General features: G+C 64.7%; 50 protein-coding genes and 1 tRNA gene (2 of these 51 only partly in view). 28 read left to right on the top strand and 23 right to left on the bottom strand.

Going from position 1 to position 57,671, the window contains the following annotated elements:
• On the top strand, positions 1–353 hold the final stretch of the coding sequence (locus tag K3152_RS10110) for a hypothetical protein (RefSeq protein ID WP_221573993.1). It extends 367 nt beyond the left edge of the window; the window shows 353 of its 720 coding nt (coding positions 368–720); its start codon lies off the left edge, out of view; its stop codon occupies positions 351–353.
• A 65-nt stretch (positions 354–418) separates the two neighbouring features.
• Positions 419–1,153 carry a helix-turn-helix domain-containing protein gene (locus K3152_RS10105; protein ID WP_221573992.1) on the top strand — a complete coding sequence of 245 codons (735 nt, stop codon included), beginning with the start codon at positions 419–421 and terminating at the stop codon, positions 1,151–1,153.
• Between the two features lie 48 nt (positions 1,154–1,201).
• On the opposite strand, the gene phbB is transcribed toward K3152_RS10105, so the two are convergent.
• Both phbB and K3152_RS10095 read right to left on the bottom strand, forming a co-directional pair.
• A complete protein-coding gene (gene phbB / locus K3152_RS10100; protein WP_221573991.1) occupies positions 1,202–1,927 on the bottom strand; it encodes an acetoacetyl-CoA reductase in 726 nt (241 codons plus the stop codon).
• 136 nt (positions 1,928–2,063) lie between these two features.
• The gene (locus K3152_RS10095) at positions 2,064–2,828 is read right to left on the bottom strand and encodes a hypothetical protein (RefSeq protein WP_221573990.1); all 765 of its coding nucleotides are present in this window, start codon (positions 2,826–2,828) and stop codon (positions 2,064–2,066) included.
• 331 nt (positions 2,829–3,159) lie between these two features.
• On the opposite strand from K3152_RS10095, the gene K3152_RS10090 reads away from it, so the two are divergent.
• The 4 genes from K3152_RS10090 to holA are packed head-to-tail and all read left to right on the top strand — an operon-like array spanning position 3,160 to position 7,693.
• Positions 3,160–3,609, top strand: coding sequence for a DUF3576 domain-containing protein (locus tag K3152_RS10090; protein WP_221573989.1), 450 nt, complete (start codon positions 3,160–3,162; stop codon positions 3,607–3,609).
• A gap of 45 nt (positions 3,610–3,654) precedes the next feature.
• Complete coding sequence (gene leuS / locus K3152_RS10085) at positions 3,655–6,168, top strand: leucine--tRNA ligase (RefSeq protein WP_221573988.1); 2,514 nt, start codon at positions 3,655–3,657, stop codon at positions 6,166–6,168.
• Positions 6,168–6,653 (top strand): LPS assembly lipoprotein LptE, encoded by a 486-nt coding sequence (gene lptE, locus K3152_RS10080; RefSeq protein ID WP_221573987.1) that lies wholly within the window; start codon positions 6,168–6,170, stop codon positions 6,651–6,653. The genes leuS and lptE overlap by 1 nt, the downstream gene beginning before the upstream one ends.
• Positions 6,650–7,693, top strand: coding sequence for a DNA polymerase III subunit delta (holA, locus tag K3152_RS10075; protein WP_221573986.1), 1,044 nt, complete (start codon positions 6,650–6,652; stop codon positions 7,691–7,693). Before lptE ends, holA begins: the two co-directional genes overlap by 4 nt.
• Here the strand turns inward: holA and K3152_RS10070 are convergent.
• The 4 genes from K3152_RS10070 to K3152_RS10055 are packed head-to-tail and all read right to left on the bottom strand — an operon-like array spanning position 7,690 to position 10,704.
• On the bottom strand, positions 7,690–8,844 hold the full coding sequence (locus tag K3152_RS10070; RefSeq protein ID WP_221573985.1) for a nucleotidyltransferase domain-containing protein: 1,155 nt from the start codon (positions 8,842–8,844) through the stop codon (positions 7,690–7,692). The genes holA and K3152_RS10070 overlap by 4 nt on opposite strands.
• Positions 8,844–9,395, bottom strand: coding sequence for an LptA/OstA family protein (locus tag K3152_RS10065; RefSeq protein ID WP_221574380.1), 552 nt, complete (start codon positions 9,393–9,395; stop codon positions 8,844–8,846). Before K3152_RS10065 ends, K3152_RS10070 begins: the two co-directional genes overlap by 1 nt.
• Complete coding sequence (gene lptC / locus K3152_RS10060; protein ID WP_221573984.1) at positions 9,395–10,066, bottom strand: LPS export ABC transporter periplasmic protein LptC; 672 nt, start codon at positions 10,064–10,066, stop codon at positions 9,395–9,397. Before lptC ends, K3152_RS10065 begins: the two co-directional genes overlap by 1 nt.
• Positions 10,067–10,083: 17 nt before the next feature.
• Positions 10,084–10,704 carry a ribonuclease D gene (locus K3152_RS10055; protein WP_221573983.1) on the bottom strand — a complete coding sequence of 207 codons (621 nt, stop codon included), beginning with the start codon at positions 10,702–10,704 and terminating at the stop codon, positions 10,084–10,086.
• An 80-nt stretch (positions 10,705–10,784) separates the two neighbouring features.
• Between K3152_RS10055 and K3152_RS10050 the strand changes: the two genes are divergently transcribed.
• Complete coding sequence (locus K3152_RS10050) at positions 10,785–11,465, top strand: uracil-DNA glycosylase (protein ID WP_221573982.1); 681 nt, start codon at positions 10,785–10,787, stop codon at positions 11,463–11,465.
• On the top strand, positions 11,462–11,785 hold the full coding sequence (locus K3152_RS10045) for a TraR/DksA family transcriptional regulator (protein ID WP_221573981.1): 324 nt from the start codon (positions 11,462–11,464) through the stop codon (positions 11,783–11,785). Before K3152_RS10050 ends, K3152_RS10045 begins: the two co-directional genes overlap by 4 nt.
• 9 nt (positions 11,786–11,794) lie before the next feature.
• Here K3152_RS10045 and K3152_RS10040 read toward each other — a convergent pair whose 3' ends face one another.
• The 4 genes from K3152_RS10040 to K3152_RS10025 form a co-directional block, all read right to left on the bottom strand.
• Positions 11,795–12,979 carry a S8 family serine peptidase gene (locus K3152_RS10040; protein WP_221573980.1) on the bottom strand — a complete coding sequence of 395 codons (1,185 nt, stop codon included), beginning with the start codon at positions 12,977–12,979 and terminating at the stop codon, positions 11,795–11,797.
• Positions 12,980–13,085: 106 nt separating this feature from the next.
• Positions 13,086–14,522, bottom strand: coding sequence for a glutamate synthase subunit beta (locus K3152_RS10035; protein ID WP_221573979.1), 1,437 nt, complete (start codon positions 14,520–14,522; stop codon positions 13,086–13,088).
• Between the two features lie 11 nt (positions 14,523–14,533).
• A complete protein-coding gene (gltB, locus tag K3152_RS10030; protein WP_221573978.1) occupies positions 14,534–19,207 on the bottom strand; it encodes a glutamate synthase large subunit in 4,674 nt (1,557 codons plus the stop codon).
• A 239-nt stretch (positions 19,208–19,446) separates the two neighbouring features.
• Positions 19,447–20,709 carry a hypothetical protein gene (locus K3152_RS10025; RefSeq protein ID WP_221573977.1) on the bottom strand — a complete coding sequence of 421 codons (1,263 nt, stop codon included), beginning with the start codon at positions 20,707–20,709 and terminating at the stop codon, positions 19,447–19,449.
• A gap of 233 nt (positions 20,710–20,942) precedes the next feature.
• Here K3152_RS10025 and K3152_RS10020 point away from each other — a divergent pair, with 233 nt between their 5' ends.
• The 5 genes from K3152_RS10020 (at position 20,943) to K3152_RS10000 (ending at position 25,350) form a co-directional block, all read left to right on the top strand.
• On the top strand, positions 20,943–21,392 hold the full coding sequence (locus K3152_RS10020; RefSeq protein ID WP_040964613.1) for a MaoC family dehydratase: 450 nt from the start codon (positions 20,943–20,945) through the stop codon (positions 21,390–21,392).
• Between the two features lie 55 nt (positions 21,393–21,447).
• Complete coding sequence (locus tag K3152_RS10015) at positions 21,448–22,626, top strand: acetyl-CoA C-acyltransferase (RefSeq protein ID WP_221573976.1); 1,179 nt, start codon at positions 21,448–21,450, stop codon at positions 22,624–22,626.
• Positions 22,627–22,737: 111 nt separating this feature from the next.
• Positions 22,738–23,700 carry an alpha/beta hydrolase gene (locus tag K3152_RS14350; protein ID WP_221573975.1) on the top strand — a complete coding sequence of 321 codons (963 nt, stop codon included), beginning with the start codon at positions 22,738–22,740 and terminating at the stop codon, positions 23,698–23,700.
• 56 nt (positions 23,701–23,756) lie between these two features.
• On the top strand, positions 23,757–24,710 hold the full coding sequence (locus K3152_RS10005) for a DUF5996 family protein (protein ID WP_221573974.1): 954 nt from the start codon (positions 23,757–23,759) through the stop codon (positions 24,708–24,710).
• Between the two features lie 37 nt (positions 24,711–24,747).
• A complete protein-coding gene (locus K3152_RS10000; RefSeq protein ID WP_221573973.1) occupies positions 24,748–25,350 on the top strand; it encodes a DUF4126 domain-containing protein in 603 nt (200 codons plus the stop codon).
• A gap of 3 nt (positions 25,351–25,353) precedes the next feature.
• Here K3152_RS10000 and metW read toward each other — a convergent pair whose 3' ends face one another.
• Positions 25,354–25,941: a methionine biosynthesis protein MetW gene (gene metW / locus K3152_RS09995; RefSeq protein ID WP_221573972.1), complete on the bottom strand. Its 588-nt coding sequence runs from the start codon at positions 25,939–25,941 to the stop codon at positions 25,354–25,356.
• A complete protein-coding gene (metX, locus tag K3152_RS09990) occupies positions 25,938–27,026 on the bottom strand; it encodes a homoserine O-acetyltransferase MetX (protein ID WP_221573971.1) in 1,089 nt (362 codons plus the stop codon). The genes metW and metX overlap by 4 nt, the downstream gene beginning before the upstream one ends.
• A gap of 68 nt (positions 27,027–27,094) precedes the next feature.
• Here metX and hisC point away from each other — a divergent pair, with 68 nt between their 5' ends.
• Both hisC and K3152_RS09980 read left to right on the top strand, forming a co-directional pair.
• Positions 27,095–28,198: a histidinol-phosphate transaminase gene (hisC, locus tag K3152_RS09985; RefSeq protein ID WP_221573970.1), complete on the top strand. Its 1,104-nt coding sequence runs from the start codon at positions 27,095–27,097 to the stop codon at positions 28,196–28,198.
• Positions 28,195–29,100 carry a prephenate/arogenate dehydrogenase family protein gene (locus K3152_RS09980; RefSeq protein WP_221573969.1) on the top strand — a complete coding sequence of 302 codons (906 nt, stop codon included), beginning with the start codon at positions 28,195–28,197 and terminating at the stop codon, positions 29,098–29,100. Before hisC ends, K3152_RS09980 begins: the two co-directional genes overlap by 4 nt.
• 3 nt (positions 29,101–29,103) lie before the next feature.
• On the opposite strand, the gene K3152_RS09975 is transcribed toward K3152_RS09980, so the two are convergent.
• The 4 genes from K3152_RS09975 to ftsE are packed head-to-tail and all read right to left on the bottom strand — an operon-like array spanning position 29,104 to position 32,036.
• Positions 29,104–29,784, bottom strand: a complete 681-nt coding sequence (locus K3152_RS09975) for a lysophospholipid acyltransferase family protein (RefSeq protein WP_221574379.1) — start codon at positions 29,782–29,784, stop codon at positions 29,104–29,106.
• A complete protein-coding gene (locus K3152_RS09970; RefSeq protein WP_345719795.1) occupies positions 29,768–30,376 on the bottom strand; it encodes a YdcF family protein in 609 nt (202 codons plus the stop codon). Before K3152_RS09970 ends, K3152_RS09975 begins: the two co-directional genes overlap by 17 nt.
• Entirely contained in the window at positions 30,373–31,305 is a 933-nt protein-coding gene (locus K3152_RS09965; RefSeq protein WP_221573968.1) for a cell division protein FtsX, read from the bottom strand. The genes K3152_RS09970 and K3152_RS09965 overlap by 4 nt, the downstream gene beginning before the upstream one ends.
• Positions 31,302–32,036: a cell division ATP-binding protein FtsE gene (gene ftsE / locus K3152_RS09960; RefSeq protein WP_221573967.1), complete on the bottom strand. Its 735-nt coding sequence runs from the start codon at positions 32,034–32,036 to the stop codon at positions 31,302–31,304. Before ftsE ends, K3152_RS09965 begins: the two co-directional genes overlap by 4 nt.
• A gap of 159 nt (positions 32,037–32,195) precedes the next feature.
• On the opposite strand from ftsE, the gene K3152_RS09955 reads away from it, so the two are divergent.
• From K3152_RS09955 to K3152_RS14345, 3 genes are all read left to right on the top strand, one after another.
• Entirely contained in the window at positions 32,196–33,131 is a 936-nt protein-coding gene (locus tag K3152_RS09955) for an MJ0042-type zinc finger domain-containing protein (RefSeq protein WP_221573966.1), read from the top strand.
• 116 nt (positions 33,132–33,247) lie between these two features.
• Positions 33,248–33,334 (top strand) — tRNA-Leu (locus K3152_RS09950).
• Positions 33,335–33,433: 99 nt separating this feature from the next.
• The gene (locus K3152_RS14345; RefSeq protein WP_221573965.1) at positions 33,434–34,783 is read left to right on the top strand and encodes an NfrA family protein; all 1,350 of its coding nucleotides are present in this window, start codon (positions 33,434–33,436) and stop codon (positions 34,781–34,783) included.
• 6 nt (positions 34,784–34,789) lie between these two features.
• Here K3152_RS14345 and K3152_RS09940 read toward each other — a convergent pair whose 3' ends face one another.
• On the bottom strand, positions 34,790–37,576 hold the full coding sequence (locus K3152_RS09940; RefSeq protein ID WP_221573964.1) for a phosphoenolpyruvate carboxylase: 2,787 nt from the start codon (positions 37,574–37,576) through the stop codon (positions 34,790–34,792).
• A 225-nt stretch (positions 37,577–37,801) separates the two neighbouring features.
• Between K3152_RS09940 and mtnP the strand changes: the two genes are divergently transcribed.
• From mtnP to putA, 3 genes are all read left to right on the top strand, one after another.
• Complete coding sequence (mtnP, locus tag K3152_RS09935; protein ID WP_221573963.1) at positions 37,802–38,671, top strand: S-methyl-5'-thioadenosine phosphorylase; 870 nt, start codon at positions 37,802–37,804, stop codon at positions 38,669–38,671.
• A complete protein-coding gene (gene glpD, locus K3152_RS09930) occupies positions 38,671–40,158 on the top strand; it encodes a glycerol-3-phosphate dehydrogenase (protein ID WP_221573962.1) in 1,488 nt (495 codons plus the stop codon). The genes mtnP and glpD overlap by 1 nt, the downstream gene beginning before the upstream one ends.
• A 98-nt stretch (positions 40,159–40,256) precedes the next feature.
• Positions 40,257–43,394: a bifunctional proline dehydrogenase/L-glutamate gamma-semialdehyde dehydrogenase PutA gene (gene putA / locus K3152_RS09925; protein WP_221573961.1), complete on the top strand. Its 3,138-nt coding sequence runs from the start codon at positions 40,257–40,259 to the stop codon at positions 43,392–43,394.
• Between the two features lie 54 nt (positions 43,395–43,448).
• Here putA and K3152_RS09920 read toward each other — a convergent pair whose 3' ends face one another.
• Positions 43,449–44,516, bottom strand: a complete 1,068-nt coding sequence (locus K3152_RS09920; protein WP_221573960.1) for an AI-2E family transporter — start codon at positions 44,514–44,516, stop codon at positions 43,449–43,451.
• 16 nt (positions 44,517–44,532) lie between these two features.
• The gene (gyrB, locus tag K3152_RS09915; RefSeq protein ID WP_221573959.1) at positions 44,533–47,064 is read right to left on the bottom strand and encodes a DNA topoisomerase (ATP-hydrolyzing) subunit B; all 2,532 of its coding nucleotides are present in this window, start codon (positions 47,062–47,064) and stop codon (positions 44,533–44,535) included.
• A gap of 128 nt (positions 47,065–47,192) precedes the next feature.
• Here gyrB and K3152_RS09910 point away from each other — a divergent pair, with 128 nt between their 5' ends.
• From K3152_RS09910 to K3152_RS09880, 7 genes are all read left to right on the top strand, one after another.
• Complete coding sequence (locus tag K3152_RS09910; protein WP_221573958.1) at positions 47,193–48,578, top strand: L-serine ammonia-lyase; 1,386 nt, start codon at positions 47,193–47,195, stop codon at positions 48,576–48,578.
• A 35-nt stretch (positions 48,579–48,613) separates the two neighbouring features.
• Entirely contained in the window at positions 48,614–50,167 is a 1,554-nt protein-coding gene (locus K3152_RS09905; protein WP_221573957.1) for a class I adenylate-forming enzyme family protein, read from the top strand.
• A 563-nt stretch (positions 50,168–50,730) separates the two neighbouring features.
• Complete coding sequence (gene guaA, locus K3152_RS09900) at positions 50,731–52,305, top strand: glutamine-hydrolyzing GMP synthase (protein WP_221573956.1); 1,575 nt, start codon at positions 50,731–50,733, stop codon at positions 52,303–52,305.
• Positions 52,306–52,367: 62 nt separating this feature from the next.
• Positions 52,368–53,222, top strand: coding sequence for a hypothetical protein (locus tag K3152_RS09895; protein WP_221573955.1), 855 nt, complete (start codon positions 52,368–52,370; stop codon positions 53,220–53,222).
• Between the two features lie 57 nt (positions 53,223–53,279).
• Positions 53,280–53,726 (top strand): CHRD domain-containing protein, encoded by a 447-nt coding sequence (locus K3152_RS09890; protein ID WP_221573954.1) that lies wholly within the window; start codon positions 53,280–53,282, stop codon positions 53,724–53,726.
• Positions 53,727–53,741: 15 nt separating this feature from the next.
• Complete coding sequence (locus K3152_RS09885) at positions 53,742–54,461, top strand: endonuclease III domain-containing protein (protein WP_345719794.1); 720 nt, start codon at positions 53,742–53,744, stop codon at positions 54,459–54,461.
• A 6-nt stretch (positions 54,462–54,467) separates the two neighbouring features.
• Complete coding sequence (locus tag K3152_RS09880) at positions 54,468–55,115, top strand: endonuclease III domain-containing protein (protein WP_221573953.1); 648 nt, start codon at positions 54,468–54,470, stop codon at positions 55,113–55,115.
• Here the strand turns inward: K3152_RS09880 and K3152_RS09875 are convergent.
• The 4 genes from K3152_RS09875 to K3152_RS09860 all read right to left on the bottom strand — a co-directional run.
• The gene (locus tag K3152_RS09875; protein ID WP_221573952.1) at positions 55,105–55,662 is read right to left on the bottom strand and encodes a DUF924 family protein; all 558 of its coding nucleotides are present in this window, start codon (positions 55,660–55,662) and stop codon (positions 55,105–55,107) included. The genes K3152_RS09880 and K3152_RS09875 overlap by 11 nt on opposite strands.
• Positions 55,663–55,665: 3 nt before the next feature.
• Complete coding sequence (locus tag K3152_RS09870; protein WP_247713340.1) at positions 55,666–56,082, bottom strand: hypothetical protein; 417 nt, start codon at positions 56,080–56,082, stop codon at positions 55,666–55,668.
• 74 nt (positions 56,083–56,156) lie between these two features.
• Positions 56,157–57,593 carry a metalloprotease TldD gene (tldD, locus tag K3152_RS09865; protein ID WP_425594676.1) on the bottom strand — a complete coding sequence of 479 codons (1,437 nt, stop codon included), beginning with the start codon at positions 57,591–57,593 and terminating at the stop codon, positions 56,157–56,159.
• 55 nt (positions 57,594–57,648) lie between these two features.
• On the bottom strand, positions 57,649–57,671 hold the end of the coding sequence (locus K3152_RS09860; RefSeq protein ID WP_221573950.1) for a zinc-finger domain-containing protein. The gene runs 238 nt beyond the window's last position; 23 of the gene's 261 nt are visible here — the last part of the coding sequence; its start codon lies off the right edge, out of view — the gene reads right to left on this strand; the stop codon is at positions 57,649–57,651.

Raw genomic sequence — 57,671 nt, 5'->3', positions numbered from 1 at the left:
CGATGCCGCGGCCCCTGCCGGAAACTTCCGTCGCCGAGACCGAGGAAGCTGAGCCCGACACCTCGGTCTCTTCCCCTCAGCCTGCCGCACCGACCTTCGCAGGCCCTCCCGCAGGTTCGGTCGACCGCGAGACTGCACGCGCGCTGCGCAGCGGCAAGGCGCAGCTCTGGCGCGAACAGGGCCAGCGCGGGTACGTCCTTGTCAGCGGCGCCGTGACCTATGGCACGCGCGAATGCCGCCAAGTCAGCTACACGCGTTTCGAGCAGGGCCGCCAGGCCACCTCGCCCTCGGCCCAATGGTGCCGCACCACGGGCAGCACCAAGTGGCGCCCCGACCCGCGCGGGCCGGAGTAGGGCTTCTCCGGACTACGAATTTTTAGGGGTGGCGAAGATTCGGGCCGCTTCCTAGACCGTTGGTTATGGGTGAAGGCTGCGATGCACTGACGGAAAAGGAGAAGGAAACGCTCCGGCTGATGGTGCGCGGCCATGACGCGAAGAGCATGGCGAACGCGCTGTCGCTCTCGGTGCACACCATCAACGAGCGGCTGCGTGCTGCACGGCGCAAGCTGGACGTGACCAGCAGCCGCGAGGCAGCCCGCCTGCTTTTCGAAAGCGAGGCGGGATCCCACGAAAAATCTGTAGACGAAAACTTGGGGGATGCTCACGACGGTCAGGCCTCTCACAACCCTCCTATCGTAAAACGGGCCCCAAAAATGGCCCTTCTGATAGGAGCGATTATCATGTCCTTGATTGCCGCAGCACTGCTGCTTTCCACCCCCCTCGCGATTGATCAGGCAGGTTCAGCCGATACCGCAATCACCGCCCGGGATGCCGAAGTCGAAGCGGCCGCACGAGGCTGGCTCGAATTGGGTGATGCGGGGGAATGGCAGGCCGGCTTCGATGCCGCCGGTCAGGCCTTTCGCGAGGCGAATACGGTGGAGGGCTGGACCGAGGCCTCCCGGCAGGTTCGTGTGCCCCTGGGCGCAGTCGTAAGCCGTAACCTTGCCACGATCCGCTTCATGAATGCTCCGCCGAAGGGATTCCAGGAGGTCACCTTCCACACGAGGTTCGCAAACCGTGCCGATGCGGTCGAGACGGTGACGCTGGTCGAAGAAAACGGGACATGGAAAGTGGTCGGCGTCCTGATCGACTGATGGAAAGGGCGGGCAGGACGGCTAAACCTCCTGCCCGCCTCTTACCCATCAATACATGTGCTGGCCGCCGTTGATGCTCATGGTCGAGCCGGTCACGAATTCTGCGTTCTCCGAGCACAGGAAGCTCACCCCGCGCGCGATTTCGCTGGCCTTGCCGAGGCGGCCGACGGGGATCTTGGCGACGATCTTCTCGAGCACGGGCTCGGGCACGGCGGCGACCATGTCGGTGTCGATATAGCCCGGAGCGATGGCGTTCACGGTGATGCCGAAGCGCGCGCCTTCCTGCGCCAGCGCCTTGGTGAAGCCGTGTATGCCGCTCTTCGCGGCGGCATAGTTCACCTGGCCATATTGGCCCGCCTGTCCGTTGATGGAGCCGATATTGACGATGCGGCCCCAGCCGCGCTCCTTCATGCCGGCGAACACCGCCTTTGCCATGTTGAAGCAGCCGCCAAGGTTGGTGCGCATGACCGCATCCCAATCCTCGTAGCTCATCTTCAGCAGCGTGCCGTCGCGCGTGATGCCGGCATTGTTGACCACGATGTCGATGGGGCCGTGATCTTCCTCGACCTGTTTGCAGGCCGCCTGCACCGCATCGTAATCGCCGACGTCGAATTTCACGGTCGGAATGCCGGTTTCTTCGGTGAACTTCTTGGCAGCTTCGTCATTGCCGGCATAATTGGCGATGACGGTGCAGCCGCGTTCGTCGCGAAGGCGTTCGCAGATTGCGCGTCCGATACCGCGGGTTCCCCCGGTTACGATGGCAACACGTCCCATAAATCGATTCTCCCCGGCTATTCCGTAGCGTTAGGAATGTCTTAGGCGTGTCTTTGCGACAGCGTAAAGACAATCCGGCCCGGTATGCGGGCGGACAATCGTATTCTTGTCATGAAAGCTGCGCCGAAGCGCGAGGTCAGAAGCGGATCTGCGTCCCGACGTAAACGGCCTGGTCGTCCTCGATACCGTCGGTCAGCGGACCGAGGCGGTCCCGGTCCTGCTTGATGCGGACGCCTGCGGTCACATCGAGATTGCGGCTGAGGCGATAGGAACCGCCGAGGTCGACGCGCTGCGTGCCGGCGCCTTCGAGCGTGCGCGGTGCGCTGCCGGCAAGGCCATCCTGCTCGAGCGCGATGCGCGACTGGAAGCGGCTGGGCTTGCCATCGTCCTGCTTCGTGTCGAACTTCGCAAGGTCGGGCATGGTGATGTCGCTCAGGCCCTCGGCCACGGCAGCAGCCGAAACGCTGCGGGCGGGCTGGGCGAAGCTCTGGTAACCGCGAGCGATGCCGAGGTTGTAGCGAGTCGGCGCCACGGCAAGCACGCCTTCAACACCCGATTTCGATGCCAGCGATTCGAGCGGCTTGCGGCCCGACAGCGAACGCGCGGTCGCATCATCGACGCGCACGGCAAAGTTCACTGTGCGGTCACGCTTGGTGTTCGCCTTGCTGGCAGGGGTGAAGCGCAGTGCGTCTTCACCCATGATGGCGGCAACCTTTTCCGCCAGTTCGGGATCGGCCCCGGCAGGCGTGAAAGGCAGGTATTCGATCGTGGAAGTGTCAGTCAGCGCGTCGGGGGATGCAACGGCAAGGCCGGCACCGGGCACGGCGAGTGCAAGACCGGCGACAGCCAGCATGGCCGGCGAAAGCCGTCCCTTGCCCTTGCTGTCGAACTTCTTGCCCATCGAACGCCTCTCGTCTCCCTGCAACTTGCGGTGTCCGTGCCATTCTAAAGCACTGTCCGCTGAACAGTTCCCGAATGGAATCGCAGGGGGCGACTCCATCTCCACAACGAAACCTAGGCCCAGGTGGGATGTTTGGCCAGCTTTTCCACAGGGCGGGTCTCATTGCGGGAACAGGTGTTGCTTCGTGCACACAGGGCGGGAGCCGATTAAGCAGGTGTTCACGCGCAGGAAGCGTCTATGCACCTCGGCTTGGCACAGGCAGGCAACGCTTGCCCCTGCGCCCGCAGCCATTATAGAGCCGCAACATATTTATCCGAGCCAAGGACCGTTCATGACCGCTATCCGTAATTTCCGCCGTCCCGCCGCCATCGCCGTGCTTGGCGTGGCCAGCATCGGCCTTGCGGCATGTTCCAGCTCGGACAGCGCGCGTGCGGATCTCGCCGCAGCGCAGGTTTCGACCATCGGCGTGAACTCCTACCTCTGGCGCGCCAGCCTCGAAGCGGTGAGCTTTGCCCCGCTGCTGCAGGCCGACAGCAATGGCGGCGTGATCGTCACCGACTGGTATGCCAACCCGTCGAACCCCGGTGAGCGCGTGAAGATGACCGTCTCGATCCTCGACACCGACCTGCGCGCCGACGCACTGCGTGTCGCGGCCAGCCGCCAGGTCAACCAGAGCGGCGCATGGGTCGATGCCCCGGTGCAGGCGGCCACGGTGCAGAAGCTCGAAGACATCATCCTGACCAAGGCCCGCGAACTGCGCCGCCAGGCCCTCTCGAACTAAGTAAAACGGGTTCCATTCGCGCCTGAAATCCTTACAGGCAGGCGCATGAGTGATACCCGTTTCGATCCGGCGAGTGCCGACTCGCGCTGGCAGGCTGCGTGGGACGACGCGCAGACCTTCCGCGCCGACAGCAATTCAGCGAAGCCCAAGAGCTACGTGCTCGAGATGTTCCCCTATCCCAGCGGGCGCATCCATATCGGCCACGTGCGCAACTACACGATGGGCGATGTGCTGGCGCGCTACAAGAAGGCGACGGGGCACGAGGTCCTGCACCCGATGGGCTGGGACGCTTTCGGCATGCCGGCGGAAAACGCCGCGATGGAAAAGGGCGTGCACCCGGGAGGGTGGACCCGCGACAACATCGAACACATGAAGGCGCAGCTGAAGCGCCTCGGCTTTGCGCTCGACTGGAGCCGCGAACTGGCGACCTGCGAGCCCGATTACTACGGCCACGAACAGGCGCTTTTCATCGACCTCTATGAAGCCGGCCTCGTCTATCGCAAGGAAAGCGAGGTCAACTGGGACCCGGTCGACATGACCGTGCTCGCCAACGAGCAGGTGATCGACGGCAAGGGCTGGCGCTCGGGCGCAGAAGTCGAGAAGCGCAAGCTCAACCAGTGGTTCCTCAAGATTACCGATTTCGCCGAGGAACTGCTCGAAGGGCTGGGCAGCCTCGAGAACTGGCCCGACAAGGTCCGGCTGATGCAGGAAAACTGGATCGGCAAGTCGAAGGGTCTCGAATTCAGCTTCGACCTCTCGACCGGCGAGAAGCTGCCCGTCTACACAACGCGTCCCGACACGATTTTCGGCGCGAGCTTTGTCGCCGTCGCCGCCGACCATCCGGTTGCGCAAGCGCTCGATAGCGAGGAGGCGCGCGCCTTCATCGCCGAGTGCAAGAAGGGCGGCACCACCGCTGCCGAACTCGAAACCGCCGAGAAGCTCGGCTTCGACACCGGCATTACCGCCAAGCATCCGTTCACCGACGCTGACCTGCCGGTCTACATCGCGAACTTCGTGCTGATGGATTACGGCACCGGCGCCATCATGGCGGTGCCGGGCCACGACCAGCGCGACTTCGAATTCGCGACGAAATACGGCCTGCCCATCCCGCGCGTCGTCGCTCCCAGCGTCGAGGACGCAGGCAAACCTTTCGATGGCGAGGCCGAGGCGGGCGACGGTGTGATCGTCAACTCCGACTTCCTCGACGGGATGGAAGTCGAGGACGCCAAGCGCGAAATCATCCGCCGTATCGAGGAGCAGGGACGCGGGACCGGCAAGACCGTCTGGCGCCTGCGCGACTGGGGCGTTTCGCGCCAGCGTTACTGGGGCACGCCCATCCCCTTCATCCACTGCGATGCTTGCGGCGTGGTGCCTGCGCCCAAGGACAGCCTGCCCATCACGCTTCCCGAGGACGTCGACTTCCAGACCCCGGGCAACCCGCTGCTGCGCCACGCGACGTGGAAGCATGTCGATTGCCCTAAATGTGGCGGCAAGGCGGAGCGCGAGACCGACACGCTCGACACCTTCGTGGACTCGAGCTGGTATTTCCTGCGCTTTGCAAGCCAGCCTGCCGACCGCCCCTTCGACCCGGAAGAAGTCGCCAAGTGGCTCCCGGTCGAGCAGTATATCGGCGGCATCGAGCACGCGATCCTGCACCTGCTCTACGCCCGCTTCTGGACCCGCGCGCTGGCGCACATGGGCCAGATCGAGGTGAAGGAGCCCTTCGCCTCGCTGTTCACGCAGGGCATGGTCACACACGAGACCTACAGCCGCGCCGGTGACGGTAAGCCGGTCTATTTCTCGCCCGACGAGGTGGAGCGCACCGCCGATGGCGCGACGCTGACCGCCGACGGCAAGCCGGTCGAAATCGGCCGCGTCATCAAGATGTCGAAGTCGAAGAAGAACGTCGTCGACCCCGACACCATCATCGACACCTACGGCGCCGACGCAGTGCGCTGGTTCATGCTCTCCGACAGCCCGCCCGAGCGCGACCTTCCGTGGTCGGAAGCAGGCATCGAAGGCTGCAGCCGCTTCGTCCACCGCCTGTGGCGCCTGTTCTCCGCTTACGACGCCGGCGCAGAGGGTGAGGACAAGGCGCTGGACCGCAAGACGCACCAGACCGTCGCGGCCGTCGCCGAGGACATCGAGGCGCTGGGCTTCAACAAGGCCGTCGCGCGCATTTACGAACTCACCGGTGCGGTCGAGAAGGCCGCGCCTTCCGCCAGCCGCTCGGCCGCCATCCGCACGCTGGTCCAGCTTGCCGCGCCGATGATGCCGCACCTTGCCGAGGAGGCTTGGGCGGGCATGGGCATGGACGGGCTCGTCGCCGATGCTGCCTGGCCCGAGGTCGACCCGGCGTTGCTGGTCGAGGACGAGGTTACCATCGCCGTCCAGCACAAGGGCAAGCTGCGCGACACGCTCACCGCGCCCAAAGGGGCTCCGAAGGAGGACCTCGAGGCCATGGCGCTGGCATCCGAGAAGGTGCAGCGTTCGATTGACGGTGCAGAAATTCGCAAGGTCATTGTCGTGCCCGACAGATTGGTGAATATCGTCACCTGATGCGGATACTTCTCGCCCTTGCTTCCTCGCTGGCCCTTTCGGCCTGCTCGCTCTCGCCCATGTATGCGGGCGGCGGCAGCGGCGAAGTGGCGCAGGGGCTGGCGGCGGTCGATGTACCGCCCATCGAGGGCAAGGCCGGCTGGCTGGTGCGCAATGCGCTGAACGACCGGCTGGGCGCAGCGGGCGTGACCGACTTCCGCTATCGCCTCGACGTGCGCCTCGACGATAGCCTCGAAGGCCTCGCCGTGCTGGCCGACGATACGGTCAGCCGCGAACGCCGCACCTTGCGCGCGCGTTACCAGCTGGTCGATGCGAGCACGGGTGAAATCCTGCTCGACGCGACCGAGGGTACGGACGCCGGCATCGACGTCGTGTCGAGCGAATATGCCACCATCGCGGCAGAGAACACCGCGCTCGAAAACCTCAGCCGCGAAATTGCGGACCGGATCGTCACCCGCGTCGCCCTGACGCTGCGCAACCGGTGAAGCTGACCGGGCGCGACTTTGCCGCCAAGGCGCGCGATGCCGCGCAAAATTGCGGCGTGTTCTTCTTCTGCGGACAGGACGAGGCGGGCGCGAGCGCAGCGGCAAACGACATCGTCGCCATGCTGCCCGATCCGGGTGAGCGGGTCGAAATCCCGGGCGCGGAACTGCGCGCCGACCCTGCCAAGCTGGGCGACGAGGCGCGCTCCACCTCACTCTTCGGAGACAAGCGCCACATCTGGTGCCGCGTGGCGGGCGACGAAGCGCATGAGGCACTGAAGACGCTGCTCGAAACCGGCGACATGGGCGCGGGCGAGGCCTGCCCCGTGGTGGTCGTCGCAACCGGGGCCACCGACAAGTCGCGCACCGCGAAGCTGCTCGAGAAGCGTAAAGATGCGGTGGTGGCGATGTTCTATCCGCCGGATTTGCGCTCGGTAACGCAGAGCGTGCGCGCGATGGGCGATGCAGCGGGGCTGAAGCTCGATGGCGCAGTGGCCGAGAGGATTGCGCGCAACGCCAATCTCGACGTGCGTCTGGCCTCGAGCGAAGTGACCAAGCTCGCGACTTATCTCGATGCGACGCCGCAATCGCCTCGGCCTGCGAATATGGAGCATCTCGACGCCATCGGTGCGGCGAGCGAGGAGGACGGTTTCGCCAGCCTCGTCAACGCGGTGCTCGCCGGGCAGGGCGCCAAGGTCGCGACCGAGATTGCGCGGATGAAGCAAATCGGCCTCAACCCGGTCGGCACGCTGCTCGCGGTGGAGCGCCGCGCGGCGCAGCTGGCGCGGATTTCGGCGGCGCTGGGTAATCGCCGTTATCAGGATCTCGACAAGGGCGAGAAGGCGCGGCTGGGCATCTTCTGGAAGGAAGAGCGCGATATTGCCGAGCAGGTGGGGCGCTGGCGCGGGCCGAAGCTCGACCGTCTGACGATGCGGCTAACCGAACTGCACCGAGAATTGCTGCAGAACAGCCAGTCGTCGGAATTGCTGCTCGCGCAGGGGCTGACCGGAATCGCGCGCGTTGCCGGCGCGGGTCGCCGCTAGCCCTCCATCCATTTCTGCAGGCGAGCGGTGGCAAGGCCATCGCGGCGAGTCTCGCGCGAGAGCAGGCTGCGGCCCAGCGAGGCCGTGCGCCTCGCAAGCTGTCCGATGCGCTGACTGAAACTGGTCCGACCTTCGGCGCGGTCGAGGGGGTGTTGCTCGAAGCGTCCGCCCAATTTTCCCGCCGAGAGCGAGGCGATGGCGCTGACATCCTTGCGTGCGTCGAGGTCCTGCACGAGCAGCAGTTCGCTCTCGTCAAGAACATCGTCGTCGACATCCAGCGGGCTTTTTGTGCCCGCGAGGAAACCCGGCCTCCGCCACCTGTCGACCAGCGCGAAGACCAGCGCCGAGGGCCGGTCGAAGCCGTCGCCCTTCGCCCTCTCCCAATAGGCAGGCCAGTCGATGACCTTCTTCGCGCACCACAGGTCGATATCGACCAGCGCCATCGGTCCGACATTGAGCAGGTGCGAGCATGCAGCGTGGACCACGAGATGCGCCAGCATGTCCTCGGCTGCCGGAATCGCCATGCCGAGCTTCTCCGAATGCCGCGCATGACCGAGCAAATGCGCATCGTCGCTCGCGGGCATGGGTGAGCCGGGCAGCGGCGGGCGGCCCCAGACATGCGCATGCAATTCGCACATCACCCCCTCGGGCGAATGAAGCGGGGGGAGATGGGTTTCGGCCTTGGCGAACTCGGCCAGTTGCGCATCGGAGAGTTCAGGAGCCTCCCATCCCGCGCCTCGCAGCGCCTTGTATCCGCCAGACGCATTGTGGGCAGCGACGATGAGATCGATATCGCGCATCACCCGTTCGGCAGGTGCAGGCCAGACGGTCCACGCAAGCGCCGAGCCTTTGAGCGCGACCGCACCGATGCCCTCTCCGGCCAGCACTTCCATCGCTTGCAACAGGGCGCGGCGCTGGGAGAGCATGGTGATGGCGTTGGCGCGGTGCGCCTCTTGCCAGAGGGCGGCGACGTCCGCAGGCGGGGCAGTGATTTCGCCGCGAGTTAGCCTGCCATGGAGCAAAGGCCGCAGCCTGTGCTGGTCGGCGAGCGCATCAAGCTCCTGCCACTCCTGCGCCGACAGCCCTTCCGCCTCGCCCGAGCGATGTCCGCACAGCGCCAGCAGCGCTCGCCCGATACGGGCGCGGGTCATCAGTCGGGGACGGAGAAGGTGCCGGTGACGCGGCCGTCCGAATTCGTGCTGCCGCTGCCGGTCACGCCCGAAGAGCCGCTCGCGCGCCCGTCGATGCTGGAAACGCCGCTGGCAAGGTCGATGACCAGCCGTCCGCCGTTCAGCGTATCGCCGCCGCGGTTGAGCCGGACATTGCCCGCCATGGTGATGATGCGGCGGTTGAAATCATAGACTGCGGTATCGCCCCTAGCGCGCTCGTTGCCGCGCGCCACGTTCACGCCGCCAGTCGCCATGATGCGCTGGATCTTGAGGCTGCCCGCATCGGTGTAGTTCACGATGGTGCGCGCCGCATTGAGGTTGAGCCCGCCTTGCGTGATCTGCACATTGCCCGAGAGCACCACGCGGTTCTGCCGGTCCTGCAACTCGATCCGGTCGGCAGCATAGGAAACGGGCGCGTTCGAATTGTGCCCCGCAATCGCCTGCGCGGAAAGCTGGATACCGGCAAACCCGGCGCAGGTCAGCACGAAGCCGAGCGCGGCGCTTTTCGCCATGGTGGGCAGGTGGCGTTTCATCATGGCATCCTCAGCTTTCCGGGTTCCATGCGCAGACGCGCATTGCCCGAGAGTGTAATCCTGCGTTCGTCCAAGTCGGCATCGAGGCGGTTGGCGCGGAAAGTGCCCGCCGGAATGGCGCCCTCGACCCCGCCTGCGCCTTCGAGCGTCTTGTCTTTCAGGTCGAGCGACACGCCGCTCGCGCGCATCGAATAGCCGTCGGCGGCTTCCATGCGCATGGTGCCGTTCACGTCGACCACTTCTTCGTTGATGTCATACTGCCCGCCGGGCGCTTCGACGCGGGCGGGGCCTTCCTTCATCAGCAGCCGCGCGACGAGGTCGTCCATGCGCACGATGCCCTCGACGCTCGACTTTTGCACCGCCTCGCCCGCGGTGAGCGAGAAGGGCCGTCCCTGCTCGTCCTGTCCGCGATAGAGCGCGTTGTCGACACGCAGCCGCTCGGTGATGACGGCGACTTCGTTGCGGTCGAGCAGGAAGCTGATTTCGCCGCGTGGGCTGAGCGGAGTAATCACCATCAGCGCAGCGACCACGCCGACGGCCATCGGCAGCGCACGGGCGAGGAAGCGCACGAGCTTGTCATGGCTCCCGCCGGGCATGGCGAAATGCTGGCGGCGCGAGCGTAGCTGCTTCGCCTCCTGCGTTTCGATCCTGCGCCTGCTCCGGAATACCATGTCTGCCTAACGCTCCATCAGCCCATATGGCTGAAAATATCGTGGTCCTGCCAGCCGAGAATGTCGAGATGCGCGCGGGCGGGAAGGAAATCGAAGCAGGCCTGCGCCAGTTCGGTGCGGCCCTCGCGTTCGAGCCGGCGGTCGAGCTCTTCCTTCATCCGGTGGAGGAAACGCACGTCGCTTGCGGCATAGTCCTGCTGCGCCTGGTTGAGCTCCGGCCCGCCCCAGTCGCTCGACTGCTGCGCCTTGGAAATGCTTTCGCCAAGCAGTTCCTCGACGAGGTTCTTGAGCCCGTGGCGGTCGGTGTAGGTGCGTACCAGCTTGCTGGCGATCTTTGTGCAATAGCACGGCGCTGCAGTCACCCCGAGGTAATATTCGATGGCCGCAAGGTCGAAGCGCGCGAAGTGGAACAGCTTGAGGCGCTCTGGATCGGCCAGCACGGCCTTGAGGTTCGGCGCGTCGTAATCGCTGTCGGGGCCGAAGCGCACGAGATGCTCGTCGCCCTTGCCGTCGCTGATCTGCACGACGCACAGCCGGTCGCGGATGGTGACGAGACCCATGGTTTCGGTATCGACGGCCACCGGGCCATCGGCGAGGACGCCTTCGGGAAGGTCTTCTTCGTGGAAATGCACTGCCATGGGGTGGGCCTTAGGCGGATTGGGGATTGTAGGGAAGGGGCCTCTGGTCGCGGGCGCGCCGCGGGTCCAGAAAGGCGGCGATGACCGAGAGTGTCCCTGCCGGCTGGAAACCCGTCCTCGACCCCGTCCTGGCGAGCGAGGAGGCGCGGGCGCTGGGCGGCTGGCTGCGGACGGAAGAAGATGCGGGAAAGACCGTCTATCCGCCGCGCGGCAGCCGGTTGAAAGCGCTGGAGCTGACCCCGCTGGACTCGGTGAAGGTCGTGATTCTCGGGCAGGATCCCTACCACGGACCGGGGCAGGCGATGGGGCTGAGCTTCTCCGTGCCCGAGGGGGTGAAGCTGCCGCCGTCTTTGCGCAACATCTACAAGGAGCTGGAAGCCGACCTTGGCATCGAGATGCCTGCCCATGGCGACCTCACCAAGTGGGCGCGCGAGGGCGTGCTGCTGCTCAACAACACGCTGACGGTCGAGGCGGGGCAGGCGGGAAGCCATGCGGGGCGCGGCTGGGACGCGGTGACCGATGCCTGCGTCGCGGCGGTCGCGGCGCGCGAGGCGCCCAGCGTCTTCATCCTCTGGGGCAGCCATGCGCAGGCCAAGGCCAAGCGGATCGAAGGATTGCGCGGGGGACGGCACCTCGTGATCGAGAGCCCCCACCCCAGCCCGCTCTCGGCGCACCGCGGGTTTTTCGGGTCGAAGCCCTTCAGCCGTTCCAACAGCTTCCTGGAGGACCGTGGGCGCGGGGCGGTGGACTGGTCGCTATGACCGAATACGAGGTCCGTTCCCATTTGATCGCGCGGCGCGAGGCGCTCGAGGCGGAAGACGCGGCCAATGCGGATTCGCGCGATACGGTCGAGCTGCGACAGGACAGCGTCGGTCGCCTCAGCCGGATGGATGCGCTGCAGCAGCAGGCGATGGCGCAAGCAACTGCCCGGCGGCGCGTGGCCGAACGTGCGCGGATAGAAGCGGCGCTGGCGAGACTTGATGAGGGTGAGTGGGGCTGGTGCACCGCCTGCGGCAACGAGATTGCCGAGAAGCGGCTGGCGCATGATCCGAGCGTGGCGCGCTGTGTCGAGTGCGCATGAAGCTGCCGGTCAGGGCAGAACCCCTACCGGTTCTGCAATTCCGTCCTTGTCTCGCTTGACCTGACCGTCTGCCCCAACGCTGCCCCCGGTCACCAGGAGAATGCCGCTGAGGTGGGGAGCGGCCATGGAGGTGCCGTCTTTGTTGGTGGTGCCGCCGCCCGGAGCCAGGGAGAGTATCCGCACTCCCGGCTCTGCGTAATCCACCGAAGCGCCGTAATTCGAGAAAGACGCAAGGTTGCTGCGCTTGTCGATGGCGGACACGGTGAAGAGATTCGAACCATTGTTGTAAGCAGGCGATACGGAGGATGTGTCGACGTTAACGCCGCTGTTTCCGGCGGCCATCACCACGTATACGCCTCCTTCGGCCAAGGCCTGCACCCCGGTATCGAGGATGGTCGATCCCTGGTCCGCCGTGAGGCTCAGATTGACCACATCGCCCGGTAAAGCGTTGGCTGCCACGAAATCCAGGCCTGCTGCAACATCGCTATCCGGCGCGACACCGACCGAATCTAGCACACGCACCGAATGGACTGGCGCTCCCGGTGCCACGCCAACAACGCCAACCGTATTGTCGATCGCGGCGATCGTGCCGGCGACGTGGGTGCCATGTCCGTTTAGGTCGTCGACGGAATTCGCATTGCCGCCGAAGGTCTCTGCCGTGAGGAATTCGGCGCTGCCGACGAGGTTGAGGTCGGGGTTGTCAACGTCCACTCCCGTGTCGACGACCCACGCGGCATTGCCGTTGGGCGTGCCGCTGCCGACTCGGGCCACACCCCATGGAACGGTCTGGTCGCTGCCGCCGCCACCTCCCGGCTTCCCGCCTCCGCCATTGTCGGGTTTCCCACCGCCGTTATCCGGCTTGGGGGCGCCACGGGCGGCTGCTCCGGCATCGGGCAATCCGACATAGACTGCCTGGGAACACCCCATGATCATCGGGTTCCGTTCGACGAGCCTGTCAATCGCTTTGTCGGAAACACGAAGGGCGAAACCGTTGAAAATGCGGGAATAGGTGTGAAGCAGGCGCCCGCCCGCCTCGTTTGCCGCGCGATTGGCTTCGTAAGTCACGCTCACCGGTCCGTCGACGAAAGTGCAGACAAAGGTGTCGATCACCGGGTCGCCGACCGATTGCGCGAGGGCCGCTGGTGCCGTCATCATTGAGACGCCCATAAGGGCTGCACACATGCGTATGCTCATCTTAGATCCCCTTCTCCAAGCGACCCGCGATGCGTGCGTTATTCTGTTCTAGCGAGCGGCTATCCTACTCTAATTCGTTTTGCGGGTCGAATCGGCGGGAGACGGCCTACCTCGGCAGTTCGCTGACCCCCATCAGCGCCTCGTCCACCGCGCGGGCGCATTGCCGCCCCTCGCGGATCGCCCACACCACCAGGCTCTGCCCGCGCCGCATGTCGCCGCAGGCGTAGACGTGCGGTTCGCTGGTGGCGTAGCGGCTGGTGTCGGCCTTCACATTGCCGCGCCCGTCCAGCTCCACGCCTGCCCGGTCGAGCAACCCGCGGCGCTTGGGGCCGGTGAAGCCCATGGCGAGCAGGATGAGGTCGGCTTTCAGCGTGAATTCGCTGCCCGGCACCTCTTCCAGCTTGCCGCCCTTCCATTCCACGCGGACGCATTCGAGGCCGGCGACATCGCCGCCTTCCTCGACCACGCGCTTGGTCAGCACGGCCCAGTCGCGTTCGACGCCTTCCTCGTGGCTGGAGGAGGTGCGCAGCTTGACCGGCCAGTCGGGCCAGGTCAGCGCCTTGTCCTCGTGTTCGGGCGGCTTGGGCATGATTTCGAGCTGGGTGACGCTAGCCGCGCCCTGGCGGTTGCTCGTGCCGACGCAGTCGCTGCCGGTGTCGCCGCCGCCGATGACGATGACATGCTTGTCGGTCGCGGTCAGGCTGCCGCGCGGGGCGGCGCGCACTTCGTCGTCGCCCGCATTGCGCTTGTTCTGCTGGGTAAGGAATTCCATAGCCAAGCGCACGCCCGACAGTTCGGAGCCGGGAATGTCGAGCTTGCGCGCTTCCTCCGCGCCGCCTGCCAGCACGACCGCGTCGAAATTCTCCTTCAACGCTTCGAAGCTGACTTCCACGCCGACTTCGCTGGAGGTGCGGAACTGCACGCCCTCTGCCTCCATCTGCACCGCGCGGCGGTTGATGAGGTGCTTTTCCATCTTGAAGTCGGGGATGCCGTAGCGAAGCAGCCCGCCGATGCGGTCGCTCTTTTCGAACACGGTGACGGCATGGCCTGCGCGCGCCAATTGCTGCGCGGCGGCGAGGCCTGCCGGGCCAGAGCCGATGACCGCGACCGACTTGCCGGTCTGCTTTTCTGCGGGCTGCGGCTTGACCCAGCCTTCCTTGAACCCGCGGTCGATGATCGCGCATTCGATCGATTTGATCGTCACCGGAGCGTCGACGATGTTGAGCGTGCAGGCGGCCTCGCACGGGGCGGGGCAGACGCGGCCAGTGAACTCGGGGAAGTTGTTGGTCGAGTGCAGGACCTCGAGCGCGTTCTTCCAGTCGTCTTCGTAAACGAGGTGGTTCCAGTCCGGGATGATGTTGTTCACCGGACAGCCGTTGTGACAATAGGGAATGCCGCAATTCATGCAGCGCGCGGCCTGGCGTTGCAGCGCGCCTTTGTCGTGCGGAACGGTGAATTCCTTGTAGTTCTTCAGGCGCTCCGCGGGGTCGAGATAGGTGCGATCCTCGCGCTCGTATTCGAGAAAGCCGGTTTCCTTGCCCATATCCTTGACCCTTATTCCGCCGCTTCCATGGCGGCTTCCTCGCGTTCGGTTTCGAGTGCCTTCAGGGCGCGTGCGTAATCGCGCGGCATCACCTTGCGGAAGTTCTTCAGTTCGTCCGACCAATTGTCGAGCAGCGCCTTTGCCCGCGCCGAGCCGGTGTGGAGGTGATGGCGTTCGACCAGCACCTTCAGGCGTTCGGCATCGTGATAAAGCGGGTCGCCCATGCCGGGGTTCTCGACACTGACGGCGCGCTGCTGCGGCTTGCCCCAGCTCTTCTCCGCGCCTTCGCCATCGCCGGGTTTCACATCGAGGATGTCGACCTGCGCGTGGTTGACGAGGCGGGTGAACTCACCGTCGGGGTCGTAAACATAGGCGATGCCGCCGCTCATGCCCGCCGCCACGTTGCGACCGGTCTTGCCGAGCACGCATACGGTGCCGCCGGTCATGTATTCGAGTGCATGGTCTCCCGTGCCTTCGACCACAGCGACCGCGCCCGAATTGCGGACAGCGAAACGCTCGCCAGCAACGCCAGCGAAATAGGCCTCGCCTGCGATAGCGCCGTAAAGAACGGTGTTGCCGACGATGATGTTCTCGGTCGGCTCGCGGGAAATATCCTGCGGCGGTTTGACCACGATGCGACCGCCCGACAGGCCCTTGCCGACATAGTCGTTGGCATCGCCGGTGAGGCTCAGGGTCACGCCATGCGCGAGCCATGCGCCGAAGCTCTGTCCGGCTACACCGGTCAGGTCGATGCGGATGGTGTCCTGCGGCAGGCCGGTGTGGCCGTACGCCTCGGCGATGCGGCCTGAAAGCATGGTGCCGACGGTGCGGTTCACATTGCGGATGGTGCGGGTCAGCTGGACGGCCTGGCCGCTTTCGATGGCAGGCTTGCAGGCCTCGATCAGCTCGACGTCCATCGCCGCGGCAAGGCCGTGGTCCTGCGTCTCGGTGTGATGGAGCGGCTGGCCTTCCTTGAGCGGAACCTCGTGGAGGATGCGCTTCAAATCGACGCCATGCGCCTTCCAGTGGCGGCGCACGCGGCGCATGTCGACACGGTCCACGCGGCCGACCATTTCCTCGACTGTGCGAAAGCCCATCTCGGCCATGATGGCGCGCAGTTCCTCGGCGACGAAGAAGAAGTAGTTGATGACATGCTCGGGCGTGCCGGTGAAGCGCTTGCGCAGCACCGGGTCCTGCGTCGCAACGCCGACCGGGCACGTGTTGAGGTGGCACTTCCTCATCATGATGCAGCCCGCCGCAATCAGCGGGGCGGTGGCGAAACCAAACTCGTCCGCGCCCAGCAGCGCGCCGATGGCAACATCGCGGCCCGTGCGCAGGCCGCCGTCGACCTGCACCGCGATACGGCTGCGAAGGTCGTTGAGGAGCAGCGTCTGCTGCGTTTCGGCAAGGCCGATTTCCCACGGGGAACCCGCATGCGTCAGCGACGTCAGCGGGCTCGCGCCGGTGCCGCCTTCATAACCCGAGATGGTCAGGTGGTCGGCCTTCGACTTGGAGACGCCAGCAGCGACCGTGCCGACACCCACCTCGGACACCAGCTTCACCGAAATACGGCTGTCGGGCTGGACGTTCTTGAGGTCATGGATCAGCTGCGCGAGATCCTCGATCGAGTAGATATCGTGGTGCGGCGGCGGGGAGATCAGGCCCACGCCCGGCGTCGAGTGGCGCACCTTGCCGATGCGCTTGTCGACCTTGTGGCCGGGTAGCTGGCCGCCCTCGCCGGGCTTCGCGCCTTGCGCCATCTTGATCTGGATATCGTCCGAATTGACGAGATATTCCGCCGTCACGCCGAAGCGGCCGCTGGCGACCTGCTTGATTCGGCTGCGCATCGAATCGCCATTGTCGAGCGGCTGGAAGCGTTCCGGCTCCTCGCCGCCTTCGCCCGTGTTCGAGCGGCCGCCCATGCGGTTCATTGCGATGGCGAGCGTCGAATGCGCCTCGTGGCTGATCGAGCCGAAGCTCATCGCACCGGTGCTGAAGCGCTTCACGATTTCGCTGGCCGGTTCGACCTCGTCCAGCTCGAGTGGGCGCTCGGCCTTTTTCAGTTCCATGAGGCCGCGAATAGTCAGCAGCCGCTCGGACTGCTCGTTCACGCTCTTGGCAAATTCCTCGTAATTCTTCGGGTCCGACCCGCGCACCGCGTGCTGGAGGTTGGCAATATTCTGTGGGGTCCAGGCGTGGTCCTCGCCGCGGATACGGTACTGGTAGATACCGCCCACATCGAGCATGCCCTTGTAGAGCGGGCTGTCGCCGAAGGCCTGCGCGTGGCGGCGCACGGTTTCCTCGGCCACTTCCTTCAGGCCCACGCCTTCGATGGTGGTCGCGGTGCCGGCAAAATAGGCGTCGACGAACTCGCTAGACAGGCCCACCGCGTCGAAAATCTGCGCGCCGCAATAAGACTGGTAGGTCGAGATGCCCATCTTGGACATGACCTTGAGGATACCCTTGCCGACCGCTTTGACGAAATTCTTCTGCACGGTTTCGGGGTCGAGATCGGGCAGCTTGCGCGCGCGAAGGTCCTCCAGCGTCTCGATGGCGAGATAGGGATTGATGCCTTCCGCGCCGTAGCCTGCCAGCGCGCAGAAATGGTGCACCTCGCGCGCTTCGCCGGTCTCGATGACGAGGCCGGTTTGCATGCGCAGGCCCTGCCGCACGAGCTGGTGATGGACCGCCGCCGTCGCCAGCAGCGCGGGCATGGCAATCCGCTCCGGCCCCTGATTGCGGTCGGACAGAATGAGGATGTTGGCATCGCCGAGCACGGCTTCGGTCGCCGCCCAGCACATTTCCTTCAAGGCCATGGCGAGGCCGTCCGCGCCCGTGCTGGCATCCCACGTAATGTCGATGGTCGCCGTGCGGAACGCGCCATCCAGCGCCACTTCGACCGAACGGATTTTCGCAAGGTCGGTGTTGGTGAGGATGGGCTGCGAGACTTCGAGGCGCTTGTGCGTGCCCCCGTCGCGGCCGAGCAGGTTCGGGCGCGGCCCGATCATCGACAGCAGGCTCATTACCAGTTCCTCGCGGATCGGGTCGATGGGCGGGTTGGTGACCTGCGCGAAGTTCTGCTTGAAATAATCGTAGAGCAGGCGGCTCTTTTCGGAGAGTACTGCAATCGGCGTGTCGGTGCCCATCGAGCCGATGGGGTCTTCGCCATTGGCGGCCATGGGTTCGAGGAAGCGGCTGATGTCTTCCTGCGTGTAACCGAAGGCCTGCTGGCGGTTGAGCAGCGGGATGTCGCTCTCGGCGATTTCGGAAAGGTCCGGCTCGATATGGTCGAGGTCGGCGAGCTTGTACTGCGCCTTTTCGAGCCACGCCTCGTAGGGCTCGGCAGCGGCGAGGTCGGCCTTCAGTTCCTCGTCGGTAACGATGCGGCCTTCTTCGAGGTCGATCAGCAGCATCTTGCCCGGCTGGAGGCGCCATTTACGGGTGATGTCTTCTTCCGCGAACGGCAGCACGCCGCTTTCCGAGGCGAGCACGACGAGGTCGTCCTTGGTCGTGCACCAGCGCGCAGGGCGCAGGCCGTTGCGGTCGAGGCAGGCGCCGATCTGCTTGCCGTCGGTGAAACACACGGCGGCGGGGCCGTCCCAGGGTTCCATCAGCGCGGCGTGGTATTCGTAGAAAGCGCGGCGCGCCGGGTCCATCTGCTCGTTCTTGGCCCAGGCTTCGGGCATGAGCATCATCATCGCATGCGCAAGGCTGTAACCGCCGGTCAGCAGCAGCTCGAGCGCATTGTCGAGGCAGGCGGTGTCCGACTGGCCATGCGGGATGAGCGGCCACATCTTGTCGAGGTCGGCGCCCAGGAGTTCGCTTTCCATCGTGCGGCGGCGCGCTTCCATCCAGTTCACATTACCGCGAACCGTGTTGATTTCCCCGTTATGCGCCATGAAGCGATAGGGGTGGGCGAGCCGCCAGCTGGGGAAGGTGTTGGTGCTGAAGCGCTGGTGCACGAGGCCGAGCGCGGAAACGCAATCGGGATCGCGCAAATCGTCGTAGAAGCTGCCGACCTGGTTCGCCAGCAGCAGCCCCTTGTAGACCACGGTGCGGCTGTTGAAGCTCGGGATATAGGCTTGGCTGAGGCCGGGGATATTGTGCTTGGCCTCGAGCGCGGCGAGCGGGTTCAGCGTCTGCTTGCGGATGACGACGAGCTTGCGCTCGAAAGCCTCGCGACTGGCGCAATTCATGCCGCGTGCAATCACGCATTGGCGGATGACCGGCATCGAGGCGATGACCGCATCGCCGAGTCCGTCGAGCGTGGTCGGTACATCGCGCCAGCCCACGACACGCTGGCCTTCCTTCTCGGCAAAGCGTTCGAGCTGGCTCTCGACGAACTGCCGCGCCTCTTCTTCCTGCGGGAGGAAGCACATGGCGAGCGCGTAATCGCCTTCCTCGGGCAGGTCGTAATCATGCGCCTTGGCCCATTTGCGGATGAGCGGGTCGGGTGTCTGGATGAGGATGCCTGCGCCATCGCCCAGCAGCGGGTCGGCACCCACCGCACCGCGATGGTCGAGATTGGCGAGGATGGTCAGCGCTTGCGTGATGATCTCGTGGCTCTTCTCGCCCTTGATGTGCGCGACCATGCCGACGCCGCAGGCATCGTGTTCGTTGCGCGGATCGTAGAGCCCTTGCGAATTGGGGCCCTTGCCGGGGGTGTAATGAGCCTGAACTTCCATTCGCCGAAGCGTCCTCCTGACCGGCGCTTCTGTTCGAACCTTCCCGGTCCGGTGGAAGCGCGGAAATTGTGCAGCGCCACATGAGCGCCCGCCAAAATGTCGCGAGGTTTCCTATTGCAGGTAACAAAGCGGTTTTGCAACCAGCCGAAGGTTTAGGAAAATTTCACAAGGCCCAAGAATTGCAGATTCCTGCCGCATTGCAGCATGGCGAATAGGTATCCGTTGCGGTGAAGAGTGGCCTAGTCGCGCCGGTTGACCTGCCCGAGCCGGTCGAGCGCGCTGCGCAAGGCGGCCTGCGCATCGGTCTGCGATTGCTGCCGGGGTTCGTCCTCCACCACCCCGTCGTCCATTTCGGAAGCGGGCGGGGGCGGCATTCGGCGGCTGGCCTCGCGGCGCAGGAAGGCGATGACCGGGTCGTCGTCGGAGGCTTCGGGAAGCTCTTCGCCCGAAATATCTTCCGGCGCGGGTGCCGGCTCGCGCACCAGAGGGACGGGTTGCGGAGCAGGCTGCTGCGCGGCTTCCTCGCTGCCCGCGACCATTTTCTTGTGCTGTTCGAGCGCGCCTTCGAGCCGGCCCAGCAGGGCCTCGAGGCTCATGTCGCCGAGAGCTTCGCTTTCTTCGAGCGGCTCGTCCGCGACATCAGTGGCTTCTTTAGCCTCGGCATTCTCGGGAGCGTAAACCGGCTCAGGCTCGGTTTCGGTCTCCGGCTCGAATTCGGCTTCGGCTTCGGTGTGGGGCTCCCACACCTGCTCCGGCTCGTGTCCGACTTCGGCTTCGACCTCCAATTCCGGTTGCTGCTCCGGCCCTGGTTCCGGTTCGGGCGCCGCCTCCAAGTCCTCGACTTCTTCATACTCCGCGTCCTCGACGAATGCGGGTGTGCCAGCAGGCTCCTCGTGGTCGAAAGCTTCCTCGACAACCGGCTCCTCGACAGAGACCACTTCTTCCGGCTCATACTCCGAAGCCACGTAGTCTTCGTCCATCTCCGCATAGACAGCCTCGAAATCCTCTTCGGGCGTTGCTGGCGGAATGTCCTCGATGGAATATTCGTCCTCGTAGTCGCCTTCTTCGTCACCCGTCGGCGCGCTGATGGCGATGCCTTCCTCGCCGATATCCTCGCGCGCGGAGAAGACGCGGCGGCGGCGGGGTTCTTCGAAGGCGGCTTCCTCGCGCTCGTCATCCCACACGCTTTGCCCGTGCATTTCGAAACCGGGAGCGAATGCGCGCGGTGCACTCGCAGCGGCAACGCGGCCCGCAACGGCAATGCCGAGGAAGAAACCGAACAGTCCGGCGACCAGCGCCATCACTGCAGCCCCGCCAGCACTCACGGGCGGGGCGAACATCGGATGGAGCGCGGAGAGCTGCGTGGCATCGGAAATCAGGGCGTGGATATGCGGCGGCATCAGCCACAGCCCGCCGCCGAGCAGAAGCGCGAACCACGCCCCTACCATAGGCTTGAACCATGCCCGGCGCATCAGTCCGGTATTTTCGAAGCCGTCGCCCATCTACGTTCCTGTTTGCCTCGCAAAGCAGCCTTTAGAGTCTCTCGCGCTAGGCTCGCTTGGTTAACTTAGAGCTAACGATGCCTGTTCCCGGCGCTTGATGCAATTGGCGAAACGTCTCGTCCCGCCATGCCGTAACGGCAGATTTCCGGCGGTTGCGCAGCCCCATTCCATGCGCCATGAGTCCGCCCGCAAGCGGCTGCAGAGTCGCAAAACCTCAATTAAGGAGAGCGTGCATGAGCCCCCAGGACGTAGCAGCCAAGGTCGGTGAACAGGTCGGCACCAGCGAATGGGTCGAGATGACGCAGGAGCGCATCAACCAGTTCGCCGAAGCCACCGGCGACCACCAGTTCATCCATGTGAACGAGGAAGCGGCCAAGATGACGCCGTTTGGCGGCACCATCGCACACGGCTTCCTGACGCTGTCGATGATTCCCTACCTCACCGCGAACAGCGACGTGCCGCGGGTCGACGGCATCAAGATGGCCGTCAACTACGGCGGCAACAAGACGCGCTTCATCAACCCGGTCCGTTCGGGCAAGCGCATCCGCGGTCACTGGAAGATGCTGGAGATGACCGAAAAGCGTCCCGGCCAGTGGCAGCAGACCATGGAAATCACCATCGAGATCGAAGGCGAGGACAAGCCCGCCCTCATCTGCGAATGGATGACCATGTATTTCGTCTGATTTTTCCTCCTCCCCGGGAGAAACCAGACAGTTCGATTAATCCAAGGAATTAGCCATGCGTGACGCAGTCATCGTTTCCACCGCCCGTACCGGTATGGGCAAGGCCTACAAAGGCGCTTTCAACTCCACCCCGGGCGCGACGCTCGGCTCCTATGCGCTGAAGCCCGCAATCGAGCGTGCCGGTATCGACGCCGGTGAACTCGATGACGTGCTGTGGGGCGCCGCGCTCCAGCAGGGTACGCAGGCCGGTAACCTCGCCCGCCAGGTGGCACTGCGCGCAGGCTGCCCGATCGGCGTTTCGGGCATGACCATCGACCGCCAGTGCTCCTCGGGACTGATGACCATCGCCACGGCGGCCAAGCAGGTCATCACCGACCGCATGCAGATCGTCGGCGCGGGCGGCCAGGAATCGATCAGCCTCGTGCAAACCAAGGATATGCGCGTCGCCATGGATCCCGAACTCGTCGCGATGCACGGCGCGATCTACATGCCGATGCTGCAGACCGCCGAAACGGTCGCCCAGCGCTATGGCATCAGCCGCGAAGCGCAGGACGAATACGCGCTCCAGAGCCAGCAGCGCACTGCGGCTGCACAGGAAGCAGGCATTTTCGACGACGAAATCGTCTCGGTCAGCACCAAGCACAAGGTGCAGAACAAGGAGACGGGCGAAATCACCGACGAGGACGTGACCATCGCCAAGGACGAGGGCAACCGCCCCTCGACCACATTGGAAGGCCTCGCATCGCTCCAGCCCGTCATGGGCCCGGGCACCACGATTACGGCGGGCAATGCCAGCCAGCTGTCGGACGGGTCGGCCGCAGTCATCGTAATGGAGGCCAAGGAAGCCGAAAAGCGCGGCCTCAATCCGCTCGGCCGTTACATTGGCATGGCGGTTGCCGGTACCGAGCCTGATGAAATGGGCATCGGCCCGATCTTCGCCATCCCCAAGCTGCTCGAACGTTTCGACATGAAGATCGAGGATATCGACCTTTGGGAGCTGAACGAAGCCTTCGCCGTGCAGGTACTCTACTGCCGCGACAAGCTGGGCATCGACAACGACAAGCTCAACGTCAACGGCGGCTCGATCTCGATCGGCCACCCCTACGGCATGACCGGCGCACGCTGCGTCGGCCACATCCTGCGCGAAGGCCAGCGCCGCAAGGCGAAATACGGCGTCGTCACCATGTGCGTCGGCGGCGGCATGGGCGCAGCTGGGCTGTTCGAGATTTTCTAAACCTCGGCGAACCCACACTGAATATCGATAAACGACATTGTGTTTATCGATAAACGAGAATAACTCCCGGATGTCCGGCTCGCATTGGAGTCGTATGTCCGGGAGTTTTTCGTGCGCAAGTTCATCTCAGCAATCCTGGCGCTTCTCGCGCTGTCCATCGCCGCCCCTTCGCTGGCCAATCCTCAGCTGGCCTACATCCCCGGCGCGCGGGCGAACATGGAAATCCTGCCGACAGAGCGCATTCGCGGCAACGCTTTCGACTACGACCACGCAGTCACCATCGCGCTTCCGGCAAGCTACGGCGTGCAGCCCGACAAGACCTATCCGGTCATCTGGGTGCTCGATGACCCGCTCATGACGCGCACGGTGGTCGCGACGGTCGACCTGCTGGTGGGCGGCAACATGATGCCCGAAAGCATCGTGATTGGTGTGGGCAGCCCGGCAGAGGAGGGGCTGGCTGGCGTAGGCAGGCGGATGGCCGAATTCTCTCCTCCCGGCGAAGGTTTCGCAGCACCCGGCCTCAATGCCGAAGCCATGGCCAGCGCCGTGCCTTTCCCGCCCTATCCGCACCGCGCCGAGGAATTCCTCGCTTTCCTCATCGACGAATTGCGCCCGCAACTCGGCGCGCGTTACCGCTTTGCCGACAGCCACACGCTGCACGGCCATTCGCTGGGCGGGATGCTGGCGGGATATGCGCTCTTCACGCGCCCCGATGCCTTCGACCGGATGATTATCGGCTCACCCGCAATGGCCAACGTCGATGATGCCGTGTTCAAGGCGGAGGAAGCCTTCGCCGCGCAGAACGACGCCCTGCCGGTCGAGATTTACATCGGCGCGGGCGGGAACGAGGGCAACAATTGGTTCCTCAACGTCGGCGGCATCCTGACCGGCACGACCCGCTTCATCGAACGCCTGCAATTGCGCGGCTACGAAGGGATGGAACTGCAAAGCCAGCTCTACACGGGCGAGAACCACTACACCGTCGCTCCACGCATCATCAGCGACGCGCTGCGCCACTTCTACCGCGAGGAAGCAAGCGGCAGCTTTTCGACCTGGCCAAAGCGCCCCGAATAGCGGAACCGCAGCTGCGGCATCTTGGTTGCAAGGGTGACGCAGCACGGGGATTGTCGATGACGCAGCGCTGGCCAAAGCTCGACTACGAGGCCGACAGGCCGGTTATCGAAAGCCTGCACGCCTATCTTCAGGTGCTCGGCAAACTCCCGACACGCGCCGCTCCTTGGTGCAATCACAGCTGGCACCTCGCGCTCCGTGTCGTGCCAAGAGGCTTCCGCAGCTATCCCGTCGAGATGGATGGCGGCGAGGCGGAAATCATTTTCGACTGCCTTTCGAGCGCGGTGGCAGTGGAGACCTCGACCGGATTTGCAGACGGTTTTGAAGTCACCGGACAAAGCGTTGCGCGCTTTCACGAACAGTTTTCCGAACTGCTCAGCCTCGCCGGTGTAACGACCGATGTCTCGGGCGCGCCAAACGAGGTGGAGACAGCCGTCCCTTTCCACGAAGATACGGAAGAACGAGCATGGGACGAGGCCACGCTTGCTCGCATCCAGCGCGCTTTTTCCGACGCCAACCGTGTCTTCGAACGCTTTCGCACCGGCTTTGTCGGCAAGTCCTCGCCCAGCCACCTGTTCTGGGGCAGCTTCGACCTTGCGGTGACCCGATTTTCGGGGCGCGAGGCACCGCTCCATCCGGGCGGCTTTCCCAACCTGCCCGACCGGGTGACGCGCGAGGCCTATAGCCATGAAGTCAGCAGCGCCGGTTTCTGGCTCGGCGGGGGAGGCGTGGAAGAGGCGGCTTTTTATGCCTATGGTTATCCGACGCCCGAGGGCTTCGCCGAAGCGACTATCGAACCGGACGCCGCCTATTGGCTGGAGGACCTCGGCGAATTCGTTCTGCCCTACGAGGCAGTCCGCAGCAGCGCCGATCCTGAAGGCGCGCTGATGAAGTTCCTCGAAAGCACCTATGCCGCCGTCGCGGATGCCGGAGGCTGGGCCCGTGAGGCGTTTGAAATCCCGCGCGGGAAGTATGGTGAGCCATACGATGTCGAGGCGCACCGCGAAGGCTGACTTGCCTAAAGCCCTGTAAGGGCGCATCTTCCCGTCCATGGGCGTCATGGAAATCATCGGTATCGCCGGGAGTGTCAGCCTGCTGGCGGGCTGGCGGCTTTATCTCAGCATCTTCGCAACGGGGCTGGCCATGCGGCTCGGCGCGCTGCCCTTGCCCGAACATCTGCAGAGCCTAGATGCGCTGGCCAATCCGTGGGTCATGGGTGTCGCCGCGATTGCCGCTCTGGCGGAGTTCTTCGCCGACAAGGTGATGTGGCTCGACAGCGCGTGGGACGCGATACACACCTTCGTGCGACCGCTCGGCGGGGCGCTGCTGGCGCTGGCGATTGTCGACCCTTCGGACCCCGCGACGCAGGTCGTGGCGTTCCTGCTCGGCGGCGGCGCGGCGTTGACGGCGCATGCGGGCAAGGCAGGCGCGCGCGGAATGGTCAATGCGAGCCCCGAGCCGGTGAGCAACGTCGCTGTCTCGACGGTGGAGGATGTGGCGACGGCAGGCCTGCTCTATGCGGCCTACGAATATCCGTACGTGGCAGGCGGAATCGCGCTGTTCCTGCTCGCTCTGGTGATTTGGCTCATCTGGATGGCGCGCAAGATCGTGCGCAGCCTCTTCCGGCGCAAACCTGCCGAGCCGCAGTCGTGATCCCTACTGGCGGCTGAGCTGGAAAACCGCGAACTCGGCGCGCCAGTTCGAACCGCCGGAAACGGGTTTTCCGTTCGAGAAGAACCATTCGCGCTCGATGTGCGCACCTTTCTCGCGCGCCAACTCGCGGAAGTCCTTCACCGTTACGTGATGGATGTTGGGCGTCTCGTACCAGCTAACCGGAATGGCGCGGGTCACCGGCATGCGACCACCGAGCATGAGCGCCGAGCGGGTGCGCCAATGGGCGAAATTCGGGAAGCTGACGAAGGCCTGCCGCCCCACACGCAGCAGCTGGTCGAGCATCTGGTCGGGCCGCGTGGCCGTCTGCAAGGTCTGGCTGAGAACGGTGTAATCGAACCCTTTGTCGGGATAATCGGCAAGGTCGCGATTGGCATCGCCCTGCACCACCGAAAGCCCCTGCGCCACGCAGCGCTCGACGCAGGACCCGTCGATCTCCATGCCCCGCGCATCCACATGCTTCGTATCGCGCAAATTCGCCAGCAAAGCGCCATCGCCGCAGCCGATGTCGAGCACGCGGGTGTTGGGCGATATAGCCTGCGCAATCGCGGCAAGGTCGGCGCGCAGGCTCATTCGAGGAAACCCTTCACCACGCGGTCCAAGGCGGGGACCTCGAGCAGGAAGCTGTCGTGGCCGTGCGGGGCGGACAATTCGACGAAGCTCACCGCCGCACCTGCTGCATTGAGTGCGCGCACCACGTGGCGACTCTCGCTGGTAGGGTAGAGCCAGTCGCTGTCGAAGCTGACGAGGCAGAAGCGCGCATTCGTCCCCGCAAAAGCATCGGCGAGCTTGCCGCCGTGCTCTTCGGCGAGGTCGAAATAATCCATCGCGCGGGTGATATAGAGGTAGCTATTGGCATCGAAGCGGCGAGTGAAGCCGCTGCCCTGGTAGCGCAAATAGCTTTCGACCTGGAAATCGGCGTCGAAGCCGAAGCTCTTGGCTTCGCGGTCCTGCAGGTTTCGCCCGAATTTTTCGGTCAGCGCCTCTTCGGAAAGATAGGTGATATGCGCCGCCATGCGCGCCACGGCGAGGCCGTTGTCGGGCGCTTCGCCGCCGTAATAGTCGCCGCCGTTCCAACGCGGGTCGGCCATGATGGCCTGCCGACCCAGTTCGTGAAAAGCGATGTTCTGTGCCGAATGGCGGCTGGTCGAGGCGATGACGAGCACGCGCTCCGCACGGCTTGGCCAGTTGGCGGCAAGGCTCAGCGCCTGCATGCCGCCCATCGAGCCGCCGACGACCGCGTGCAGCTTCTCGATACCCAGTTCATCGAGCAGGCCGACCAATGCGCGGACCATGTCGCGGATGGTGATGACGGGAAAACGCATGGCGTAGGGCTTGCCGTCATCCGCCTCGCTCGCCGGACCGGAGGAGCCCATGCAGCTGCCGATGACGTTGGCGCAGATGACGTGGTAGCGGTCCGTGTCGATCGGCTTGCCGGGGCCGACCATGCGCTCCCACCAGCCGGGCTTGCCGGTGACGGGATGCGGCGAAGCGACATATTGGTCGCCGGTCAGTGCGTGGCACAGCAGGATGGCGTTCGACTTGTCTTCGTTCAGCGCGCCATAGGTTTCATAGGCCAGGACTGTGCGCGCAAGTTCTCCGCCGCCATCGAGGGGCAGCGGTTGCGGCAAAAGCAGTTCTTGCGAAGTCCCGGCCATTGCTTGCCTCTAACCGCGCAAAGCGCGCTTGTCGAAGGGCTGTATTTCTTTCAGAGGCGGTAGCCGAAATGTCAGACACACGCCCCACGATGAAACCATGGATCGAAAAGATCCACGCCTATGTCCCCGGCAAGAGCAAGGGTTCCGACGGGCGCGAGCTGGTCAAGCTTTCGGCCAACGAGAACCCGCTAGGCTGCAGCGAAGCGGCGCTTGCCGCGCTGGCCCAGCCTGCCGTTCCGGCTCGCTACCCCGACCCCGACGCCACTGCGCTGCGTGCGAAAATTGCCGAAGTGCACGGGCTGGACCCGGCACGTATTGTGTGCGGAACCGGCTCGGATGAATTGCTCAACCTTGCCGCTCAAGGTTTTGCCGGGCCGGGCGACGAGGTGCTCTATGCGCGCTATTCCTTCGTCGTCTACAAGATTGCCGCCCGCCGTTGCGGCGCGACGCCGGTCGAGGCGCCAGACGTCGATTACGCGACCGATGTCGATGAATTGCTCGGCTCGGTGACCGAAAAAACGCGCGTCGTATTCCTCGCCAACCCGAACAACCCGACCGGGACTTTCCTCCCGCGCGGCGAAATCGAGCGGCTGCATGCGGGACTGCCGTCCGACGTTCTGCTGGTGGTCGACCAGGCCTATGGCGAATATCTCGAGGACGGCGAGGATGACGGCGGGATGGCGCTGGCCGAGGCGCACGACAACGTGCTCGTCACGCGGACATTCTCCAAGATTTACGGGCTCGCGGGCGAGCGTATCGGCTGGGCCACCGGCGCGCCGCACCTTATCGACGCGCTCAACCGCATTCGCGGGCCGTTCAATGTCACCAATTCGGGGCAGAAGGCGGCCATCGCCGGGCTGGGCGACCAGGGTTTCGTTGTGAAATCGCGCGAGGCCAACAATCGCGAACTCGCCCGCTTCGCCGAAACCATCGCCGGAATAGGCAACCATGGCCTGCGCGGGGTGCCGAGCAAGGCGAACTTCCTGCTGGTGCTTTTCGAAGGCAGGCTGACCGCCGAGGCTGCGCTCGGAGCATTGGCCGAAGGCGGCTACGCGGTGCGGCACCTGCCCGGACAGGGCCTGCCGCATGGATTGCGCATCACCATCGGCACGCCGGAGCAAATGGACGAGATTGCAGAAATCCTGCGCAAGGCCGCCGAGGCCGCGGGATGAGCATCGAGCGCGTCGCCATTATCGGCCTCGGCCTCATCGGGGGCTCGATCGGGCTGGCGGTGCAGGACAAGATACCGGAGATCCGCACGCGAGGCTGGGATGTGGACGCGGACGTGCGCCGTCGTGCCGGCGAAAGAGGCCTTGTCCAACAGGTCTGCGACACGGCGGCCGAAGCTGTCGCGGATGCCGATCTCGTCATTCTCTGCGTGCCCGTGGGCGCGATGGCCTATGCCGCCGACGCAATTGCCGCGGCGCTGCCGCAAGGCGCTATCGTCAGCGATGTGGGTTCCTCCAAGGCGAGCGTGGCAAGGGCGCTTCGCCACGCCTTGCCCGGCGCAACCATTATCCCTGCCCACCCGGTTGCAGGCACCGAGAAGAGCGGGCCCGATGCCGGTTTCGCCGACCTTTTCAGCCATCGCTGGTGCATCCTCACGCCGGCCCCCGATGCGGATGAAGCAGCAGTTGCGGACCTCGCGGGCTTCTGGGAGGGTCTCGGGGCGAAGGCCGAGATCATGGATGCGGAGCACCACGACCTCGTGCTCGCCGTCACCAGCCATATCCCGCACCTCATCGCCTTCACCATCGTCGGCACGGCCTCGGACCTCGAGGACGTGACGCAGGGCGAGGTCATCAAATATTCGGCCGGTGGTTTTCGCGATTTCACCCGCATCGCCGCCTCCGACCCGACGATGTGGCGCGATGTCTTCCTGACTAATCGCGATGCCGTGCTCGAGGTCCTGGGGCGGTTCAGCGAGGACCTCACCGCGCTCCAGCGGGCGATCCGCAATGGCGATGGCGATACGCTGTTCGAACTCTTCACGCGTACCCGTGCCATCCGGCGGCAGGTGGTCGAGCAGGGACAGGATGATGCGCGCCCCGACTTCGGGCGCAAGGACCATTAGGCCTTATGCGTTCAGTGCATTGATCGCATCGAGGACCTTCGCCTCGACTTCCTCGCGCGGCAGGCCGGGAGGGATGGTCTCGCCGAAGCGGTAGGTGATGGTGCCGGGTTTCTTAAGCCAGCGGTGATAGACCTCGCCGCTGCTGACCGCGACCGGCACCACGGGCAGGCCGAGCATCTTGTAGAGGCCGGCAAATCCGGCCTGCAATGGCCGCCGCTCTCCATGGGGCACGCGCGTGCCTTCGGGAAAAATCACCAGCGGGCGGCCGTCGGCGACCATCTTCTTCGCGCTGCGGATCATCCCCATGAGCATCTTCGCGCCCTTGTCGCGCGCCACGGGAATGAGGCCGTAGGCGAGTGCTGCGCGCCCCCAGCCGGGAATGGCGAAGAGCTCCTGCTTGGCGAACACCGAGGGACATTCGAGCAGGTTGGGCGCGTCGATCGCCTCGAAGAAACTCTCGTGCTTGATCGCGTAGAGGACGGGCTGGTCGGCGTAGTTCCCCTCGATCACCACATCGGCCCCGATAATATGCCTGAGGCACCAGCGCTGCCATCGCCCCCAATCGCGCACCCGCCTCCGGAACGCCGCGAGCGAGAAAGGCGCGGCCACCAGCGAGGCCGCCGTGATGAGGAAGCTGCCGAGATAGAAGAGCGGGTAGAAAACGAGGTTACGAAGCAGCAGCAGCATCCGTGCCTTCCGACGCTTCCTGGGCGGCATCCTGCGTCACACCCTCCTCATTGTCGTCGAGCAGCCCCAGTCCCTGCGACACTTCCGATGCCAGCAGCTTGTTGTATTCGAGGAACAGCGTGGCGAGGTCGGGGTGCGAGACGACAGCATCCTTGACGATGGCAATGTCCGCAGGAAGCGTGCTGCTGACTTCCGAATGCGCGCGCGCCATGTGCCAGTTGGTGGTCACGAGGCGGGCGGAGGTAAACTCCTTTTCCTTCATCCACTGCGCGACTTCGCCCGCATTGCTGCGCGTATCCACGGCAAGGAAGCCCAGCGTCACGCAGCAATCCATCGTGCGGCGCGAAACGTCGAACTGTTCGGCGAATTCCGCGGGCTTCACTTCGGGGTCGACACCCGAGACAAACATTTCCTTCGCCTGCCCGCTTTCGATGACCTCGAGGCCGCGCGCGATGCGCCCGGGCCCGCCGGTGAGCACGATGACGGCATCGGTTTGCGTGTCCGCCGCGGGCGAAGGCAGCGTCATGGCAAAGCCGAGGAAGCCGAATGCGTAGACGAGGAAGATGGCAGCAAGAAGCCTTAGGATCACAGCGATTTCCGCAAGGATGAAAGCACGGTCATACGTGCGGTGTATACAGCAATTGCGATGGCGAAAAGCGGGACAAGCGCAATCAGCACCCAATCCATCGCGGTGAGTGTCCCTCCTGCAACCATTCCCGATTGCAGCGCGGCGAACTGGCGCGCGAGCAGCGACATGGCGAGCACGCCCGCGACGAAGCCCAGCACCCCGCCGATGATTGCATCGAGCAGGATCGAGCGCTGGAAGATGCGGGCAACCTGGTCGTCGCTCCCGCCGAGCAGGTGGACGACCTCGATCGTCTTACGGTTGCCACCCAGCGCGTTGCGCGCCGCCAGCCACACCGCGGCCGCGCCGACGAAGCCGAGCATGAGGATGAGCGCGAGCGCCATCCACTTGAGCGCCGAAAGCGCGGAGAGCACGGGTGCGAGCCAGTCGGACTGCGCATCGATGCGGGCGCGGGGAGCGACTTCGCGCATGGCAGCCTCGAGCCGCGCATAGTCGTCACGTCCTGCGCCGTCGCGCAGTTCGACATCCACCAGAGCAGGGAGCGGCACCGCCTCGACCTCCTCGCCCGTGCCGAGCCAGGGTTCGAGCAATTCGGCAATGTCCTCTTCGGGCACGACGCGGAAGCCTTCGACCGCAGGGTCCTGCGCGAGCACCTCCTGCACTGCTTCGACCTGCGCGGCGCGCTGGCCTGCATCGGGTTCGATAATCTGGACCGTCGCGCTGCCTGCGAGGTCGCCGCTCGCGGTCGAAACCATGTTCGACAGTGCCAGCGCGCCGCCTGCTGCCACGACGGTGAGCGCGACCATGATGGCGATGACCCAAGGCATGGGTCCGCCAAGGCGCGCTTGCGGCAAAAGTCCCGCAGCCCGGCGCCCGCGGAACGGGGCGAGACCGCGGTCGACCGCATTGGCCAGCGCGGGAGGCCGCTTCATGCGCTTTCTCCCACGGTGCCCTCGCGGCGCGGCGGATAGCGCAATGCGCCGGTCGGGTCGGCGAGCATGCCCTTCGACAGCCGCATGATCAGGCTGTCGGGCACTTTACGCAACAGTTGTACATCATGGGTGGCAACCACGACGGTCGTGCCGAGCCGATTGAGTGCCTCGAATAATCGCAGCAACTTCACCGCCATTTCGGGGTCGACGTTCCCCGTCGGCTCGTCGGCGATAAGTATTTCGGGCCGCCCGATCACTGCGCGGGCGATGGCGACGCGCTGTTGCTCGCCGCCCGAAAGCGTAGCGGGGCGGGCTTCGGCACGGTGGGCGAGGCCGACCCATTCGAGCATGTCGGCCACCGGCTCGCGCAAGTCCGCCTCGCGCACACCCGACACGCGCAGGGGCAACGCGACATTGTCGAAGGCGGACAAGTGATCGACCAAGCGGAAGTCCTGGAACACCACGCCCATGCGGCGGCGGAAGGACGGCAATTGGTCGCGCGGGAGGGTGATGACGTCGCGCCCGAACATGCGGATGGCCCCGCGCGAGGGGCGCTGGGCGAGGTAGAGCAGCTTGAGGAGCGAGGTCTTTCCCGCGCCGCTGGCGCCGGTGAGGAAATAGAAGCGACCCGAATAAAGCGAGAAGGTGACGTTGGACAGAACTTCGCGATCGGTGCCGTAGCGCAATCCGACATTGTCGAACTGCACGATTTCGCCCTCGCGCGTGCTCATTGCGCCAGTTCCGCGAGTAAAGAGGGAAGAATTCGTGCCGCCATTGTACAATTCGGGCCTATAACGGGCCTTCGCTGGGGAAAAAAGCCGCTTGGGGCTTTCGCGCACAGCTACGCGCCTTGTCGCGATTCGCGCAGGCCTATAGAGCCTCTCTTCACCATGATTATTGCCTGTCCGGCCTGCAGTACCCGCTATGTCGTGCCCGACAACGCTATCGGCGTCGATGGCCGCACCGTGCGCTGCGCCAAGTGCAAGCACTCGTGGTTCCAGGAAGGGGCCAGCGCCGAAGGCGTCGCGGCAAGCGAAGAGGTGGCATCGCCGGCACCCACGCCTGCGCCTCCCCCACCTCCCCCGCCACCACCGCCTCCTCCCGCGACACAAGAACCGCAGCCCGCACCGGCTCCGGCTCCGGATGCGCATTCCCCGGCCGACGAGGCGGATGATGGCGAGGCACCCCGCCGCCGCCGCCGACCGCTGGTCGGGCAGTCGGGTGAAGAGACCTCGCCCCAGCGTGAGCGGACACCCGATTTCGACGAGACGCCTCCGCCGTCTTTCGTCGAAACGCACGAGGAAGAGCCCGAGCCCGATTTCGACGAAGCGGTGCATGAGGAAGTGCACGAGGACGACCTCATCTCGCGCTTCGATCACTCGCCGCCCTTCGGCCCCCGCCGCAACACGCTCAAGCTCTGGACCTGGGCGGCGGCGATTTTCGCGCTGCTTGCCGCAGGCGCCATCTTCGCGATGACGCGCTATGGCACGCCCGACTGGTGGCCGGTTGAAAAGCCGCTGTTCGGCGAGATGCAGCCCGATCTGCAGCTGTCCTTCCCGCCCGAGGAACAGCGCTGGCGCGAGCTCGAAAACAAGACGCTGATGTTCACGGCGAAGATCAGGGTGACCAATACCGCACGCGAGGCACGGCGCCTGCCGCCGGTGCTCATCGTCATGCTCAACGAGCGCGAGGACCAGATTTACAGCTGGGTCGTCCAGCCCCCGCAGCCCACGCTCGCGCCGGGCGAAACGCTCGTTATCGACGAAGCGCGGACCGATGTCCCGCGCGGCGCCGTCTATGCTGATGTAGGCTGGGCCCCCCTCTAATCGCAAACCGGTAAAATAGGTGCTTGCCGCCTCGCAAAGGCGCTGCTAGGGGCGCGCTCCTACCGGCGGGAGCAGGTGGTCTCACATGTGAGATTCGCTTCCGATGCAGACTGTGTGCGGTCGTGGCGGAACTGGTAGACGCGCAACGTTGAGGTCGTTGTGGCCGCAAGGCCGTGGAAGTTCGAGTCTTCTCGACCGCACCAACAGTCCCCCTCTGACTGTTCAAGCCCCCAAATATCAGTGGCCTATGGCGATAAAAGCTGTAGGCAGGGCGCTGCTGTACGCGCTTTCGGGGGGAATTCGTGCTCAGGACGATGTTTGCGATTGCCTGCTGGCTTGCCTCCGGCAGTCCGGCATTCGCGCAGGCTGGCACCGACACGCCATTTCGCGATTACGATGCAGGCAATTATCGGGCAGCGCTGGCCGGAGCAGAGGCCGCGCTCGAAACCGAATCAGAGAACCCCGTGTGGTGGGCGCTCCTCGCCGAAACGCAGGCCCGCCTTGGAGGACATGCAGAGGCTGCAGAGGCTTTCGCAACCGCAGGGCGCTTCGAAACCGATGCGGCAAAGCGAAGCTATTTCCTGCGCGCGCAGGCGCTCCAGCTGGTTTATGCGGACCGCCATGATGAGGCGCGGGCCATCGTGCGCGCGGCCATGGACGAGCCACTGCTCGAAACCCGCAACTCGCTCGACTGGGCGATGGTGGCGATTTCGGCGCGCGACGACCGCTCGGCACAGGACGTCCTCGATAACGAAGCACTCTATGGCAAATTCACCCGACAGACGGCGCTCGATGCAGCTTATAGTGCGAAACGCCGCGGGATGGACCAGCGCGCGGTCGGCTTTTTCAAACTTGGACTTGCCCTCGACGCCGAAGAAGAAACACCCCTCGGCCCTGTCCAGCGCGAAGGCATCCGCCGCGAGAACCGCGAGCTGACGCGCGACTGGTCCTTCATCGCGCAAGCCAGCTTCTCGAGCGCGGGTCGCCCCATTGGCCCGGCCAATACGTCTCTGGGGGACGAGCGCGCATCGCAATTCGGAGCGGAAGTGTCGCGCCGCATCGGCGGCTGGCGCAACGGGCGACCGTTCAGCATCTTCGCGCGGGCCTACCATTCGGAATTCCTGTCCGACGATGCAGCGGGCGGCAATGCGATGCAGGGCTGGGTCGGGGTGCGATACAAGCCGCTCTCACAGATCAATCTCAATCTCGAAGCAAGCCGCCTCATCGGCCTCGATGATGACGGGCTCGACGACTGGTCGCTCCGTGCCGCCATTTCGGGCGGGCAAGGCCTCGAACCCGAAGCGGGCAAGCGAAGCTGGGCTTACGCGCATTACTATGGCGACGTGTCCTACCTCACCGATGCCGATGTCACCTTCGGACTTGTCGATGGCCGTGCAGGCTATTCCTTCCTGCTCGACGAAAGCGCTACCGTGCTCACGCCCTATGCCGTTGCGCGACTGGGCGTCGACACGGGCCGCCTGGAGGAGGAAGCGCTCGGCGCTGGCGTCGGCATTTCGCTGCGCCACTGGTTCGACGAGACCGACACCATTGCCTATCGCGGGTTCATCGATTTCGACGTGCAGGCGCGCCAGCGCATCGCGGGCGACCGGCGCGCGTCGGGTATCCTCGCCACGCTGACAATCGGGCGCTGAGCGACCCTATCCGTGTGCGCCGAAGAGGTTGGCGATTGACGTCGCAATCCGCAGGTTGAGGCCATGCGCTTCCTCGATGGGGTCGATATAGTCGCGGCGGATGGCGTCATAGCCCTCGCCGCCTTCGCGTGGGTATTGCGCTGCCTCCTCCATCGCGAAATCGCCGGTCTCGGGATAGCTTGCCGGGAAGGCGCGGCGCATCTGCGCGAGCGCTTCGTCGACGCGCAGGGTGAAGACCATTTCCAGCACGTCGCGGCGGCTGATGTCGTTGGCGCGGCTGAAGGCCGGAACCGATACGGCCTTGAGGAACATGTGCTGCAGCAGCGCGAGGCGTAGCGCCTGAAGGACGCCGATCGTGCGGCGCACCTGCTCACGGTCGGGGTTGGGGTCCTCGTTCGGCACGAGGTCGAACAGGCGGTGCAGCTTGAGCGCATCGACCCGCAGGCGCGAGGCAAGGCGGCGGAAGACACCGTTGCGGTCGTCGGTAATGAGATATTCGGCGAGGCTCTCGCAGGCATTGGCGAGATGGTCCTCCGTGCCGCGATAGGGGCGGCTGGCCCAGTAGGCCGAGTTGAACAGCTCGCCATAGGCAGCGACGGTCTTGATACTGGCGAGCGCGTTCGAGGCGCGCACCAGTCGCATGATTTGCCGACCGCGCGGGCTTTCGCGCAAGAGTTCGGCGATATCCTCGTAATTGCTCTGCGCGGCGCTGCCGACGCCGGCGATGATGTTCGCCGGATAGCCAAGTTGCTGGAGGATGGCGTTGTGCGGGATGGCGCGGATTTGCCGCAGGCTCATCTCGCGGTCGGCATTGAGGTCCGACTGGCGGCGCGAAACGCGGCTGCCCGTCGAATTCAACAGTCCGAGGCCGAATGCGGTCACCGCGCGGCTGTAGGTCCGGCTTTCGAGGTGGTCCTGCTGGTGGTCCTTGATCGCGCGATAGAAGTCGAGGCTGAGGTCGGTGCGCCGGTAGAAGGGGTCTGTCGGCACATCGGGGTCGGTATCGGCGGGTGCGAGTTCGGCGATGGTCGAAAGCGTCGCGCGCGCAAGTTCGGGCGTGGCGAAGAAGAGGTAGCCGTCGCCGCCCTGGAAGCTGGCTTCGGGCTCGAGCTGGATGCCTGCACGAGCAAAGCGGCGGCGGGCCCAGGGGCTCATCGGCCACTCGAGGCGGTCCTTGAAGCTCGCCGGATGCGCGCCGCGGCCCATGCCCTCACCATGCGTGTTGAAGACCAGCGCGGCGACATCGGTCAGGCCATTGGCGGTCATCGCATTGGCAAGGCGGCCCTGCAGGCGTTCGATGGCGAGGCTGGCGGGGATTTGCCCGACGAAGCGGCCCGCGTCCGAAAAGCCGGTCTGGATGGCAATGCGCCCGCGGCGGCGCGCATAGCCCTGGTAGGCCTCTTCCTTCAGCAGAGCGTCGAGGAAGCGTCCGCCGTGTTCGAGCGCGGTTTCGGTCTCGAACAGCGGCGAGACATCGACCTTGTCCTCGATGCCGAACAGCTTGGCGAAATAGAGCGCGGAAAGCACCGTGGCGGGCTGCTCGCATTCGGCGACCAGCATGCGAATGGGCGCGTCGGCATCGATGTGCTTGAGGATCTGCGCCATGGCGAGGAACTGGCGCACGGCGGTGCTGCTCTCGACCGCGAGCGAGGCGAAATTGGCCGAGAGCGGCTCGGCGTTCTTCACGAGATCGCGCAGCGCGCCCAGCGCGCCCTGGCTGCCGAGGTCGAGGTCGGCGCCGCCCTCGATGCGGCTGCGGATGGCGTTGTGCAGCTGCTTGGCGTTCACGCGGAAATGGATGAGGCCCATGCCGAGCCCATCGGCGCGCATGGCGGCGGCGAGCGTCTTAAGGGCCACGGCCTTCTCGGGGTCCGCCGACAGGGCCTCTTCTTCCAGCTGCGAGATGATGGGCGCGAGGCTCAGGAGCTTGCCATCCTCGCCCTGCGTCAGCCGGTTGGCTGCTGCCGAAAGGTCGGCATGGTCGGAAAGGTCTCCGGCGAATTCCTCGGCGCTGGCGGCAGTCCGCTCCTGTGCAGCGCGCATGGTCTCCAGCAGCGCATGGCCTGCATCGATGGCTTCGAGCTGGTCGGCATAGCGCCCCAGCCGCTGCGCCTTTTCGGACAGGCGGAAGGCGATGCTGGTGTACCACTTGATGTCGGTGCGCCCGTCCATGTCGTAGCCGACCCAGCTGGCAAAGCGGAACGGCAGCGGCTCGAGTTCGCGCCAGCGGTCGGGCCAGGTGCTGCTCGCGCATTCGAACAGGCTCGTGTTGATGGCATCGCGCGCGTCCTGTGCGTTCGCCATAGCCGACATGGCGCACTCGTGCTCGTATTGCAGCGTGATTTCGGGGCGTTCGACTTCGACCGGCGACACGGCTTTGCCGCCACCTGCCGCCTCGGCCACGACATCGGTCTGGGCGGGGGTCAGCAGGAAGGTCGGGTGCGCAGTGAAGACGACATGGAGCTGCGGGTGCGACCAATGCTCGCGGAAGGCCTCGAAACCGCCGCCCTTGACGTGAGTGTCGACGCAGAAGCCGGTCATCCGCTTGGCCGTGTCCTTGGGCGTGACGAGATTGCACAACCGGTCGGCACGCGCCTCCAGCGAGCGGGTCTCCAGTTCTGTGATAAGTGTCGAGAAGTCAGCCAGCGAAATCTCGCCCGCTTCCAGCTCGCGCGACAGATCATGCGCCAGCTGGAAAACGGGGTTGAACAGCGGGGTTTCCTGCGTGCGCTTGTGCAACTCGCGCAAACGGTGCGTGAGTGTAGCGAAGGTCAGCGGTTGCAGGTCTGGCACGTCTCTATTTCCCCTTGTCCCTCCCACTACGCATGATTGCGCGGGAAAGTGCCGGGAGTGTGGAGGAATCCCGCTGCGTTGCAGCATGAATAGGTTTGCGAGAGCCGAAGCTTTACTTGTGGCGAGCCATGTTCCAACCCCTGCGGCCACGTTAACTCAAAGCGCCAACCGTACGGTCACAGCCCATGCGCCATGGGCCGGACGGGGCAAGCAGGGGCAGAATTTATGAGCGACTGGACCATCGGCATCATCGGGGGCTCGGGCCTCTATGCGATGGACGCGCTGCAGGATGCGCAGTGGATTGAGGTGTCCTCGCCGTGGGGCACGCCTTCCGACAAGATTTTGTGCGGTACCATCGGCCATGTCCGTGTTCGCTTCCTACCGCGTCACGGGCGCGGGCACGCGATTATCCCGTCAAAGGTCGATGCGCGGGCCAATATCGATGCATTGAAGCGTGCAGGGTGCACCGACATCCTCGCTATCAGCGCGGTCGGTTCTCTTTCCGAAGAGCTGCCCCCGGGCCGCTTCGTTTGCGTCGACCAGTTCATCGATAACACCAAGGGCCGCCCTTCCAGTTTCTTCGACAACGGCTTCGTCGCGCATGTCTCGATGGGCGACCCGGTCTGCGAACGCCTGTCGAAGCATGCCGCCAAGGCGGTCGACAAGGCTGGCGGCGAAGTGACTATGGGGGCGACCTATCTCGCCATGGAAGGCCCGCAGTTCTCGACCCGCGCCGAGAGCCGCCTCTACCGCCACTGGGGCGCGGAAGTCATCGGCATGACCGGCATGCCGGAAGCCAAGCTCGCCCGCGAGGCGGAGCTTCCCTATGCCATGCTCGCCATGGTGACCGACTGGGATAGCTGGCGCGACGGAGAGGCGGCGGTCGACGTCGGCGAAATCATCGAGCAGATGAACGCCAATTCGGAGCTTGCGAAAAAAGCGGTCGAGGCATTCTGCAAGGGACTGCCCAAGAAGCGCACGCCTTCGCCCATCGACCGCGCGCTCGACGATGCCGTCATCACCGCGCCCGAAAAGCATGACCGCGACCTGCTGGTGAAACTCGACGCGGTGGCCGGACGCCTGCTGCGTAGCTGATGAGCGAGACGCTCGACCTCCTCGTCATCGGTGGCGGCATCAACGGCGCAGGGATTGCGCGCGATGCGGCCGGCCGCGGGCTGTCGGTCGAGCTGGTCGAAAAGGACGACCTTGCCTCGCACACCTCCTCGGCCAGCACCAAGCTGGTCCACGGGGGGCTGCGCTATCTCGAACAGTTCGAGTTCCGGCTGGTGGGCGAGAGCTTGCGCGAACGCGAGGTTCTGCTCGCCAATGCGCCGCATATCATCTGGCCGCTGCGCTTCGTCCTCCCGCACGAGCCGAGCATGCGCCCCAAATGGATGCTGCGTGCGGGCCTCGCGGTGTATGACAGGCTGGGCGGGCGTAAGCGCTTGCCGGGTTCACGCAAGGTCGACCTGCGCATTGCCCCGCACCGCTCCATCCTGCGCAACCGGCTGAAAACGGGGTTCGAATATTCGGACTGCTGGGTCGAGGATTCGCGCCTCGTCGTGCTTACCGCGATGGATGCAAAATTGCGCGGAGCGACGGTTTCGACGCGGACCGAATGCACGGCGCTGGACCGGCACGAGGACCACTGGCTCGCCACCTTGCGCGGTCCCGAGGGCGAGCGGGTGGTGGCGGCGAAGGCCGTGGTGAACGCTGCGGGGCCATGGGTCGACAAGGTCGCCAAGGCCGCGCTCGGCCAAGGCACGCCCGCGCACCTGCGGCTGGTCAAGGGCAGCCACATCATCGTGCCGCGCGCTTATCCGGGCGAGCACGCCTATATCTTCCAGCAGGACGACAAGCGCATCGTCTTCGCCATCCCCTATGAGCGCGACTACACGCTCATAGGCACGACCGACATGCTCTACGACGGCGACCTCGACCTTGTCCGCATCACCGATGAAGAGCGCGAGTATCTGCGTGCCGCCGCGACGAAGTACCTCAAAAGCGGCATCACCGAAGAGGACATCGTCCACACCTATGCCGGCGTCCGCCCCCTCTACGAGGACAAGGCAGCGAGCAATTCCACTGTCACGCGCGATTATGTCTTCGAGGTGGAGGCCAAGGGCGGCGCGCCCATCCTGTCGGTCTATGGTGGTAAGATTACCACCTATCGCAAGCTTGCCGAGCATGCGCTCGAGAAGCTCGGCAAGCATCTCGCAATCGCCGACGAACCCTGGACTGCCGAAGCGCCCCTTCCGGGCGGCGACATGGCGGATGCGGACTTTGCCAAGTTCCTCTGGGACGCGGGCGAGCGGCATGTGTGGCTGCCGCCCGAAATGCTGCTGCGGCTTGGCCGGGCCTATGGCACACGGATGGACACGGTGTTGCGCGGCGCTTCCTCGCTCGAAGAAATGGGCGAGCATTTCGGCGGCGATTTGTACGAGGAAGAGCTGAAATATCTCGTCGCGCACGAGTTTGCGAAAAGCGCCGACGACGTGCTCTGGCGGCGCAGCAAGCTGGGCATGCACCTGCCCGCAGAAGCGCAGCAAGCCGTAGCGGCGTGGTTCGCCAAGCGCGGCTGAACGCACACAGGCCACTCCTCGCGTTTCACAAAGCTTGAAAGCGTGCGTCATGGGGTCCAAGTGGCCATCAAAGTCCATTCAAGCCACTACGGAGTCGCATGGCCCTGCACGATCCTGTCCGCCTTCCCCCCATCTCCCGCCAGCACCTGCGCGAGGCCTACCGGGCCGAGGAAAACGCGTGTGTGGCAAAACGCATGGAACAGGCGGCGACTGCCGAAGCGAAACATTCCGAAGCTGCGGCTCTTGCGACGAAGCTGATTGAAGGCGCGCGCCGCCGCAAGGCCTCCGGCATCGATGCCTTCCTCCACCAGTACGGCCTCGCCACCGAAGAGGGCGTGGCGCTGATGTGCCTTGCCGAAGCGCTGCTCCGTGTGCCCGATGCGGCGACCGCAGACGCGCTCATCCGCGACAAGATCGGCGATATCGACTGGTCGGAGCATATGGGCGAAAGCTCCTCCACCTTCGTCAACGCCGCGACCTTCTCGCTGATGCTGACGGGCGAAGTGCTCGAACGGCCCGAAGAGGCGCAAAAGGGCATGGGCTCGACGCTGAAGCGCGCCGTGAACCGTCTGGGCGAACCGGTCATCCGCAAGGCGACCTTGCAGGCGATGCGCATCCTTGGCGGCCAGTTCGTCTACGGGCGGACCATCAATGAATCCTTGAAGCGCGCTGCGCCCGAACGCGCAAAGGGGCTGACGCACAGCTTCGACATGCTCGGCGAGGCGGCGATGACCTATGCCGATGCCGAGCGCTATGCCGATAATTACGAGCGGGCCATCGACCGCTTGGTGCGCGAGTCTACGGGCAAGGTTTCGACCAGCCCGGGCATCTCGGTGAAGCTTTCGGCGCTGCACCCGAAATACACTTTCCTCCACGCCGACCTCGCGGTGGGCGACCTCCTGCCCATCCTGCGTCACCTGATGACCAAGGCGCGCGATGCGAATATCCATTTCACTATCGATGCCGAGGAAGCCGACCGCCTCGAACTCTCGATGGACATCATCGAGGCTTTGGCACGCGACGACAGCCTGTTCACCCGCCCCGACGGCAGCCAGTGGGAAGGTTTCGGCCTTGCCATCCAGGCCTACCAGAAGCGGGGTCTTCCGATGTGCGACTGGGTCGCGCGGCTGGCGCGCAAATACGACCGCAAGTTCTTCGTCCGGCTGGTTAAGGGCGCTTACTGGGACACCGAAATCAAGCTCAGCCAGGTCGGTGGCTTTACCGATTTCCCCGTCTTCACCCGCAAGCTCGCCACCGATGTCAGCTACCTTGCCTGCGCCGAAAAGCTGCTCGCCTGCGACGATGTCATCTATCCGGCCTTCGCCACGCACAACGCCTACACCATCGGCGCGGTGAAGGCCCTCGCCGGTTCCAAGGAATTCGAGTTCCAGCGCCTCCACGGCATGGGCGAGGATGTCTATGGCGCGCTCGCGCAGGTCGAGGGCAACCGGAAAACCAACGTGCGCATCTATGCGCCGACCGGCACGCACAAGGACCTGCTCGCCTATCTCGTACGCCGCCTGCTCGAGAACGGGGCGAATTCCAGTTTCGTCAACCGCATGGCCGATGCCGAAGTGCCTGCAGCCGAGCTTGTCACCTGTCCGATAGCCGACATGCGGGCGCTGAAGCCCTATCGCAATCCGGCCATCCCGCTGCCGACCGACATCTTCCCCAATCGCGAGAATTCCGCCGGTATCGACCTGTCGGACCCCCTCGTGCGCGAACCGCTGATGGAGCGGCTCGAGAAGCTGGAAGAAAAGCAGTGGCACGCCGCCCCCACCATCCTGTCGGCAGCGGACGGCGAAGTTGCGCCCATCAACAAGCCACATGATTTGTCGGCGCAGGTCGGCACGCGCCGCGACGCGCTCGATTTCGAGGTCGAAGTCGCCATCCACCGCGCACAGGAAATCCAGCCCGGCTGGAATGCGTTGGGCGGCGAGAAGCGCGCACTGCTGCTCGAAGCGGCGGCGGATTTGTTCGAGGAGCACACCGACGAGTTCCTCTCGCTCTGCCAGCGCGAAGCGGGCAAGACGCTGCAGGACGCGGTGCTCGAATTGCGCGAGGCGGTGGACTTCCTGCGTTATTACGCCACCGAGGCGCGGCGCCTGTTCGCAGCGCCCATCCAATTGCCCGGACCGACCGGTGAGGAAAACCGCCTTTCCATGGCAGGACGCGGGGTGTTCGCCTGCATCAGTCCGTGGAATTTCCCGCTCGCCATCTTCATCGGCCCGCCTGCTGCCGCTTTGGCCGCGGGCAACACCGTGGTCGCCAAGCCGGCAGAGCAGACCCCGCTTATCGCCGCACTGGCGGTCGAACTTTGCCATGAGGCGGGCATTCCCGAAGAGGTCTTCCAATTGCTCCCCGGCGCAGGCGATGTCGGCGAGATGATCACATCGGACCCGCGCATCGCTGGCGTTGCCTTTACCGGCTCGACCCAGACCGCCCAGGCCATCAACCGCAGCCTTGCCGGACGCGACGGGCCGATTGCGACTTTCATCGCCGAGACCGGCGGCCAGAATGCGATGATTGTCGATTCGACCGCGTTGCCCGAACAGGTCACGCGCGATGTGGTCGCCTCGGCCTTCCAGAGTGCGGGCCAGCGCTGTTCGGCTTTGCGCGTCCTCCATATCCAGGAAGACGTCTACGACGAGATGCTGGCGATGATCCGCGGTGCCTTCGAAGCGCTGACCATCGGCAATCCGGAGAACCTCGCCACCGATGTCGGTCCGGTCATCGACCCCGATGCCAAGGCCGCGCTCGAACGCCACATCGCGCGGCGCAAGACCGGCGGTTCGCAGGTGTGGCGGCGCAAGCTGCATCGTGGCTCGTCCAAGGGTTGCTATGTCGCACCGACCATCATCGAGCTTGATTCCATCCTCGATTTGAAGCGCGAGAACTTCGGCCCGGTCCTTCACGTGGTGAAGTACAAGGCGTCCGAAATCGGCAAGGTCATGGACGACATCAACGCCACCGGCTTCGGCCTGACGCTCGGGCTCCACAGCCGCAACGACGACATGCGCGCCTATGTCGAAAGCCGCGCGCGGGTCGGCAATTTCTATGTCAACCGCAACCAGATCGGGGCGGTGGTGGAAAGCCAGCCCTTCGGCGGCGAGGGGCTGTCGGGCACCGGTCCCAAGGCGGGCGGACCGCACTATGTCGCCCGTTTCGCGACCGAGCGCGTGGTCTGCATCGACACGACCGCGGCAGGCGGCAACGCGACGCTTCTGGCGAGCTGATTTTCGAAGGACTCGGCAGGAACCGGGGCCTGCCGGTTGGCGGGCCCCGGCGCTTCAGGCTGCGGCCGCTGCGCGCTGTTCGCCGAGGATGCTCCACGAGGCGAGGAACAGGCCTGCCACCAGCGGGCCGATGACGATGCCCGACAGGCCGAACAGCGCGATGCCGCCCAGCGTGGTGACGAGGATGAGCCAGTCTGGGATTCCGGTGTCGCGGCCCACGAGAATGGGGCGCAGGACATTGTCGATCATCCCGATGAGCGCGACACCGCTGACGATCACCACCACGCCCTCCCAGATGGCACCGGTCGCAAGCAGGTAGATCGCCGCCGGGACCCAGACGATGGCCGGGCCGACTGCAGGCAGCAGCGATGCAATCGCCATGATGACGCCGAGCAGCAGCACCGAGGGCAGGCCGACGATCCAGAAGGTAATCGCGCCCAGCGCGCCCTGCACGAGGCCGACCACGACCGACCCCTTGATGGTTGCGCGCACCAGAACGAGGAAGCGCTCCGCCAGCCGGTCGGCAACCGAGCGGGCGAAGGGCAGTGCGGACAGCACGTGCTCGCTAATCGCCTTGCCGTCACGCAGCAGGAAGAAGCCGACGTAGAGCGCGATGGCAAAGCCCAGCACGAAACCGAAGACGCTGCCGCCGATGGCAATCGCCTGCTGAGCGATCAGCCCGAGACTGGCCTGCACGAATGCGGTCGCCTGCTCCTGCACCTCACCGAGATTGCCCAAGCCGGCGCTGTCGAGCGAGGCCTGGATATTGGCGGGCAGCGCGGAGAAGACTTGCTCGAAATACATCGCCACATCGATGCGCCCTTCGCGAAAGGCGAGGAAAAGCTGGGTCGCCTCGGCAATCACCGCCGAGCCAATCCATAGCGCGGGCAATACGACAGCGAGCAGGATGACGGCCAGCGTCAGCAGCGCCGCCTGTGTCTCCTTGCCCTTCCGGCGGATCAGTAACCAGCGATAGAGCGGCTGGAACATAATCGCCGCCAGCACCGCCCAGAGCAGCGGCTGGAAGAACGGCAGCACCACCGCCAGCAGCGCCAGCGAGACAGCAGCGAGGAACAGCAGGAAGCCGCCCTGCTCGAACCGTGTCGGTGCTGCCTCGCTCATCCCCCGCGCCCCAGTATCAGACGTCGAGATTGGCGACGTTCAGTGCGTTGGCCTGAATGAATTCGCGGCGCGGTTCGACGACATCACCCATCAGGCGGGTGAAGATTTCGTCGGTCACGTCGGCATCCTCGACCTTGACCTGCAGGAGGGCGCGGTTTTCGGGGTCGAGCGTGGTCTCCCACAGCTGCTCGGCGTCCATTTCGCCAAGGCCCTTGAAGCGGCTGACCTTGAGGCCCTTCCGGCCCGCGGCCATGACCGCATCGACCAGCTGGCTCGGCAGTATGAGCGCATCGTCGCCGGTGACCTGCGTGTTGGCTTCTGCCTCTTCGACCTCGTCGCTCTCGACTTGTTCTTCAGCCTCTTCCTCGCTGCCGCGGATGAGGCGGACGGGAGAAGCATAGACCTCGGCATTTTCCTGCGCCACGCGGTGGAGCTTGCGCGCTTCGGCGCTGTCGAGGAACTTGCCCTCGATTTCATGCACGTCGGTCACGCCGCGCCAGACGCGGTGGAAGCGGACATGGCCGTCCTCGCCGAGTTCAGCAGACCACTTGGCCTCGGTGTCGCCCATCTGGAGATGCGCGGCTGCCTTGGAGAGCGCGGCTTGGCGGTCCTTGCCGTCGGGGTCGAGCGCGCCTGCCAGCGCCATCGCCTCGATGATTTCGGCGTTATACTTGCGCGGCACGTAGTTCATGTGATTGCGAACGTTCAGCGCGTGCTGGACCAGCGCTTCGAGATCTGCCGAGGCGCGCGGGCCGCTACCGGTTTCGAGGATTCGCCCGCTGAGGCCGGCCTCGATAAGGTAACGGTCGAAGGCGGGCTGGTCCTTGAGGTACACCTCGGACTTGCCGCGCGTCACCTTATAGAGCGGCGGCTGCGCGATGTAGAGGTGCCCGGCCTTGACGATCTCGGGCATCTGGCGGTGGAAGAAGGTCAGCAGCAGCGTGCGGATATGCGCGCCGTCGACGTCGGCGTCGGTCATGATGACGATCTTGTGGTAGCGCAGCTTCTCGAGGTCGAACTCGTCGCGCAGGCCCGTGCCCATGGCCTGGATCAGCGTGCCGACTTCCTTCGACGATATAATCCGGTCGAAACGCGCACGCTCGACATTGAGGATCTTGCCCTTCAGCGGAAGGATCGCCTGATACTGGCTGTCGCGGCCGTTCTTGGCCGAGCCACCTGCCGAGTCACCCTCGACCAGGAAGAGTTCGGCCTTGGAAGCGTCGCGTTCGCGGCAGTCGGACAGCTTGCCCGGCAGCGAGGCGATGCTCATCGCGCCCTTGCGGCTCATCTCGCGTGCGCGGCGGGCCGCTTCGCGGGCGGCGGCAGCGTCGATCACCTTCTGGATGATCTGCTTGGCGTCGTTGGGATTTTCCTCGAGCCACTCGGTCATCTTCTCGCCCATGAGCGATTCGAGCGGCTGACGCACTTCGGAGGAGACCAGCTTGTCCTTGGTCTGCGAGCCGAACTTGGGATCGGGCAGCTTGACTGAGACGATGGCCGTCAGGCCTTCGCGCATGTCTTCACCCGAAAGCGAGACCTTTTCCTTCTTCATCAGCCCCGATGCGGTGGCGTAATTATTGAGCGTGCGCGTCAGCGCGGCGCGGAAGGCGGCGAGGTGCGTGCCGCCGTCACGCTGCGGGATGTTGTTGGTGAAGCACAGGACGTTTTCGTAATAGCTGTCGTTCCACTCCAGCGCGACATCGATGCCGATGCCTTCCTTCTCCGCGCTGACCGAAATCGGCTCGGCGACCAGCGCCTGCTTGTTGCGGTCGAGATATTTGACGAAGGCCGCGATGCCGCCTTCGTAGAAAAGGTCATGCTCGAGTGGTTCCTCGTGGCGCTTGTCGCGCAGCAGGATGCGCACGCCGGAGTTGAGGAAAGCAAGCTCGCGGTAGCGGTGCTCGAGCTTGTCGAAATCATATTCGGTGACGTTCTTGAACGTTTCTTCCGAAGCCTTGAAGGTAACGCGCGTGCCCTTCTTGAGGCCGTTTTCGTCGCCATTGGAGGCAACCGGCGGGGCATCGCCCACGACGCGCAAGCTCTCGACCGCATCGCCATGCTCGAAGCGCATCCAGTGCTCCTTGCCGTCGCGCCAGATGACCAGTTCGAGCCATTCGGAAAGCGCGTTGACCACCGAAACGCCCACGCCGTGGAGGCCGCCCGAGACCTTGTAGGCGTTGTCGTCGCTGGTGTTTTCGAACTTACCGCCCGCGTGCAGCTGGGTCATGATGACCTCGGCCGCCGAGACGCCTTCTTCCTTGTGCATGTCGACCGGAATGCCGCGGCCATTGTCTTCCACGCTGACCGAGCCATCGGGATTGAGTTCGATCAGGACGAGGTCGCAGTGCCCTGCCAGCGCTTCGTCGATGGCGTTGTCCGACACCTCGAACACCATGTGGTGGAGGCCCGACCCGTCGTCGGTATCGCCGATATACATGCCGGGGCGTTTTCTGACCGCATCGAGGCCCTTCAGGACCTTGATAGAGTCTGCGCCGTAACCGTTCTTCTTCGGCGCTTCTGCGCCCTGTTCTGGGGTGTTCTCGTCCATGCCGAGTATATAGGCTCGGGAGGGCCAAAAACCAAAGGATTTGGCCGCATTTTACCCACAGGCAAAAGCGCGACAAGTTTCATCTGAAACCGGTTGATTTACGGGCGCGGGAAGCGCATCCATGCGCCATGCTTTCGGTGCTCGACATCTTCCGTATCGGGATTGGTCCCTCCTCCTCGCACACTGTCGGTCCGATGCGGATTGCGCGCACATTCGTGCGCACGCTCGACAAGGCAGGGAAGCTGGAGAAGACCGCGCGGGTGGCGGTGGAATTGCAGGGTTCGCTGGCGCTGACAGGGGTGGGGCACGGGACGGTGGATGCCACCATGCTCGGCCTGATGGGCTTCGCGCCAGACAGGACCTGCCCCGACGAGGCGGCCCGGGCGCTCGCGGAATTGCGAGAGACGAAGCGGCTCGACCTTTGCGGAAAGCAAGAGGTAGCCTTCGATCCGGCGGGCGACATCGACCTAGCCGGTCATATCATTCCCGACCTCCATCCCAACGGCATGAAGCTCACCGCTTTGGACGAGGGCGGCGCGGTGCTGGCGGAGCGGACCTATTATTCGACCGGTGGCGGCTTCGTGGCCTCCGAAGCCCAGTTGAAGCGCAAGCCCAAGGACGACCGCATCAATACGGGCACGCAAGTTCCACACGACTTCGGCTCGGCGGCGGAATTGCTGGCGGCTTGCGAGGCTACCGGTCTTCCCATCCACGAACTCGTACTCGCCAATGAGGACGCTTTCCGCCCGCGCGAGGAAACGCTCGAAGGCATCGACCGCGTGGCCCGCGCGATGGACCAATGCATCGAGCGTGGTCTCACCCAGCGCGGCATCCTGCCGGGCGGCCTCAAGGTCGAGCGGCGCGCGCCGGACCTGTGGGACAAGCTTTCCGCCAACCCGCAATCGAACGAGCGCGAGCAATTGTTCGACTGGCTCAATTGCTACGCCATGGCGGTGAACGAGGAGAATGCCGCCGGTGGCCGCGTGGTCACCGCACCGACCAATGGCGCGGCAGGTATCATCCCTGCAGTCATTCGCTTCTATTGCGTGACGGCGGGCGAGAGCCCCTGCCGGGACAGCCGCCGCAAGTTCCTGCTGACTGCGGGCGCCATCGGCCTCCTCTACAAGCAGCGCGCGAGCATTTCGGGCGCGGAAATGGGCTGCCAGGGTGAAGTGGGGGTGGCCTGCTCAATGGCCGCTGGGGGCCTTGCGGCGCTTTGGGGCGCCTCACCTCCGCAAGTCGCCAGTGCGGCCGAAATCGGGATGGAGCACAATCTCGGCCTCACCTGCGATCCGGTTGGCGGGCTGGTGCAGGTGCCGTGCATCGAGCGCAATGCCATCGGTGCGGTGAAGGCAGTCAACGCCGCGCGCCTCGCGCTTCATCGCACCGGCGCGGAAAGCCTGGTCAGTCTCGACCAGGTCATCGAGACCATGCGCCAGACCGGCCTCGACATGAGCAACAAGTACAAGGAAACGAGCCAGGGCGGGCTCGCGGTGAACGTCATCGAATGCTGACTCGACACATGCCGCCGTCCCCCTAGGGTGAGCGCATGGGAGAGAATCAGCCACTGGCCGAACCATTCGGCAACTTCAGCGACATCATATCCGCCAATGCCGAAGCGCTGGGCGATAAACCCGCGCTGAGGGACGAAAAGGGCGACCTCAGTTGGGCAGAGCTTGGCGACCGGGTCGAGCGCATCGCCGCGAAGCTCCTCGACGAAGGGCTGCAACGCGGCCAGTCGGTCGCCATCCTCGGGCTTTCGAGCGTCAACTATGCGCTGGTCTTCCTCGCCGCGGTGCGTGCGGGCGGGGTTGCAGCGCCGCTCACCACCAGTGCGAGTGCTGCGCAACTCGAAGGCATGGCGCAAGATTCGGGTGCGACACATATCTTCATCGACCGCGCGAAGATGACCGAACTCGGGACCATGTTCTCTCGAATCATGCGATGCATCGTGCTCGACGAGGAACTGAACCAGTGGATGGCGCCGGAGGGGACCAAGGCACCGCCCGTCGACCACCAGCCCTCGGATCCGTTCAATATCATCTATTCAAGCGGCACCACCGGCACGCCCAAGGGCATCGTCCACCCCCACCAGATGCGCTGGCGGCAATTCGCGGCGACGGCGGCAAGCTGGCTTGAGAACGGTCTCGAAGTGCGCAGCCTTGCTTCCACGCCGCTCTATTCGAACACCACCATGGTCGCCTTCCTGCCCGCGCTGCTGGCAGGCGGCACGGTGCGCGTGATGGGCAAGTTCGATTCCATGCACTGGATGCGCCACGTTCAGGAGGACCGCAGCACCATCACCATGCTGGTGCCGGTCCAGTACCAGCGGCTGATGGACAATGCGCATCTGGACAGTTTCGACCTGTCCTCATTGCAGCTGAAATACTGCACTTCCGCGCCTTTCTCTGCCGAACTGAAGCGAGAGGTGCTGGAGCGGATGCCGGGCGCGCTCATCGAAATCTATTCGATGACCGAAGGCGGGGTCGTCTGTCTTCTCGAAGCGCACAAGTTTCCGGACAAGCTGCACACCGTCGGCAGGCCGGCGCCGGGCAGCGAACTCAAGGTGCTCGACGATGAGGACAAGGAAGTGCCGCCGGGCACGCCGGGCAATCTCGTCGGCCGCAGCCAAACCATGATGAGCGGCTACAAGAACCGCCCCGAGCAGACGCGGGAAGGCTATTGGACCGACCCCGAGACGGGCGAGGTGTGGCAGCGCATGGGCGACATCGGGCGCGTCGATGCGGAAGGTTTTGTCGAACTGGTCGGCCGCGCCAAGGACATGATCATCTCGGGCGGGTTCAACATCTATCCCGTCGATCTCGAAAACGCGCTGATGCAGGAGGACGAGGTGCTCGATGCCGCGGTCATCGGCGTACCCTCGCGCCAATGGGGCGAAACGCCGGTCGGTTTTGTCACGCTGGCAGACGGCGTGCTCCATGCAGAGGCGGTGCGCGAGCGAGTCAATGCGCGGCTCGGCAAGACGCAGCGGCTGGCCGCGCTTTATCCCATAAAGGAAATGCCGCGCAGCCATATCGGGAAGCTGCTCAAGAGCGAACTTCGCAAAAGGGCTGCGCGGCTATGGAAGCCGGACGAGGGCTGACCCTCAGTCCGGCATCTGTGCCCGCTGGCTCAGACCAGTACGGGCGAAAGAATCATGCTCGACAGGCCGGTTGCAAAAATCAGCACAGCGAAGCGGGTCACAATAGTGGTCATGGCGTTTGTTCCTTTTGTTCTGGCGCAAGACAATGCGCGCGCAGCTTTGCGAAAGTTACGCGCAGGGATGGCGTGAGTTCGAGACGCGGCGCCGACACGTTGGGGAGGGGGAGAGGAGTTGTGTGGGCGGCCGCGTCTCTACTCGCTGCCATATCGCCTCTCGAAAAGCGGCACTCGCACTAGGAGTTGCGAGCAGTCAGGGGACCGGCTCGCTTATCGAGAGGAAGGCGACGACAGTAATCTTGGGGAAGGGACTGTCGCCATCTCTGTGCCGTTCGGGACGCTATTTGGGGGACGTCACCGCTCCGGCTGTGAGGGGCGTAATAATGTTGCTGCGCTGTGAACTAAAGTGAGAAAACATCAGGGTGTGTTGCGTTTTGCGCAATGGTGGTGTTGCGCCTTGCTCACCCCTCACTGGACAGCGCGGGGGCGGCAAACTAACCGCCGCGCATGGACAGCGCTCACCTCCCCGATTCCATCCTCATCGTCGACTTCGGCAGCCAGGTCACCCAGCTCATCGCACGCCGCGTGCGCGAGGCGGGGGTCTATTCCGAAATCGCGCCCTTCACGCAGGCCGAAGAGGCCTTCCACCGGATGAAGCCAAAGGGCGTCATCCTCTCGGGCAGCCCCGCCAGCGTGCCCGACCGTGACAGTCCGCGAGCGCCGGAAGTCATCTTCGAAAGCAAGGTCCCTATCCTCGGCATCTGCTACGGCCAGCAGGTCATGACCGAGCAGCTGGGCGGCGAGGTTCGCCCCGGTCATGAAACCGGTGAAGGCGGAGAGTTCGGCCGCGCGTTTTGCGAAGTGACCGAGGAATGCGTGCTGTTCGACGGTCTGTGGCAGCCGGGCGAAACGCACCAGGTGTGGATGAGCCACGGCGACAAGGTTACCCGCATCGCCGACGGCTTCCGCATCGTCGCCACCAGCCCGGGCGCGCCCTTCGCGCTCATCGCCGATGACGAGCGGCGCTACTACGGCACGCAGTTCCACCCCGAGGTGGTCCATACGCCCGACGGCGGCAAGCTGCTCGCCAATTTCGTGCGCCATGTCTGCGGCCTCAAGGGCGACTGGACCATGGCCGAATTCCGCAAGACCAAGATCGAGGAAATCCGCGCGCAGGTGGGTGACGGCAAGGTCATCTGCGGCCTGTCGGGCGGTGTCGATTCCGCGGTTGCGGCGGTCCTCATCCACGAAGCCATCGGCGACCAGCTGACCTGCGTTTTCGTCGACCACGGCCTCATGCGCATGAACGAGGCCGAACAGGTCGTCACCCTGTTCCGCGACCATTACAATATCCCGCTGGTCCATGTGAACGCCGAAGAAATGTTCCTCGGCGGCCTCGAAGGCCAGACCGACCCTGAAAAGAAACGCAAGTTCATCGGCGGCGCCTTCATCGACCTGTTCGAGGCCGAGGCGAAGAAGATCGGCGGCGCGGATTTCCTTGCGCAGGGCACGCTCTATCCCGACGTCATCGAAAGCGTCAGCTTCACCGGCGGGCCTTCGGTCACCATCAAGAGCCACCACAATGTCGGCGGCCTGCCCGAACGCATGAACATGGAACTGGTCGAGCCCTTGCGCGAACTGTTCAAAGACGAAGTGCGCGACTTGGGCCGCGAGCTTGGCCTGCCCGATGTCTTCGTCGGCCGTCATCCTTTCCCCGGACCCGGCCTCGCCATCCGCATCCCGGGCGAGGTCACCAAGGAACGGTGCGACATCCTGCGCAAGGCCGACGCCATCTACTTGGAAGAAATCCGCAACGCAGGGCTCTACGATGCCATCTGGCAGGCCTTCGCCGTGCTGCTACCGGTCAAGACCGTCGGCGTGATGGGCGACGGGCGCACCTATGACAGCGTCTGCGCCCTGCGTGCCGTGACCAGCACCGACGGCATGACCGCCGACATCTATCCCTTCGACGCCGCCTTTTTGAGCCGCGTAGCGACGCGCATCATCAACGAGGTCAAAGGCATCAACCGCGTGGTCTACGACTACACGTCGAAGCCGCCCGGCACGATCGAGTGGGAATAGGGTCGCACCCTCGGGGACCCACTGGCGCAGCGGGGCATTGTTCCTCCGAAAGGGAGACCCGAATGACCCGTTCCAAGCTCTTGGCTGCCACGGCGGCCACCCTTGCCCTCGCGGCCTGCTCCACCACGCCGGATGGCAGAATTGCGAATGCCTGTGACAGCGGCGGCACCATCGGCCTGTTCGACACTTCGCGCGACCTGCTGGTGGCGAATTACGACAGCAAGCCCGATGTTGACGATTTGCAGGCGGTTGCCGGGCTTGGTTCGGTGCTCAAGCATCCCGACTTCGCCTGCGTCGATTATGTCGCGACTTCGGGCGCCTATGGCTCGCAGGGCGGCGAATATCTCGTCGCGCCGGAACTGTTCAACCTTGCGTTCGGCGACAATTGGCTCGACGCGCATCTCCAGCGGGGCAAGACCATCGATACACTTGCCGCGAGGATGCAGGCGACTATTGCCGAAGGGGGCCGCGTGTGGGTGGCCGAGGCGGGACAGTCGGATGTGACGGCGGCTGCGGTCGAGAAACTGCCCAAGGAGATGTGGACCAGCGTCCATGTCGTCCAGCACAGCTACTGGAACGAGAGCATGTCCTCCAAGGACGCGATGCAGACGGTGGTCTACAACACGCGCTATCACCGTATCCAGGACGGCAACTTCCCCGACAACGGCTCGCCCGCTTTCAACACTAAAGACGGCTCGCATTGGGGCGCGCTGCTGAACGACCCCGTGGTCGGCCCCGTCTGGGCCGAGGCGAAGCGCCTGTCCGACTTCCACAACCCCAAGGCCGCCTATGTGAATCCCGCTGTCGCAGCCGGAGGCCTCGACTTCTCCGACACCGTCGAAATCGCCTATATCTTCGGCTTCGACGACATGGCGGGCGTGGGTGATTTCGTCGAACGGTTCGCGTCCAACGACTAGGAACGTCGGCCCCGGCGGTCCGTTCGAGACCTGATAGCTGACCAGGAAGGGACCGCCATGAAAATCTCGACACTAGCGCTTGCCGCCACTGCCACCGTTGCCCTCGCCGGGTGCGAAACCATGCAGCAGACCTACACCGAAGCCATCTCCTCGACCTATACGGCAGAACTTTCGGGTGCGAATGAAGTGCATCCCGGCGACCCCGACGGGTCCGGCACGGCCGACATCAGCTTCGCCGACGAACTCACCCGCGTATGCTGGGACCTCAACGACCTCGAGGGCCTCGGACCAATCACCGGCGTGCATATCCATCGCGGCGCAGCCGGTGTCGATGGCCCGGTCGTCCTTGCCCTGAAGCAGGCCACGGAAGGCGGCTGGCGCGGCTGTTCCACCGAGACCGGTTGGGTGCAGCAAGCCTTCGACGAGGGGCTGCAGAACTATTACGTCAACGTCCACACGGTCGAATACAAGGCAGGCGCTATCCGCGGACAGCTTCGTCCGTAAGGAGGCGCACTGCGGGTGAGCGACCAGTTCGACTTGGGACCTGACCCGCGCGCCGAGGCGCTGCGGCGCATGCAGGCGCTTTTGGTACAGCGCTTCGGACGTATCGAGCGCGCAGCGACCGAATGGCGGCGGCCCGAGTGGGTGTTGGTGCAGGGCGTCATCGGCGCGCGGACCAAGTCCGAAGTCTCGAATGCGGCGACCGATCGGCTGCTCAAACGCTATGGCAGCTGGGAAGGCGTGGCCGAGGCTCCGCTGGAGGAGTTGCAGGCGGAGCTCGCCACCCAGACCTATCCCAACATCGCCGCCGAGCGGCTGAAGGCGAGCCTTACCGCACTCATTGAGCGGCGCGGGTCAGTCGACCTCTCGCATTTGGCGGAGATGGAAACGCTGCCCGCCATGCGCTGGCTCGAGCAGCTACCCGGCACCGGGCGCAAGATTGCCGCAGGGGTGATGAATGCGAGCACGCTCGACCGCCGCGCCATCGTCCTCGACGGGCACCACACGCGTATCCTCCAACGCATGGGGCTGGTGCCGCCAAAGGCCAGTACCGACCGCGCTTTCGAGGCCATCATGCCGGTCATGCCCGAAGAATGGACCGGTGCGGATTTCGACGAACACCACCTGCTGATGAAGAAGCTCGGCCAGACCTTTTGCAGGCCCGCTGCGCCCGACTGCGCGAACTGCCTTGCGCTGTCGCTGTGCAAGACGGGTGCCGAGCGGGTCGGGCAGGGCTGAGCCTCCATGCTGGACGAAGCACAGGTCGAGGAAGCATACCGTATTCTCGCGCGCGCGATGCCGGGGCGTACCCGCGGGGCCAAGGGGCCGAAGGGGCAGCCGGACGCTTTCCGCTCGTGCATTTCCTGCATGTTGTCGGCGCAGTCGCTCGACCGCAATACGGCCAAGGCTGCGCGCGCGCTCTTTGCGATGGCGACGACGCCCGAAGAGATGCTCGAACTCGATGACCGCGATATTGCGGCGGCGATAAAGCCGTGCGGGCTCTACAACAACAAGACGCGTTCTATCCGCCGTTTCTGCGAAGCTTTGCTGGCGGAGCACGGGGGCGTGGTGCCGGGCACGCGCGAAGGGTTGATGGGCCTGCCCGGCATCGGGCGAAAATGCGCCGATATCGTGCTCAGCTTCACTTTCGGGAAAGACGTGATTGCCGTCGACACGCATGTCCACCGTGTCTGCAATCGCATCGGGCTGACGCAGGCGAAGACCGCTGACAGGACCGCCGAGCAACTGGAAGACCGATCACCCCAATGGGCGATGCGCGACGGGCATTTCTGGCTCATCCAGTTCGGCAAGCGCGTCTGCACCGCGCGCAGCCCGAAATGCGCAGTGTGTCCGGTCAATCATTTGTGCGAATATTACGCCGCTACCACTTGAGCCCGGCGTCGATGGCTTCCTGCTGCTGCGGAGTGATCTCGAGGCCCAGCACCTTCTTGCGGTGAGGGAAACAGCCGAAGCGGACAATCGCCTCGCGGTGCTTGCGCGCATAATCCAGCGCATCGGGGACGAGTTGTCCGAACCTCAGGACCGACTCGTTCTGGTCCGCCAGCCATTCCGAATGCATCAGCGGCATCAGCGCGAATTGTGCACGGGCAGGTTCCATCGCTTGGGTCCAGCCTTCGAGCAGCATTCCTCGCGCGATTGCCTGCGCTTTTTCGTCCCAGGCATACGCCAGTCGTGTGCCGCGATGAATATTGCGCGGTATCTGGTCGAACAGGATTGCCGCGGCGAGCGCAGTTTCGGGGTCGCCGAGGAAGTCTTCTGCATCGCGCTTGCCTTCGCGTTCCAGCGCCTCGTCAAAGCGTTCGCGCAGCATGGCATCGATCTCGGGAGTGGAATTGTACCAGTGGTCCGGGTCGACTTCATCGAACCAGAGGCTCAGCAGCTCTTGGAAAATATCCTTATCCCGATCAGGCAAACTCATGCCTCAGGACGCGTCGGCATCGCCCATGCGGTAAGGCACGAAATCATCGAGCACGATGAAGCCCGAGTAGAAATTGCCCGCGCGGCTGTAGGTAGTGATCTGATCGCTGCGGCACAGCGAGTTGCCGCTGAACTTGCGGATCACGAGATAATCATTGTCGTCGATGGCATTGGGGTTGCGAGTGCGGTTCACCCAAATTGTGTCACCGCTCCTGTAGACCAGCGCGGTATCGTCGATCTTGGTCAGCGAGCGTGACCGTGTGGTGCGAATGCAGCGTTCCGGTTCGCCCGCGATACGGCCTTCGAGCATTTCCTGCAGCTCGGCTTCACCGCGGGTCATTTCGACCTCATCCTCTGCCTGGAGGGCAGGTGCAGCGAGCAGGCCGAGAGCGGCGGTGGCAAGCGAGAGGCGTTTGAGCATGGCGAGTCTCCTCATGTATATGAGAACATATATCAAACGCCGGGTGAATGCACGCTGAGCGGGCGTTTCTGCCCTTAGCCAGTGCCGCCCACGGTGATGCCGTCGATAAGCAGCGTCGGCTGGCCTACGCCGGCGGGCACGCTCTGGCCGCCCTTGCCGCAGATGCCGATACCTTCGTCCAATGCCATGTCGTTGCCGATGCCGGTCACGCGGGTGAGCACGCTGGGGCCGTCGCCGATGAGGGTCGCGCCCTTGATGGGATGGACGATCTTGCCCTTCTCGACCTTGTAGGCCTCGGTACAGGCGAAGACGAACTTGCCGCTGGTGATGTCGACCTGCCCGCCGCCGAAGCTGGTGGCGTAGATGCCGTCGTCGACACGGCTCAGCAGTTCTTCGGGGTCGTCATTGCCGCTGCGCATGAAGGTGTTGGTCATGCGCGGCATGGGCGCATGCTGGTAGCTTTCGCGGCGGCCATTGCCGGTCGCTTCCACGCCCATCAGACGCGCATTGAGGCGGTCCTGCATGTAGCCCCTGAGGATACCGTCTTCGATGAGCACGGTCTCGCGGGTTGGGGTGCCCTCGTCGTCGATGGAGAGCGAACCGCGGCGCTCGGCCATGCTGCCGTCATCGACCACGGTGACGCCGGGGGCTGCCACGCGCTCGCCGATGCGGCCCGAGAAGGCAGAGGTGCCCTTGCGATTGAAATCGCCTTCGAGACCGTGGCCGACGGCCTCGTGCAACAATACGCCGGGCCAGCCGGGGCCGAGGAGGACAGTCTGTTCGCCTGCGGGCGCGGCCACGCTGTCGAGATTGACCATCGCCTGCCGCACGGCTTCGTCGATGCCGTTCATCCATGCGCCCTCGTCGAACAGGCGGTCATAGAGATAGCGTCCGCCCATGCCGTAGAAACCGGTCTCGCGGCGGCCGTTCTGCTCGGCGACGACCTGGATGTTGAGGCGTACCAGCGGGCGGATGTCGCGCGCGGTGTAGCCGTCGGGCCGGATGATCTCGACCACGCTCCAGTTCGCCAAGAGGCTGGCCGAAACCTGCGCGACGCGCGGGTCCTTGGCGCGCGCCACCGCGTCGATTTTCTCGAGCAGCGCGACCTTTTCCTCGAACGGCACGAGGTCGAGCGGGCAGGCGTCGGTGTAGAGGTGGCGGTTGGTGCGCTCGGGCGGAGCGGCGAGCGGGCTGGTCGTCGCGTCGAGCAGCTTCAGCGTCTCGCCGGCGCGCTGGATGGCGGCGGGGCTGACGTCGTTGGCGTGCGCGAAGCCGGTGGTTTCGCCCGATACGCCGCGCAGGCCAAAGCCCGAATCGCGGCTGTAATCGGCGGTCTTCAGCCGTCCGTCGTCGAACCCGAAGGCTTCGGAAGCAATGAACTGGAGGTAGAGTTCGCCATCGTCGCAGGGCGCGAGCAACTTGCGGGTGAGCGCCTGCGCTTCTTCGGGGCTAAGCTTGTTGCCGTAAACGAGGGCGAGCGGGTCGGTAGCCGTAAGGGTCATGCCATCCATGTAGGGAGGCATGCGCCCAAAGGCGAGGGCTTACCGGCGGTGTGGCCGGCGGCCTTTATCGATGGCCGGGGTCGCCGC

The organism is Qipengyuania polymorpha, assembly GCF_019711435.1.
GTDB classification, from domain to species: Bacteria; Pseudomonadota; Alphaproteobacteria; order Sphingomonadales; family Sphingomonadaceae; genus Qipengyuania; species Qipengyuania polymorpha.
Note: the sequence above shows the minus strand (reverse complement) of the source record. Positions and strands in the feature narration are given on the sequence as shown.

Bases quoted from the DNA above. Each gene is read 5' to 3' on its own strand.
- K3152_RS10105 (WP_221573992.1), top strand. From the start codon at position 419: ATGGGTGAAGGCTGCGATGCACTGACGGAAAAGGAGAAGGAAACGCTC.
- phbB (WP_221573991.1), bottom strand. From the start codon at position 1,927: ATGGGACGTGTTGCCATCGTAACCGGGGGAACCCGCGGTATCGGACGC.
- K3152_RS10095 (WP_221573990.1), bottom strand. From the start codon at position 2,828: ATGGGCAAGAAGTTCGACAGCAAGGGCAAGGGACGGCTTTCGCCGGCC.
- K3152_RS10090 (WP_221573989.1), top strand. From the start codon at position 3,160: ATGACCGCTATCCGTAATTTCCGCCGTCCCGCCGCCATCGCCGTGCTT.
- leuS (WP_221573988.1), top strand. From the start codon at position 3,655: ATGAGTGATACCCGTTTCGATCCGGCGAGTGCCGACTCGCGCTGGCAG.
- lptE (WP_221573987.1), top strand. From the start codon at position 6,168: ATGCGGATACTTCTCGCCCTTGCTTCCTCGCTGGCCCTTTCGGCCTGC.
- K3152_RS10070 (WP_221573985.1), bottom strand. From the start codon at position 8,844: ATGACCCGCGCCCGTATCGGGCGAGCGCTGCTGGCGCTGTGCGGACAT.
- K3152_RS10065 (WP_221574380.1), bottom strand. From the start codon at position 9,395: ATGAAACGCCACCTGCCCACCATGGCGAAAAGCGCCGCGCTCGGCTTC.
- lptC (WP_221573984.1), bottom strand. From the start codon at position 10,066: ATGGTATTCCGGAGCAGGCGCAGGATCGAAACGCAGGAGGCGAAGCAG.
- K3152_RS10055 (WP_221573983.1), bottom strand. From the start codon at position 10,704: ATGGCAGTGCATTTCCACGAAGAAGACCTTCCCGAAGGCGTCCTCGCC.
- K3152_RS10050 (WP_221573982.1), top strand. From the start codon at position 10,785: ATGACCGAGAGTGTCCCTGCCGGCTGGAAACCCGTCCTCGACCCCGTC.
- K3152_RS10045 (WP_221573981.1), top strand. From the start codon at position 11,462: ATGACCGAATACGAGGTCCGTTCCCATTTGATCGCGCGGCGCGAGGCG.
- K3152_RS10040 (WP_221573980.1), bottom strand. From the start codon at position 12,979: ATGAGCATACGCATGTGTGCAGCCCTTATGGGCGTCTCAATGATGACG.
- K3152_RS10035 (WP_221573979.1), bottom strand. From the start codon at position 14,522: ATGGGCAAGGAAACCGGCTTTCTCGAATACGAGCGCGAGGATCGCACC.
- gltB (WP_221573978.1), bottom strand. From the start codon at position 19,207: ATGGAAGTTCAGGCTCATTACACCCCCGGCAAGGGCCCCAATTCGCAA.
- K3152_RS10025 (WP_221573977.1), bottom strand. From the start codon at position 20,709: ATGGGCGACGGCTTCGAAAATACCGGACTGATGCGCCGGGCATGGTTC.
- K3152_RS10020 (WP_040964613.1), top strand. From the start codon at position 20,943: ATGAGCCCCCAGGACGTAGCAGCCAAGGTCGGTGAACAGGTCGGCACC.
- K3152_RS10015 (WP_221573976.1), top strand. From the start codon at position 21,448: ATGCGTGACGCAGTCATCGTTTCCACCGCCCGTACCGGTATGGGCAAG.
- K3152_RS10005 (WP_221573974.1), top strand. From the start codon at position 23,757: ATGACGCAGCGCTGGCCAAAGCTCGACTACGAGGCCGACAGGCCGGTT.
- K3152_RS10000 (WP_221573973.1), top strand. From the start codon at position 24,748: ATGGGCGTCATGGAAATCATCGGTATCGCCGGGAGTGTCAGCCTGCTG.
- metW (WP_221573972.1), bottom strand. From the start codon at position 25,941: ATGAGCCTGCGCGCCGACCTTGCCGCGATTGCGCAGGCTATATCGCCC.
- metX (WP_221573971.1), bottom strand. From the start codon at position 27,026: ATGGCCGGGACTTCGCAAGAACTGCTTTTGCCGCAACCGCTGCCCCTC.
- hisC (WP_221573970.1), top strand. From the start codon at position 27,095: ATGTCAGACACACGCCCCACGATGAAACCATGGATCGAAAAGATCCAC.
- K3152_RS09980 (WP_221573969.1), top strand. From the start codon at position 28,195: ATGAGCATCGAGCGCGTCGCCATTATCGGCCTCGGCCTCATCGGGGGC.
- K3152_RS09965 (WP_221573968.1), bottom strand. From the start codon at position 31,305: ATGAAGCGGCCTCCCGCGCTGGCCAATGCGGTCGACCGCGGTCTCGCC.
- ftsE (WP_221573967.1), bottom strand. From the start codon at position 32,036: ATGAGCACGCGCGAGGGCGAAATCGTGCAGTTCGACAATGTCGGATTG.
- K3152_RS09955 (WP_221573966.1), top strand. From the start codon at position 32,196: ATGATTATTGCCTGTCCGGCCTGCAGTACCCGCTATGTCGTGCCCGAC.
- mtnP (WP_221573963.1), top strand. From the start codon at position 37,802: ATGAGCGACTGGACCATCGGCATCATCGGGGGCTCGGGCCTCTATGCG.
- glpD (WP_221573962.1), top strand. From the start codon at position 38,671: ATGAGCGAGACGCTCGACCTCCTCGTCATCGGTGGCGGCATCAACGGC.
- putA (WP_221573961.1), top strand. From the start codon at position 40,257: ATGGCCCTGCACGATCCTGTCCGCCTTCCCCCCATCTCCCGCCAGCAC.
- K3152_RS09920 (WP_221573960.1), bottom strand. From the start codon at position 44,516: ATGAGCGAGGCAGCACCGACACGGTTCGAGCAGGGCGGCTTCCTGCTG.
- gyrB (WP_221573959.1), bottom strand. From the start codon at position 47,064: ATGGACGAGAACACCCCAGAACAGGGCGCAGAAGCGCCGAAGAAGAAC.
- K3152_RS09910 (WP_221573958.1), top strand. From the start codon at position 47,193: ATGCTTTCGGTGCTCGACATCTTCCGTATCGGGATTGGTCCCTCCTCC.
- K3152_RS09905 (WP_221573957.1), top strand. From the start codon at position 48,614: ATGGGAGAGAATCAGCCACTGGCCGAACCATTCGGCAACTTCAGCGAC.
- guaA (WP_221573956.1), top strand. From the start codon at position 50,731: ATGGACAGCGCTCACCTCCCCGATTCCATCCTCATCGTCGACTTCGGC.
- K3152_RS09895 (WP_221573955.1), top strand. From the start codon at position 52,368: ATGACCCGTTCCAAGCTCTTGGCTGCCACGGCGGCCACCCTTGCCCTC.
- K3152_RS09890 (WP_221573954.1), top strand. From the start codon at position 53,280: ATGAAAATCTCGACACTAGCGCTTGCCGCCACTGCCACCGTTGCCCTC.
- K3152_RS09880 (WP_221573953.1), top strand. From the start codon at position 54,468: ATGCTGGACGAAGCACAGGTCGAGGAAGCATACCGTATTCTCGCGCGC.
- K3152_RS09875 (WP_221573952.1), bottom strand. From the start codon at position 55,662: ATGAGTTTGCCTGATCGGGATAAGGATATTTTCCAAGAGCTGCTGAGC.
- K3152_RS09870 (WP_247713340.1), bottom strand. From the start codon at position 56,082: ATGCTCAAACGCCTCTCGCTTGCCACCGCCGCTCTCGGCCTGCTCGCT.
- tldD (WP_425594676.1), bottom strand. From the start codon at position 57,593: ATGGATGGCATGACCCTTACGGCTACCGACCCGCTCGCCCTCGTTTAC.